The sequence below is a fragment of the Planomonospora antibiotica genome (assembly GCF_014647955.1).
In the GTDB taxonomy this organism is placed as follows: Bacteria; Actinomycetota; Actinomycetes; order Streptosporangiales; family Streptosporangiaceae; genus Planomonospora; species Planomonospora parontospora.
Genome location: NZ_BMQE01000003.1, coordinates 227,917 through 285,587, shown reverse-complemented (window position 1 = coordinate 285,587; position 57,671 = coordinate 227,917). Strand labels below are relative to the sequence as shown.

The 57,671-nt window shown below is 73.4% G+C and carries 48 protein-coding genes and 1 pseudogene (2 of these 49 only partly in view); 33 read left to right on the top strand and 16 right to left on the bottom strand.

Going from position 1 to position 57,671, the window contains the following annotated elements; all coding sequences use genetic code 11:
* The 5 genes from IEZ06_RS04530 to IEZ06_RS04510 form a co-directional block, all read left to right on the top strand.
* Positions 1–1,166: the 3' portion of a hypothetical protein gene (locus IEZ06_RS04530; protein ID WP_189235353.1), read on the top strand. Its footprint begins 1,057 nt before the window's first position; only the last 1,166 of its 2,223 coding nucleotides appear in the window; its start codon lies beyond the left edge, outside the window; it ends in the stop codon at positions 1,164–1,166.
* Positions 1,167–1,312: 146 nt separating this feature from the next.
* Positions 1,313–2,281, top strand: a complete 969-nt coding sequence (locus IEZ06_RS04525) for a permease-like cell division protein FtsX (protein ID WP_189235352.1) — start codon at positions 1,313–1,315, stop codon at positions 2,279–2,281.
* Between the two features lie 13 nt (positions 2,282–2,294).
* Complete coding sequence (locus IEZ06_RS04520; protein WP_189235351.1) at positions 2,295–3,221, top strand: permease-like cell division protein FtsX; 927 nt, start codon at positions 2,295–2,297, stop codon at positions 3,219–3,221.
* A 175-nt stretch (positions 3,222–3,396) separates the two neighbouring features.
* Positions 3,397–4,326 carry a glycosyltransferase family 2 protein gene (locus tag IEZ06_RS04515; protein ID WP_189235350.1) on the top strand — a complete coding sequence of 310 codons (930 nt, stop codon included), beginning with the start codon at positions 3,397–3,399 and terminating at the stop codon, positions 4,324–4,326.
* A 14-nt stretch (positions 4,327–4,340) separates the two neighbouring features.
* Positions 4,341–5,450 carry a glycosyltransferase family 4 protein gene (locus tag IEZ06_RS04510; protein WP_189235349.1) on the top strand — a complete coding sequence of 370 codons (1,110 nt, stop codon included), beginning with the start codon at positions 4,341–4,343 and terminating at the stop codon, positions 5,448–5,450.
* Here IEZ06_RS04510 and IEZ06_RS04505 read toward each other — a convergent pair.
* Complete coding sequence (locus IEZ06_RS04505; protein ID WP_229797776.1) at positions 5,393–6,370, bottom strand: lysylphosphatidylglycerol synthase domain-containing protein; 978 nt, start codon at positions 6,368–6,370, stop codon at positions 5,393–5,395. The genes IEZ06_RS04510 and IEZ06_RS04505 overlap by 58 nt on opposite strands.
* Before the next feature lie 102 nt (positions 6,371–6,472).
* On the opposite strand from IEZ06_RS04505, the gene IEZ06_RS04500 reads away from it, so the two are divergent.
* The 7 genes from IEZ06_RS04500 to IEZ06_RS04470 all read left to right on the top strand — a co-directional run bounded on the left by IEZ06_RS04500 (position 6,473) and on the right by IEZ06_RS04470 (position 16,983).
* Complete coding sequence (locus IEZ06_RS04500) at positions 6,473–7,327, top strand: class I SAM-dependent methyltransferase (protein ID WP_203871796.1); 855 nt, start codon at positions 6,473–6,475, stop codon at positions 7,325–7,327.
* Positions 7,324–8,253: a lysylphosphatidylglycerol synthase transmembrane domain-containing protein gene (locus IEZ06_RS04495; RefSeq protein WP_189235348.1), complete on the top strand. Its 930-nt coding sequence runs from the start codon at positions 7,324–7,326 to the stop codon at positions 8,251–8,253. The genes IEZ06_RS04500 and IEZ06_RS04495 overlap by 4 nt, the downstream gene beginning before the upstream one ends.
* Positions 8,254–8,375: 122 nt before the next feature.
* On the top strand, positions 8,376–9,470 hold the full coding sequence (gene manB, locus IEZ06_RS04490; RefSeq protein ID WP_189235347.1) for a mannose-1-phosphate guanylyltransferase: 1,095 nt from the start codon (positions 8,376–8,378) through the stop codon (positions 9,468–9,470).
* A 91-nt stretch (positions 9,471–9,561) separates the two neighbouring features.
* The gene (locus tag IEZ06_RS04485) at positions 9,562–10,470 is read left to right on the top strand and encodes a DNA-3-methyladenine glycosylase family protein (protein WP_189235346.1); all 909 of its coding nucleotides are present in this window, start codon (positions 9,562–9,564) and stop codon (positions 10,468–10,470) included.
* Positions 10,471–11,027: 557 nt separating this feature from the next.
* Positions 11,028–13,604 (top strand): bifunctional FO biosynthesis protein CofGH, encoded by a 2,577-nt coding sequence (locus IEZ06_RS04480; protein WP_229797782.1) that lies wholly within the window; start codon positions 11,028–11,030, stop codon positions 13,602–13,604.
* 161 nt (positions 13,605–13,765) lie between these two features.
* Positions 13,766–15,436 carry a substrate-binding and VWA domain-containing protein gene (locus tag IEZ06_RS04475; protein WP_229797775.1) on the top strand — a complete coding sequence of 557 codons (1,671 nt, stop codon included), beginning with the start codon at positions 13,766–13,768 and terminating at the stop codon, positions 15,434–15,436.
* Between the two features lie 260 nt (positions 15,437–15,696).
* Positions 15,697–16,983: an ATP-binding protein gene (locus tag IEZ06_RS04470; protein WP_189235343.1), complete on the top strand. Its 1,287-nt coding sequence runs from the start codon at positions 15,697–15,699 to the stop codon at positions 16,981–16,983.
* A 95-nt stretch (positions 16,984–17,078) separates the two neighbouring features.
* Here IEZ06_RS04470 and IEZ06_RS04465 read toward each other — a convergent pair whose 3' ends face one another.
* The 4 genes from IEZ06_RS04465 to cofD form a co-directional block, all read right to left on the bottom strand.
* The gene (locus tag IEZ06_RS04465; RefSeq protein ID WP_189235342.1) at positions 17,079–17,897 is read right to left on the bottom strand and encodes a sugar nucleotide-binding protein; all 819 of its coding nucleotides are present in this window, start codon (positions 17,895–17,897) and stop codon (positions 17,079–17,081) included.
* 42 nt (positions 17,898–17,939) lie between these two features.
* Positions 17,940–19,430, bottom strand: coding sequence for an ATP-binding protein (locus IEZ06_RS04460; RefSeq protein WP_203871797.1), 1,491 nt, complete (start codon positions 19,428–19,430; stop codon positions 17,940–17,942).
* 90 nt (positions 19,431–19,520) lie between these two features.
* Entirely contained in the window at positions 19,521–20,849 is a 1,329-nt protein-coding gene (locus IEZ06_RS04455) for a coenzyme F420-0:L-glutamate ligase (RefSeq protein WP_189235341.1), read from the bottom strand.
* Positions 20,846–21,892 carry a 2-phospho-L-lactate transferase gene (gene cofD, locus IEZ06_RS04450; RefSeq protein ID WP_229797774.1) on the bottom strand — a complete coding sequence of 349 codons (1,047 nt, stop codon included), beginning with the start codon at positions 21,890–21,892 and terminating at the stop codon, positions 20,846–20,848. The genes IEZ06_RS04455 and cofD overlap by 4 nt, the downstream gene beginning before the upstream one ends.
* Positions 21,893–22,143: 251 nt before the next feature.
* Here cofD and IEZ06_RS04445 point away from each other — a divergent pair, with 251 nt between their 5' ends.
* The 6 genes from IEZ06_RS04445 to IEZ06_RS04420 all read left to right on the top strand — a co-directional run bounded on the left by IEZ06_RS04445 (position 22,144) and on the right by IEZ06_RS04420 (position 30,371).
* On the top strand, positions 22,144–24,375 hold the full coding sequence (locus IEZ06_RS04445) for a hypothetical protein (protein WP_189235340.1): 2,232 nt from the start codon (positions 22,144–22,146) through the stop codon (positions 24,373–24,375).
* 223 nt (positions 24,376–24,598) lie between these two features.
* Positions 24,599–24,859 carry a WhiB family transcriptional regulator gene (locus IEZ06_RS04440; RefSeq protein WP_189235339.1) on the top strand — a complete coding sequence of 87 codons (261 nt, stop codon included), beginning with the start codon at positions 24,599–24,601 and terminating at the stop codon, positions 24,857–24,859.
* A gap of 178 nt (positions 24,860–25,037) precedes the next feature.
* On the top strand, positions 25,038–27,893 hold the full coding sequence (locus IEZ06_RS04435; protein WP_189235338.1) for a glycosyltransferase family 2 protein: 2,856 nt from the start codon (positions 25,038–25,040) through the stop codon (positions 27,891–27,893).
* Positions 27,890–29,365, top strand: coding sequence for a DUF5719 family protein (locus IEZ06_RS04430; protein WP_189235337.1), 1,476 nt, complete (start codon positions 27,890–27,892; stop codon positions 29,363–29,365). Before IEZ06_RS04435 ends, IEZ06_RS04430 begins: the two co-directional genes overlap by 4 nt.
* 140 nt (positions 29,366–29,505) lie before the next feature.
* Positions 29,506–29,955 carry a helix-turn-helix transcriptional regulator gene (locus IEZ06_RS04425; RefSeq protein WP_189235336.1) on the top strand — a complete coding sequence of 150 codons (450 nt, stop codon included), beginning with the start codon at positions 29,506–29,508 and terminating at the stop codon, positions 29,953–29,955.
* Positions 29,956–29,960: 5 nt separating this feature from the next.
* The gene (locus tag IEZ06_RS04420) at positions 29,961–30,371 is read left to right on the top strand and encodes a VOC family protein (protein ID WP_189235335.1); all 411 of its coding nucleotides are present in this window, start codon (positions 29,961–29,963) and stop codon (positions 30,369–30,371) included.
* A 69-nt stretch (positions 30,372–30,440) separates the two neighbouring features.
* Here the strand turns inward: IEZ06_RS04420 and IEZ06_RS04415 are convergent, their stop codons facing one another.
* Entirely contained in the window at positions 30,441–30,896 is a 456-nt protein-coding gene (locus IEZ06_RS04415; protein ID WP_189235334.1) for a metallopeptidase family protein, read from the bottom strand.
* 306 nt (positions 30,897–31,202) lie between these two features.
* Between IEZ06_RS04415 and IEZ06_RS04410 the strand changes: the two genes are divergently transcribed.
* The 5 genes from IEZ06_RS04410 to IEZ06_RS04390 all read left to right on the top strand — a co-directional run bounded on the left by IEZ06_RS04410 (position 31,203) and on the right by IEZ06_RS04390 (position 35,258).
* A complete protein-coding gene (locus tag IEZ06_RS04410; protein ID WP_068894558.1) occupies positions 31,203–31,571 on the top strand; it encodes a DUF3499 domain-containing protein in 369 nt (122 codons plus the stop codon).
* Between the two features lie 63 nt (positions 31,572–31,634).
* Entirely contained in the window at positions 31,635–32,999 is a 1,365-nt protein-coding gene (locus IEZ06_RS04405) for a phosphomannomutase/phosphoglucomutase (RefSeq protein WP_189235333.1), read from the top strand.
* Between the two features lie 4 nt (positions 33,000–33,003).
* Entirely contained in the window at positions 33,004–33,177 is a 174-nt protein-coding gene (locus tag IEZ06_RS04400) for a Trm112 family protein (RefSeq protein ID WP_084008000.1), read from the top strand.
* The gene (locus IEZ06_RS04395; protein WP_189235332.1) at positions 33,174–34,280 is read left to right on the top strand and encodes an SIS domain-containing protein; all 1,107 of its coding nucleotides are present in this window, start codon (positions 33,174–33,176) and stop codon (positions 34,278–34,280) included. Before IEZ06_RS04400 ends, IEZ06_RS04395 begins: the two co-directional genes overlap by 4 nt.
* Positions 34,281–34,322: 42 nt before the next feature.
* Positions 34,323–35,258, top strand: a complete 936-nt coding sequence (locus IEZ06_RS04390) for a cation diffusion facilitator family transporter (RefSeq protein ID WP_189235331.1) — start codon at positions 34,323–34,325, stop codon at positions 35,256–35,258.
* Between the two features lie 121 nt (positions 35,259–35,379).
* On the opposite strand, the gene IEZ06_RS04385 is transcribed toward IEZ06_RS04390, so the two are convergent.
* Entirely contained in the window at positions 35,380–35,715 is a 336-nt protein-coding gene (locus IEZ06_RS04385) for a MerR family transcriptional regulator (RefSeq protein ID WP_189235330.1), read from the bottom strand.
* A 102-nt stretch (positions 35,716–35,817) separates the two neighbouring features.
* Between IEZ06_RS04385 and ahcY the strand changes: the two genes are divergently transcribed.
* On the top strand, positions 35,818–37,245 hold the full coding sequence (ahcY, locus tag IEZ06_RS04380; protein WP_189235329.1) for an adenosylhomocysteinase: 1,428 nt from the start codon (positions 35,818–35,820) through the stop codon (positions 37,243–37,245).
* A gap of 102 nt (positions 37,246–37,347) precedes the next feature.
* Positions 37,348–38,589 carry an adenosylhomocysteinase gene (locus tag IEZ06_RS04375; protein ID WP_189235328.1) on the top strand — a complete coding sequence of 414 codons (1,242 nt, stop codon included), beginning with the start codon at positions 37,348–37,350 and terminating at the stop codon, positions 38,587–38,589.
* A gap of 113 nt (positions 38,590–38,702) precedes the next feature.
* Here the strand turns inward: IEZ06_RS04375 and IEZ06_RS04370 are convergent, their stop codons facing one another.
* A complete protein-coding gene (locus IEZ06_RS04370) occupies positions 38,703–39,341 on the bottom strand; it encodes a DUF305 domain-containing protein (protein ID WP_189235327.1) in 639 nt (212 codons plus the stop codon).
* A 182-nt stretch (positions 39,342–39,523) separates the two neighbouring features.
* Between IEZ06_RS04370 and IEZ06_RS04365 the strand changes: the two genes are divergently transcribed.
* On the top strand, positions 39,524–40,945 hold the full coding sequence (locus IEZ06_RS04365) for an LVIVD repeat-containing protein (RefSeq protein ID WP_189235326.1): 1,422 nt from the start codon (positions 39,524–39,526) through the stop codon (positions 40,943–40,945).
* 115 nt (positions 40,946–41,060) lie between these two features.
* On the opposite strand, the gene IEZ06_RS04360 is transcribed toward IEZ06_RS04365, so the two are convergent.
* Positions 41,061–42,056 (bottom strand): RDD family protein, encoded by a 996-nt coding sequence (locus IEZ06_RS04360; protein ID WP_189235325.1) that lies wholly within the window; start codon positions 42,054–42,056, stop codon positions 41,061–41,063.
* Positions 42,057–42,137: 81 nt separating this feature from the next.
* Here IEZ06_RS04360 and IEZ06_RS04355 point away from each other — a divergent pair, with 81 nt between their 5' ends.
* Together IEZ06_RS04355 and IEZ06_RS04350 are read left to right on the top strand one after the other, a co-directional pair.
* Positions 42,138–43,130, top strand: a complete 993-nt coding sequence (locus IEZ06_RS04355) for a stage II sporulation protein M (RefSeq protein WP_189235324.1) — start codon at positions 42,138–42,140, stop codon at positions 43,128–43,130.
* 145 nt (positions 43,131–43,275) lie between these two features.
* On the top strand, positions 43,276–44,193 hold the full coding sequence (locus tag IEZ06_RS04350) for an RpnC/YadD family protein (protein ID WP_229797773.1): 918 nt from the start codon (positions 43,276–43,278) through the stop codon (positions 44,191–44,193).
* 131 nt (positions 44,194–44,324) lie between these two features.
* Here IEZ06_RS04350 and IEZ06_RS04345 read toward each other — a convergent pair whose 3' ends face one another.
* The 7 genes and pseudogenes from IEZ06_RS04345 to IEZ06_RS04315 all read right to left on the bottom strand — a co-directional run bounded on the left by IEZ06_RS04345 (position 44,325) and on the right by IEZ06_RS04315 (position 51,424).
* Complete coding sequence (locus IEZ06_RS04345; RefSeq protein WP_189235323.1) at positions 44,325–44,681, bottom strand: hypothetical protein; 357 nt, start codon at positions 44,679–44,681, stop codon at positions 44,325–44,327.
* Positions 44,678–45,139: a prevent-host-death family protein gene (locus IEZ06_RS04340; protein ID WP_189235322.1), complete on the bottom strand. Its 462-nt coding sequence runs from the start codon at positions 45,137–45,139 to the stop codon at positions 44,678–44,680. The genes IEZ06_RS04345 and IEZ06_RS04340 overlap by 4 nt, the downstream gene beginning before the upstream one ends.
* Before the next feature lie 194 nt (positions 45,140–45,333).
* Positions 45,334–46,656 carry a DUF58 domain-containing protein gene (locus IEZ06_RS04335; RefSeq protein WP_189235321.1) on the bottom strand — a complete coding sequence of 441 codons (1,323 nt, stop codon included), beginning with the start codon at positions 46,654–46,656 and terminating at the stop codon, positions 45,334–45,336.
* Complete coding sequence (locus tag IEZ06_RS04330; protein ID WP_229797772.1) at positions 46,656–47,840, bottom strand: AAA family ATPase; 1,185 nt, start codon at positions 47,838–47,840, stop codon at positions 46,656–46,658. The genes IEZ06_RS04335 and IEZ06_RS04330 overlap by 1 nt, the downstream gene beginning before the upstream one ends.
* 538 nt (positions 47,841–48,378) lie before the next feature.
* Positions 48,379–48,909: pseudogene (locus IEZ06_RS37605) on the bottom strand (DUF4350 domain-containing protein); the annotation flags it as partial.
* Between the two features lie 266 nt (positions 48,910–49,175).
* Positions 49,176–49,835, bottom strand: coding sequence for a DUF4129 domain-containing protein (locus IEZ06_RS04320; RefSeq protein WP_229797770.1), 660 nt, complete (start codon positions 49,833–49,835; stop codon positions 49,176–49,178).
* Entirely contained in the window at positions 49,832–51,424 is a 1,593-nt protein-coding gene (locus IEZ06_RS04315) for a glycerophosphoryl diester phosphodiesterase membrane domain-containing protein (RefSeq protein ID WP_189235319.1), read from the bottom strand. The genes IEZ06_RS04320 and IEZ06_RS04315 overlap by 4 nt, the downstream gene beginning before the upstream one ends.
* 348 nt (positions 51,425–51,772) lie before the next feature.
* Here IEZ06_RS04315 and mtrA point away from each other — a divergent pair, with 348 nt between their 5' ends.
* The 5 genes from mtrA to hpf form a co-directional block, all read left to right on the top strand.
* On the top strand, positions 51,773–52,450 hold the full coding sequence (gene mtrA, locus IEZ06_RS04310; RefSeq protein WP_030907316.1) for an MtrAB system response regulator MtrA: 678 nt from the start codon (positions 51,773–51,775) through the stop codon (positions 52,448–52,450).
* A 41-nt stretch (positions 52,451–52,491) separates the two neighbouring features.
* Positions 52,492–54,231: an MtrAB system histidine kinase MtrB gene (mtrB, locus tag IEZ06_RS04305; RefSeq protein ID WP_189235318.1), complete on the top strand. Its 1,740-nt coding sequence runs from the start codon at positions 52,492–52,494 to the stop codon at positions 54,229–54,231.
* Positions 54,221–56,008, top strand: coding sequence for an LpqB family beta-propeller domain-containing protein (locus tag IEZ06_RS04300; RefSeq protein WP_189235317.1), 1,788 nt, complete (start codon positions 54,221–54,223; stop codon positions 56,006–56,008). Before mtrB ends, IEZ06_RS04300 begins: the two co-directional genes overlap by 11 nt.
* Positions 56,009–56,071: 63 nt before the next feature.
* Entirely contained in the window at positions 56,072–56,776 is a 705-nt protein-coding gene (locus IEZ06_RS04295) for a ComF family protein (RefSeq protein ID WP_189235316.1), read from the top strand.
* A 520-nt stretch (positions 56,777–57,296) separates the two neighbouring features.
* Positions 57,297–57,671, top strand: the 5' portion of a protein-coding gene (gene hpf / locus IEZ06_RS04290) for a ribosome hibernation-promoting factor, HPF/YfiA family (protein WP_189235315.1). 273 nt of this gene lie beyond the right edge of the window; only the first 375 of its 648 coding nucleotides appear in the window; its start codon is at positions 57,297–57,299; the stop codon falls past the right edge of the window.

Here is a 57,671-nt window from a genome sequence, read left to right as displayed (position 1 = left end):
TGGCCGGGCGGCTGGGATCTCCGCTGCTCGGCGGGCTGCTGGCGGGGGCCGGGCTCGGCTTCGCCGCCGCGTTCCTGCTGGCCGAGCCGTACCTCGACTACCTCGCGGCGTCCTGGCGGCCCCTGCTGGCCGTCTGCGGCGCCGTCCTGCTCCTCACCCTGGCCGCCGCCGCGCTCGCGCCCAGGCTGGCGGGCCCGATCCGGCGGGCCGCGCGGGTGCGGTGGCTGCCGGAGGCCGCGGCCGGGCTGGTGGCGGCGGTCATGGCGGCCTTCGCCCTCCGGCCCTGGCTGCAGACCGTGACCCGGCGGGCGGTCACCGACGAGGACCGGACGACCGCGGAGTTCATCGAGAAGACGCAGGCGGCGAACGGACTCGCCGCCGACGGCACCCGGCTCTACTACGAGGACTCGCTGCACTGGGCGGCCTGGTACGTCGGCGTCCCGGCCGTGCTGCTGGCCACGCTGGCCGCCGCCGTACTGGTCCGGAGACTGGTGCGGGGGAGGGCGGGCGGGTGGCTGCTCCCGCTGGCGGTGATCGGCTGGACCACGGTCACCACGCTCTACCGTCCGGCGATCACCCCCGACCACCCGTGGGCCGCCCGGCGGCTGGTCCCCGTCGTGCTGCCCGGCCTGATCCTGCTCGCCGTCTGGGGCCTGCGGCGGATCCTCCGCATGGTCCGGGAGCGGGGGTACGGCCCCGGCGCGCGGAGGGGCGCCGCCGTCCTCGGCGCGGTGCTGCTGGTCGCGCCCGCCGCAGTCACCTCCATCGGGACCGCGTTCACGCCGGTCGGGCGGGGGGAGCGCGCGGCGGTCGAGTCGATGTGCGCGTCCCTGCCGCCGGAGGCCGCGGTGCTCGTCGTGGAGCGGGTCACCGCCGACCGGTTCACCCAGCTCGTCCGAGGGGTCTGCGGCGTGCCCGCGGCCCGGGTCGAGGTCGCCCCCGGCACCGACCTGCCGTCCCCGGCCGACGTGACCCGGCTGATCGGCCGGATCCGGGCGGCGGGCCGTACGCCGGTGCTCCTGGCCGCCGAGGCGGGCCAGCTCGCGCCGTACGGCACGCCGGTCCGGGCGATGGCGCTGCGCACCCGCCAGGACGAGCGCTCCCTCACCGAGGCGCCGAACGGCACCTGGTCCCTGTCGATCGACGTCTGGACGGCCGCGCCCTGACGGGGCGGTGGGTTCCCGTTCCCTGCCCGGCGTTCCCGCTTCGCTCCCCGCCGACGAGGAGCGCGACGGGTTCGGGGAACGACCACCCGTATGACGGGGTGATGTACGTATGGTGATTTCCTCCTTGATTGGGCATAGTTTTTTAAATGTCCTCCGGGTACGAAGAGATCTCCTTCGGCGGCGGTGATCCGGACCGGGAGCCGTGGCTCCAGGCGTGGGTGCGGGCGCACGCCCGGCTGCTGGCGGTCTGCTTCACGGTGGCGGCCGTGCTGGTGGCCGCGGGAGCCGGGGGCCGGTACCTGTACGAGCGGTCCCGCGAGCCGCTGCCCCCGCCGGACGCGCCGTTCCCCGCCCAGGTGCGGATCGCGGCCCACCTGTGCGGCCTGGGCGCGGAGGCGTGGGCGTGCCGGGAGAGGCGCGAGGCGACGGAGGCCGACGGCCGGGCGGTCGAGGAGCGGATGCGGGCGATGCCCGAGCTGGCCGAGGTGGTCCTCGTGAGCAGGGAGGAGGACCGCCGCAGGACGCTGGCCTACTACACCGACGCGGGCGAGCCGGAGAAGATCGAGCTGGCGTTCCTGCACGCGCGGGTCGAGGGGACGCTCCGCCGGAGTGCGGACTTCGCGGCGGTGGCCGGGCGGCTCAAGGAGCTCCCCGGGGTCAACCGGGTGCTGCGCGTCCCCACCGACTTCTGGGCGGGCAGGGCCGACTTCGCCGTGCACCTGTGCGGGACGGACGACTGGTCCCGGTACGCGTGCCCGAAGCACCGGCCCGCCGGGGTCACGGGTTCCGCGAGCGCGGCGGAGAAGCAGGCGGTCCTGGACCGGATCTGGGACCTGCCCGGAGCCGAGGCGGTCCACCTGGAGAGCCGCGACCACCGGATCCGGCTGCTGCGGCACTACCACCCCGAGCGCCCGGCCAGCGATCCGCTGTTCCGGTTCGACAGGTCCTACGAGACCTTCTACGTCCGCTTCTCCGGCCCGGCCGACCTCCCGGCGGCCGCCGCGGCGCTGAAGTCCCTGCCCGGCGTCCGGTCGGTGGCCCCGGTCCGCGCCGAGGGGCATCCCGAGGGGCACTCGCTCGCGATGGGCCGGATGGCCATATCCAGTGGTGATTGACATAGTTTCCTGAATGTCGTCCGGGTATGAAGAGATCTCTTTCGGCGGTGGCGATCCCGACAAGGAGCCGCGGCTCCAGGCGTGGGTGCGGGCGCACGCCGGGCTGGTCAGGCTCCTGTCCGTCTGCGCCGTGGTGCTGCTGGTGCTCGGCGCGGCGGGGATCGGGGGCCGGTACCTGTACGAGCGCTCCTTCGAGCCGCTGCCCCCGCCGGAGGCGGCGCTCCCGGAACAACTGCGGTTCGTGGTCTTCCTGTGCGAGGGCTACGGTCCCGGAGGAGGGGGCCGCTGCCCCGGGCGGCGGAAGGCCACCGACGCCGAGGGGCGGGCGGTCGCCGAGCGCATGCGGACGATGCCGGAGCTGGCCGGGGTCGTCTTCGTGAGCGGTGAGCAGAACCGCCGCGAGACGCTGGCCTACTACGCGGACCTGGGGGAGGAGCCCTCGGGGGAGGTGGACCCCTTCCCCACGGTCAGGGCCGTCCTGCGCCGGAGCGGGGACTTCGCGGCGGTGGCCCGGCAGGTGAGGGCGATGCCCGCGGTCGACCGGGTGGAGCGCGATCCTGCGGATTTCTGGTGGGGCAGGGCCGATCTCGCCGTCGTCCTGTGCGGAACGGACGACTGGTCGCGGTACGCGTGCCCGGAGAACCGGCCCGCCGGGGTCACCGGCGCGGTGAGCGCGGCGGAGCGGCAGGCGGTCCTGGACCGGATCTGGACGCTCCCCGAGGCCGAGACGGTCTACCTCCAGGACCGGGAGCACCACACCCGGTTGATGCGCCACTACTACCCGGAGGAACCGGCCGGCGGCAGGATGTTCCGGATCGACCTGTCCAGGGAGACCTTCTACGTGAAGCTCTCCGATCCGGCCGCCTTCCCCGCCGCGGCCAAGGCGCTGAAGTCGCTGCCCGGGGTCAGCGCGGTGTACCGCGTCGAATCCAGGCAATAGCGGCTCGCCGAAGACGCTCCCGCCGGGGACGGACCCTGCTCTCCGCCGCCCGCAGGAGCGGTGCGCCGGAGTGGTTCAAGGGCGCGATCCCCGGCCCGCCGACGACGGCGCCGGGAACGCCCGAAGCGGGTGATGCGGGTCCGGGATCCGGCCGGGCAGAGTATCCTCGCCTGCCGTGAGCACGCCCGAGACCCCCGAGAGTGGACCAGCTGTGGACGCAACGCCGTACGTCACGATCGTCCTGCCCTGCTACAACGAGCAGGACCACGTCATCGACGAGGTCGAGCGCATCTGCCGGGCCATGGACGGCAGCGGCTACACCTACGAGCTCGTGGCCGTGGACGACTGCTCCACCGACGAGACCCTGGCCCGGCTCAAGGAGGCCGCGCCGCGCTTCCCGCACATGCGGATCAGGGCGTTCCACCGCAACGGCGGGTCGGGCACGGTCCGCCGGATCGGCAGCCAGGAGGCGCGCGGCGAGATCGTCGTGTGGACCGACGCCGACATGACCTACCCGAACGAGCGCATCCCCGAGCTGGTCCAGATCCTGGACAAGGACCCCGGGATCGACCAGGTGGTGGGCGCGCGCACCACCGAGGAGGGCTCGCACAAGTTCCTGCGGGTCCCGGCGAAGTGGGTCATCCGCAAGATCGCCGAATGGCTGGCCGGGCAGCGGATCCCCGACCTCAACTCGGGCCTGCGGGCCTTCCGCAAGTCGGTCGCCAAGCCGTACCTGCGGCTGCTGCCGCCCGGGTTCTCGTGCGTCACGACGATCACGCTGTCGTTCCTGTCGAACCAGCACGACGTCTACTACCTGCCGATCGAGTACAGCAAGCGGGCGGGCAAGTCGAAGTTCAGCTTCGTCTCCGACGCCTACCGCTACATCCTGCAGGTGCTGCGGATGGTCATGTACTTCAACCCGCTCAAGGTCCTCATGCCGCCGGCCATCTGGCTGGTCTGCATCGGCCTGGCGAAGGGCGTCTACGACAACGTCAAGACCCCGTTCTACCTGGCCAACAACACCATCATCATCTTCGTGACCGGACTGCTGATCGGTTCGCTGGCGCTGCTGGCCGACCTCATCGTGCGCTCCCGCAGCGAGTAGGGGCGGAAGCGGGCATGCGGATCGCGATCGTCGGGCCGACCTACCCCTACAAGGGCGGCGGCGCCGCGCACACCACCGAGCTCGCCCACCGGCTGAGGGCCGCCGGGCACGACGTGGTGATCGAGTCGTGGAAGGCGCAGTACCCCTCGTTCCTCTATCCGGGGCGGCAGACCGCCGACACCCCCGACGGCGAGCCGTTCGGGAACGTCCGCCGGGTGCTCGACTGGCGCCGCCCGGACGGCTGGATCGCCTGCGGGCGGCGGCTGCGCTCGGCCGACCTGGTGGTCCTGGCCGTGCTCAGCCCGGTGCAGGTCCCGCCGTACCTGGGCATCCTGTACGGCCTGCGCCGCCGGGCGAAGGCGGTGGCCCCCCGTGTGGTGGCGCTGTGCCACAACGTGCTGCCGCACGAGCGCAAGCCGTACGACACGCCGCTGATGCGGGCGCTGCTGCGCCGGGTGGACGGGGTGCTGGTCCACTCTCAGGCGCAGGCCGAGCTGGCCCGCGCGCTGGCGCCCGCGCCGGTGACGACGGCGCAGATGGCGCCGCACCTGCCGGCCGGGGCGCGGGAGCGGGCCGAGCCGGACACCGGGCGGCGGGTGCACCGGCGGCTGCTCTTCTTCGGGCTGGTCCGGCCGTACAAGGGGCTCGACCTGCTGATCCGGGCGCTGCCCGAGGGCGTCGCGCTCCGGGTGGCCGGGGAGTTCTGGGGCGGGCAGGCCGAGACGGAGGCGCTGGTCGCCGAGCTCGGGCTGACCGGCCGGGTGGAGCTGCGGCCGGGCTACGTGGCCGCCGAGGACGTGCCGGGCCTGTTCGAGGACGTGGACGCGCTGGTCCTGCCCTACCGCAGCGGCACGGCCAGCCAGCAGGTGTGGCTCGGCCACGAGCAGGGCGTGCCGGTGATCGCCACCAGGGTGGGCACGCTCGGCGACCACGTCACCGACGGGGTGGACGGCCTGCTGGCCGAGCCGGGTTCGGTGGAGTCGCTGCGCGAGGTCCTGGCGCGGTTCTACGCGCCCGGCGAGCCGGAGCGGCTGCGCGCCGGGGTGAAGGCCGTGGACCCCGGGCCCTACTGGGCGGCGTACGTCGAGGCGCTGGTCTCGGCGGCCTCCCCCGGGGAGGCCTGAGCGGCCCGGCGGCCCAGCAGGAAGCCGATCCCGGCCCAGGCCACGTCGGTGAAGGTGAAGGCGAGGCGGGAGAGCACGGCGACGACCACGGCGTTGCCCGTGCCGACCGCGGGCGCGAGCACGAGGACCATCGCGCCCTCGCGCACGCCCACGCCCGCCGGGACGAACGCGGCGAGCAGGCCGCTCGCCCAGGCGAACGCGTAGGCCCCGGCGGCGAGCAGGTAGGCGGACGGGGAGAGGTCGCCGGTCAGGTCGCCGATGACGAGCCAGGCGTGCAGGCCGTAGACCAGCCAGCCGGAGACCGTCCACGCCACGGCGGCCAGCAGGGCGCGGCCGGGCAGCACCTCGTCGAGGAGGTCCCTGCGCGCCAGGCGCAGGACCAGGTTCAGGCCCCAGGTGAGGACCCTGGGGTGCAGGCAGACGGCGATCACCGGGATGACCAGGGCGAGGTACCACGCCTGCTCGGCCACCGACCGGGCGGTGAACGGCAGGGTGGCGGCGGCCAGCGCGACCGCGCAGCCGAGCGAGACCACCAGGGCGATCGAGGTGCCGCTGAAGGTGCGCCGGGGCGGGCAGCCGTGGTCGCGGCCCAGCTCCATCATCGCGGCGTAGGCCCAGACCGAGCCGGGGACGTACTTGCCGAGCTGGCCGACGAAGAGCACCCGCGCGGCCACCCCGAGCGGGAACGGCGAGCCGAGCCCGGCGACGACCCGCTGCCAGGCGACCATCATCAGGCCGGCCCCGGCCATCGCCGCCGCGCACGCCCCGGCGGGGGACCACCAGGACAGCCGGGCGAGCGCGGCGACGGTGCCGTCCCAGTTGCGGTGCAGGCCGTACCCGGCGAAGGCCAGGGCGACCAGGGCCAGCAGGACCCGGAGCAGGCGGCTGGTCCGCAGGCGGCTGAGCAGGCGGCTGAGCATCCGCTCAGAGTACGACGTGGAGGTTACCCGGCGGTAGGGTCGCGGCCCACCGGTAGCCTTGGGCACCGCGCGCAAGCAGGCGGACGAGGAACGGTGGAGCGGATGGCGACGGGCAGGGCGGGTGCGGAGCGGCAGGCGCAGCTGGAGTACTCCGAGTTCCAGGCGGCGATGCTGGACGAGGAGAAGCGCCGCAGGAAGGCCGCGAAGATCGTGGCCGTGCTCGGCCACTTCCTCGGCCGGGACACCGACGTGCTGAAGGGGCTGACCGTCGCCGACATCGGCTGCTCGGCCGGGTTCATCGCCGACGAGCTGGCGGACGCGGGCGCCGCCCGCACGTTCGGCGTGGACATCGACGTGCCGGGCCTGCGCAGGGCGGCCGCGCGCTTCGGCGAGCGGGTCGAGTTCGTGTGCGCCGACGGCACCGCCCTGCCCTTCCCTGACGGCTCGATCGACGTGCTGGTCTTCAACCACATCTACGAGCACGTGGTCGACCCCGACGCGATCATGGCGGAGATGCGCCGGGTGCTGTCCGACGAGGGCGTGCTCTACCTGGGCCTGGGCAACCGGCTCGGGGTGATGGAGCCGCACTACAGGCTGCCGTTCCTGTCCTACCTGCCGCCCGCGCTCGCCGACCGCTACGTGCGCCTGTCCGGCCGGGCCGACAGCTACTACGAGCGCTACCGGACCCGGCGCGGCCTGCGCAGGATGGTCCGCGGCCTGCGGGTCTGGGACTACACCTTCCCGGTGCTGGCCACCCCGGCGGCCTTCGCCGGCTCCGAGCTGTTCCCCGGCGCCGTCGGCCGCGCCGCCGAGGCCGTGCTGTCCCGGCTGCCCCGCGCGGTGCTGCGCGCCCTGCTGCCGGTGGTGCCGACCTACCTGTGGGTGGCGACCAAGAGCACCCGGCGCCCGGCGGGAGCGCGCCTGCCGCAGCCCCCGGACCCGGTCGTCCCGCTGTGAAGCGGCTGGTCCGGATCGGGTTCCTGCTCGTCGCGCTGGGCTTCGGCGCGTGGGCGGTGGCGGGGCAGTGGGAGGCGGTGCGGGCCGGGTTCGCCCGGCTGTCGTGGACGGCGCTGCCGCTCTCGGTGGTCGCGGTGGTCGCGGCGCTGGGCGGCGGGATGATGACGTGGCGGGCGCTGCTGGCCGACCTCGGCTCGCCGCTGCCGGCCCGCCCCGCGGCGAAGGTCTTCTTCGTCGGCCAGCTCGGCAAGTACATCCCCGGCTCGCTCTGGCCGGTCGTCGCCCAGATGGAGATGGGCCGCGAGCTGGGCGTGCCCCGGCCGCGCAGCGCCGCGGCGTTCTTCCTGACGATGCCGGTCCAGCTCGGCAGCGGGCTGCTGGTCTCGGGGGTGACGCTGCTCGCCGCACTGCCGGGCTCCGCGGCGCCGTACGCGTGGGTGTTCCTGCTGGTGCCCGTGCTCGCGGTGGCGCTCGAGCCGCGGGTGGTCAACGCGGTCATCGGTTTCGGGCTGCGCCGGCTCGGCCGCGAGCCGCTGGAGCGCCCGCTCACCCGGCGCGGGATGCTCACCGCCCTGGGCTGGGCGCTGCTCGGCTGGACCGCGTACGGCCTGCACCTGGCCGCGATCCTGTACGACCTGGGCCCGTCCGGCCCGTCGGTGGCGGTCTTCTCCGTCGGGGCCTTCGCGCTGTCCTGGTGCCTGGGGATCATGACGTTCGTGGTCCCGGCCGGGGCCGGGGTGCGCGAGGTGGCGATGGTCGCGGTGCTGGCGCCCGTGCTGGACCGGGGGTCGGCCATCACCGCGGCGCTCTGCTCGCGGATCGTGATCATCGTCGGAGACCTGGTCTGCGCGGGCGCGGCCGGGCTGGCGGCCCGGCGGGCGGAGAGCCCGGACGTGATGGCGACCGGTGAAAAGACACGTGATTGATCCCACGCTTCCGGGGACTCTCCCCGTAGGGTGAGGCGAAGTGGGAACGTCGGGTTCCACGCGGCCGATCAGGGGAGCGATCCCTATCAACGGCCTGTCGAACAGTGGGCTAACCTCTCGGAATGGCGGAGACCCCTTTGTCGGATCTTGAGGCGATCCTCCTCGTCGGAGGACAGGGGACGCGGCTGCGTCCCCTGACGCTGGGCACCCCCAAGCCGCTGCTGCCCACGGCGGGGGTCCCCTTCCTGGCGCACCAGCTCGCGCGGGCCCGCTCGTTCGGGGTGGGCCGCATCGTGTTCGCCACGTCCTACCGGGCGGAGATGTTCTCCGAGGCGTTCGGGGACGGCTCGGCGTTCGGGCTCTCCATCGAGTACGTGACCGAGGAGACCCCGCTCGGCACCGGCGGTGCGATCCGCAACGCCGCCGAGGCGCTGACCTGCGGCCCGGACGCGCCCGTGCTGGTGCTCAACGGCGACATCCTGTCCGGGCACGACATCGGCGACCAGGTCGCCCGGCACGTGTCCCGCGGGGCCGCCGTCACGCTGCACCTCACCGAGGTCGAGGACCCTTCACGCTTCGGCTGCGTGCCGACCGACGAGGAGGGCCGGGTCACCGCCTTCCTGGAGAAGACCCCGAACCCGGTGACCAACCTGATCAACGCGGGGTGCTACGTCTTCACCCGCTCGGTGATCGACTCCATCCCGGCGGGCCGGGTCGTCTCGGTCGAGCGGGAGACGTTCCCCGGGCTGATCGAGGACGGCGCCCTGGTGCTCGGCTACGCCGACGCCTCCTACTGGCTGGACGTGGGCACCCCGGCCGCCTTCGTCAAGGGCTCCCGCGACCTGGTCCTCGGCCGCCTGGCCTCGCCCGCGCTGCCCGGTCCGCCCGGTGACTTCCTCGCGCTGCCCGGTGCGATGATCTCGCCCGAGGCCAAGGTCTCCGGCGGGTCGGTGGTCGGCGCCCGCGCGGTCGTGGAGTCCGGGGCCCGGATCACCGGGAGCGTGCTCGGCGACGACTGCGTGGTCCACGCCGACGCGGAGGTGGTCGACTCGGTGGTCGGCATCGGGGCCCGCGTCTCGTCCGGGACGGTCCTGCGCGACGTGGTCATCGGCGACGGTGCCGTGGTCGGCGCCGGCAACGAGCTCCTGGCGGGCAGCCGGGTCTGGCCCGGCGTCGTGCTCCCCGAGTGCGCGGTCCGCTTCTCCAGCGACGTCTGAGCGGGATGGACGAGCGTCACCGCTTCACCGGCGGTGCCGGAGCGCCGTGGGAGGGCGGCCCGGCCTCCCCGGCGACGCCCGGAGGCCGCCGGTGAGCGTCACCGCGACCGAGCGGTGCCTGCGCTGGGACGGGCCGCTCGACCTCGAGCTGGTCCTGCGGCCGTGCCGGCGCGGGGACGGGGACCCGACCTGGCGGAGGACGCCCGACGGGGCGGTCTGGCGGACCTGCCGGACGCCCGGAGGTCCCGGCATGCTCCGGGTCGCGCGGCGCGGCGGCGAGGTCGTGGGGACCGCCTGGGGGCCGGGGGCCGGGTGGCTGCTGGAGACGCTGCCCGCGCTGCTCGGCGCCGAGGACGACCCGTCGGGGTTCGTCCCCGGGCACCGCGTGCTGCGCGAGGCGGCCAGGCGCCACCCCGGCCTGCGGATCTGCCGGACCTCCCGGGTGCTGGAGGCCCTGGTGCCCGCCGTGCTGGAGCAGAAGGTCGTGCTGGCCGAGGCCCGGCGGGCGTGGCGGTGGCTGCTGCTGAAGTACGGCGGGCCCGCGCCGGGACCCGCTCCCGAGGGCATGCGGGTCTTCCCCGAGCCCGAGGTCTGGCGGTCGATCCCCACCTGGGACTGGCATCGGGCCGGCGCGGAGGCCGTACGGGCCAGGACGATCGCGAACGCCGCCCGGCACGCGGCGAAGCTGGAGGCGGCGGGGGACAGTGCGGAGCTGGACCGGTTGCTGCGGGCGCTGCCCGGGATCGGGGTGTGGACCTCGGCCGAGGTGCGCCAGCGTTCCCACGGGGACCCCGACGCGGTCTCGGTGGGCGACTACCACCTGCCGTCGCTGGTGGGCTGGTCGCTGGCGGGGGAGCGGGTCGACGACGCGGGCATGCTCCGGCTGCTGGCCCCCTACCGGGGGCACCGCCACCGGGTCAGCCGACTGCTGAGGCTGGCCGGCGCGCGGCCGCCCGCTCGCGGGCCGCGGATGCCGGCACGGGACTACCGCTCGTTCTGAAGCCGTCGGCTCCGAGTCCGTAGGGCTCCGGGTCGGACGGTCTCCAGTCACGACCGTCGCGCGTGTCGGCTCCGATCAGCGGGGCGAGGACGGCGACGGCGGCGAGGGCGACGAAGAACCAGATCATTTCCTGCTCCTGGATGGTGTTCCGGTGGGATGTCCCGGTGGGATGTCTCTAATCTATGCAAGCACAAGCATTTACGTCCATCTAGATCTGCTTGAGTTGACTGTTTAGGGATGCTCAACTTTCTGTGGTGCGGTGCCAGGATGTGCGACCGCTCCGATGTCGGGACGACCGTGACCTCGACCGCCGGGTGGGCGGTGTGAGCCCGGCTCCACGCCCTCGGGTGGGGGTGCGAGAGGTCTCGCCGACGGTCGTGACCCCAGCAGACCATCTCCGCGCCTTCTATGTCAATTTTCATTATTTTTAGAAGGGTCGTGTCGCGCCGCCGCTCTCCCCGGGCCGGACGGGAGGGCGGCAGGCGGAGGTCAGGGACCTGGGCTCTACGGCGTTGACCTAATGTGCGTACATGAGCGTCACTCCCACCGACACCGCGATGCGCCGGGCCCTGGCCCGGGCACGCGACGGCAAAGCCCTCGACCCGTCCGAAGCCACCGTCCTGCTGCACGCCAGGGACTCCCACCTGGAGACCCTGCTCGGCCACGCCGGACGGGTCAGGGACGCGGGGCTGGAGGCCGTCGGGCGGCAGGGGATCATCACCTACAGCCGCAAGGTCTTCATCCCGCTGACCCGGCTCTGCCGGGACCGGTGCGGATACTGCACGTTCGCCACGGCCCCGCACAAGCTGGAGTCCGCCTTCCTCGGCCCCGACGAGGTCCTGGAGATCGCCCGGCAGGGCGCGGCCGCGGGCTGCAAGGAGGCGCTGTTCACCCTGGGCGACCGGCCCGAGGACCGCTGGCACCAGGCCCGCGAGTGGCTGGACGCGCACGGCTACGACGACACGCTCTCCTACGTGCGGGCCATGGCGATCCGGGTGCTGGAGGAGACCGGCCTGCTCCCGCACCTCAACCCCGGCGTGATGACCTGGCGCGACCTGCAGCGGCTCAAGCCGGTCGCGCCCTCGATGGGCATGATGCTGGAGACCACCTCGCGCCGCCTGTTCGAGGAGAAGGGGCAGCCCCACCACGGCTCGCCCGACAAGGACCCCGCCGTACGGCTGCGCGTGCTGGAGGACGCCGGGCGCTCCAACGTGCCCTTCACCAGCGGCATCCTGATCGGCATCGGCGAGACGGTGCAGGACCGGGCCGAGTCGCTGTTCGCGCTGCGGAAGACGGCCCGCGAGTACGGCGGGATCCAGGAGGTCATCGTCCAGAACTTCCGCGCCAAGCCCGACACGGCGATGCGCGGCATGCCGGACGCCGACCTGCAGGAGCTGGCCGCCACGATCGCGGTGGCCCGCCTGGTCCTGGGGCCGAGGACGCGCCTGCAGGCCCCGCCGAACCTGGTCGACGCCGAGTACGACCTGATGATCCGGGCCGGGATCGACGACTGGGGCGGGGTGTCGCCGCTGACTCCCGACCACGTCAACCCCGAGCGCCCCTGGCCGCAGATCGACGAGCTCGCCGAGCGCACGGCCGCCTCCGGGTTCACCCTGCACGAGCGGTTGACGATCTATCCGGAGTACGTGCTCGCCGGGGAGCCCTGGCTCGACCCGCGGCTCGCCGCGCACGTCGCGGCCCTCGCCGACCCGGCGACCGGGCTCGCGAGGGAGGGCGCCGAGATCACCGGCCGCCCCTGGCAGGAGCCCGACGGCGGATTCGCCTCCTCCGGCAGGACCGACCTGCACACCGCCGTCGACGCCGAGGGGCGCACCGCCGACCGCCGCGACGACTTCGACCACGTCTACGGGGACTGGGAGGCGCTGAAGGAGCGTCTGCCCGCCGCCGCGCCGCGGCCCGGTCCCGGCGCCGTCTCCGGGGACGTGCTGCGGGCGCTGCGCCGGGCGGAGGCCGACCCCGCGGGGCTGGGCGAGGCCGAGGCGCTGACCCTGCTCGGCCTGGCCGGGGGACCCGACGGAGCCGGGGCCGACGACGCGGGGCTGGACGAGCTCTGCCGGATCGCGGACGGCCTGCGCCGCGAGGCCGCGGGCGACGAGGTGACCTACGTCGTCAACCGGAACATCAACTTCACCAACGTCTGCTACACCGGCTGCCGGTTCTGCGCCTTCGCGCAGCGCCGTACCGACGCCGACGCCTACACGCTCTCGCTCGACCAGGTCGCCGACCGGGCCGAGGAGGGCTGGCGGGCCGGGGCGACCGAGGTGTGCATGCAGGGCGGCATCCACCCCGACCTGCCGGGCACCGCCTACTTCGACATCGCCCGCGCGGTCAAGGCGCGGGTGCCGGAGATGCACGTCCACGCCTTCTCCCCGATGGAGGTCGTCAACGGCGCCAGCCGGACGAACCTGTCCGTCGCGGACTGGCTGGCCGCGGCGAAGGAGGCCGGCGTCGACTCCCTGCCGGGCACCGCGGCGGAGATCCTCGACGACGACGTGCGCTGGGTGCTGACCAAGGGCAAGCTGCCCGCCGCCGAGTGGGTGGAGGTCGTCACCACCGCCCACCGGCTGGGCATCCCGACGACCTCCACGATGATGTACGGCCACGTCGACACCCACGCCCACTGGGTCCGGCATATCCGTCTCATCCGCCGCATCCAGGAGGAGACCGGCGGGTTCTCCGAGTTCGTGCTGCTGCCGTTCGTGCACCACAGCGCACCCATCTACCTGGCCGGGATCGCCCGCCCCGGCCCGACCGCGCGGGAGAACCGGGCCGTGCACGCGCTGGCCCGCATCCTGCTGCACGGCGCGATCGGCAACATCCAGTGCTCCTGGGTGAAGCTCCGCGACGACCTGTGCCGCCAGGTGCTCTCCGGCGGGGTCAACGACCTGGGCGGCACGCTGATGGAGGAGACGATCAGCCGGATGGCCGGGTCAGAGAACGGCTCGTTCAAGACGATCACCGAGCTCGCCGCCATGGTCGCCCCGACCGGGCGGCCGGTGCGGCAGCGGACCACCTCGTACGGCGTGCCGAGCGCGGAGCGGCTGGCCGCCGCGGCGGCCAGTGACGGTGTTTGTCAAAGTGTGCGTAACTTCGTGCCGCTTGAGCGTCTATAACAAGTTCTCTGTTGACTTGCGCTATGTAAGGGGGGTGTTGGGAGAATTGTCATTCCCCTGAAGCGAGAGGTCCCAGCGTGCCCTCTTCCGGTCGACATCGCGTGGCCGCCGGCGCCGAGAGGCGCCGGCATCAGGCGCTGACACGTGTTTCACTCGCCGCGGTGGCCCTGGCGGTCGCCGCCGCCGGAGCCGTGGTGGTGATCACGGACCGGATCGGTGCGGACTGCTCCGGAGAGCCGGTCCTGGTGGACGTCGCCGCCGCGGTGGACATCGCCCCCACCGTGATGGAGGCGGCCGGGCGGTTCAACGCGAGCAGGACCGAGGCCGACGGCCGGTGCGTGCTGGTGCAGGTGACCGAGCGGCCCCCGGCCACCGTGCTGCGGACCCTGATCGGGGACACCGCGGGCGTGCTCGCCTCCCGCCCCGACGGCTGGATCTCCGACTCCTCCGCCTGGATCCGGCTGGCCCGCAAGCAGGGCGCGGCCGACCTGGCGGGCACCGAGACCGTGATGGCCACCTCGCCCCTGGTCTTCGCCACCCGCAGCTCGCTGGCGAAGCGGTTCGCGGTCGGCAGGACGGAGATGAACTGGCGGATGGTCTTCCCGCCGACCACCCGGGGCCGCGTCCAGCCCACGGAGAACGAGCCCGACGTGGTCCGCGTCCCCGACCCGTCGCTCGCCGGGGCCGGCATCGCCACCGTGGCCGCGGCCAGGGACGTGGTGGGCACCGGCGCCGAGGCCGACCGGGCGCTCACCGCGTTCGTCCGGTGGGCCCAGGCCGGGGCGGCGCCCGACTACCGCAGCATGCTCGACGCGATCGACGAGCGCTCGTTCTGGAAGCGGCCCGTCGTGATCGTCCCGGAGCAGTCGGTCTGGGAGCACAACCGGCGGCCCTCCGCCGACCCGCTGGTCGCGCTCCATCCGCGCGAGGGGACCATCAACCTGGACTACCCCTACGTGGTCACCTCCGGCGACCCGGTCAGGGCGGCCGGCTCCCGCGCCTTCGCCTCCTGGCTCCGCGCCCCGGAGACCCAGGACGCGGTACGGCGGGCGGGCTTCCGCTCGGCCGACGGCCGCCTGGGCCCCCACGCGCCCGGCCCCGAGATCCCCACCGAGGCGCCCCGCACCCGCCCGACCATCGTGCCCGCGGTGATCGACGAGGCGCTGGAGGCGTGGAGCAGGCTGGCCCCGCCGACCAACATCCTGGTCCTGGCCGACGCCTCCCGGCACATGGCCGAACCGATCAGGGGGGACAAGGGGAGGACCAAGCTGACGGTCGCCCTCGACGCCGCCCGGATGGGCCTGCAGCTCTTCCCGAACTCGACCCACATGGGCATGTGGGAGTTCGCCGACGCCAAGGGCACGGGCGGCGACCAGCGCGAGCGGGTGGGGATCGGCCCGATCACCGAGGCCGAGGACGGGCAGGTCATCCGGCGCAGCCGCCTGGAGGAGCTCACCCGGACCCTGCGCGCCGACGCGAAGCGGGACAGCTCCCTGCACGACTCGATCCTGGCCGGGTTCCGCGAGCTGACCGGGGCCTACGACGAGGGCATGAACAACACGCTCCTGGTCATCACCGCGGGCAAGGACGACGGCAGGGGGATCTCCGGCGGGGAGCTGGCCGAGAGGCTGCGCGAGGAGTGGGACCCGCAGTACCCCGTCCAGGTCGTCGTGCTGGCCTTCGGCGACGACCTCGACCGCGCCACCCTCGACCGGGTCGCCTCGATCACCAACGGCTCCCTGCACGTCGCCCGGGAGCCCGGCGAGATCATCGACGTCTTCCTCTCCGCCCTCGCCCGCCGCCTCTGCCACCCCACCTGCCGCAAGGCCTGACCTGCCCGGCCCGGCCGGTCCGCGAGCGAGGACCGGCCACCGCGTAGGCCTCGACATCCGGCTGAACCGCATGGAGCCGGTGGCAAGGTCGGTCGCCGGTAGTCGACCGGCCTTCCAGCGTTTTCCGGGTGAAATATCCGGCAGATCTCGAACAACCAGTTCGGCAGATTCCGACTGACAGGTTCGGCAGATATCGACTAGAGTGCTCGGCAGATTCCGACTGACGGGGTCGGCAGATCTCGAATGTCGAGGAGGGGGACGTGGACGAACTGATTTCCAGGGCGGCATCCGAGCAGCTCCGCGAATCGGTGTCGGACTTCCGCGTGGTGGTGGTCAACGGTCCTCGACAGGCCGGGAAGACAACGCTCCTTGAGCTGTTCCAGCAGGAGTTCGGTGGGACCTATCGTTCACTCGACGAGGTCGAGCAGCTCCGTGCCGCGAAGGCCGACCCCACGTCGTATGCCCGTGCCGGAAGCCGACCTCTGATCATTGACGAGGTCCAGCGGGGTGGGGACGATCTGGTCTTGGCCATCAAGCGGGAGGTCGACCGTGACCGTTCGCCCGGACAGTTCGTGCTCTCGGGATCCACACGCTTCCTGACCGTGCCCACGCTCTCCGAGTCCTTGGCCGGAAGGGCGGTCTTCATCGACCTGTGGCCGTTCAGCATGAGCGAACGGACCGGAGGGGGCTGCGACTTCCTCCGGAGGGTGTTCCATGCGCCCGCCGAGGTGGTCGGTGAGCGGTCAGAGTGGCAGCGGGACGACTACCTCGACGTCCTCTGCAGGGGCAGCTTCCCCGAAGCGCTGAAAGTCTCGACAGAGACCTCGCGCCACCGTTGGTACACCGGTTACGTGAAGACCATCGTGGCCCGCGACATCGGCGAGTTCGCGGAGGTCCACCATGCGAGCGCTCTGCCGAGGCTCCTCGGTCTGATCGCGGCGCGCTCCGGCAGCACCTTCCTGCAGGCGGACATCGCACGCTCGCTCGGGGTGACCGGCGACACGGTCCGGACCTACACGTCCTATTTCGAGACCGTCTTCCTCGTCTCTCTGCTCCCGGCCTGGTCCACGAACATGACCTCGCGGCTGACCAAGACGCCGAAGGTCTTCCTCACCGACACCGGACTGGCCGCGCACCTCCTCCGGGTCACGCCCGGCGCACTACGTGAGCCGGGCCACCGCGCGCTCGGGGGCCTGGTGGAGACGTTCGTCTTCACCGAACTGATGAAGCTGCGGAGCCTCATGGGAGACGCTTTCGAGATCTACCACTACCGTGACCGGGATGGTCGTGAGATCGATTTCATCTGCGAGACCCCGGACGGCCGGATCCTCGCCGTGGAGGTCAAGGCCTCGGCTTCACCCTCATCGGCCGACGGCCGCCATCTCGCCTGGCTGCGGGAGAAGCTCGGCGACCGGTTCGTCGCGGGTGTGGTCATGCATCTCGGCGAGCACGTGCTTTCCTACGGAGACCGCATCATCGCCGCCCCGATCTCCGTGCTCTGGGCGAACGCGCCCGTGGACGGCGTGAGCGAGAAGGCGCCGGTCTGATCGGGATTCGAAGCCGGCCGGGCCGGAGCGTCACGCCATCCCGACGGCCGCTCATACGGAGGAGACGGTCCGCAGGCCGGGACCACCGGTGGGCCTCAGCACAGGAACTCCCGCGCGCCGCGCAGCCTGGTGCGGAGCCGCCGCCGGGTCGTGCCGCACTCCAGGCGCACGTCCAGCGGGCCGGGCACGCCGGAGTCCGCTCGCCGGCCTGAGGGCAGCCGGTCCGCATCGAGTCCGTCGCGCCGGGCGATGAGCAATCCCAGTTCGTACCGGCTCACCGCGTCGGCTCCGGCGACGTGGTGGACGCCGTGGTGCCCGGACGCGGCGAGTTCGAGGAGCGCCGCGGCGAGATCGGTGACGTGCACGGGGCACCGCACGTCGTCGGTGAACAGCACTCCCCGCTCGCGGCCGGTGGCCAGCGAATGCACCAGCGCCTCGTGCGGGGAGCCGCCGTCGCCGATGATGAGGGATGTCCGGGCTATCACCGAGGTCGGCGCGATCGCGGCCGCCGCCGTCTCGGCGGCGGCCTTGGCCGCGCCGTACGGGGTGATCGGGTCGGGGACGCACGTCTCGTCGTAGCGGACCGCGGCACCGGAGAAGACCGCGTCGCTGGACACGTGGACCAGGCGTCCGCCCGTCGCGGAGACGGCGAGAGCCACGTTCGCGGCTCCGACGGCCGTGGTCGTCCAGTCCGCCTGCCGGTAGGCGGCGTTGACGACCGCCTCCGGGCGGAACGCGCCGATCAGCGCGTCGACGTCCTCCCGCCGGCGCACGTCGAGCGGCGACCACTCGGCACCCGCGGTCTCTCCCGGCCGGGTCAGGTAGGTCGCGGCCACCTCGTGCCCGGCCGCCGAGCACCGCCGGACGAGTTCGCCGCCGAGGAGACCGCTGCCGCCGACGATGAGGAACCTCATGACCGGCCACCATAGTTGATCGGTCGCTCCGAAGCGGTGAAGTCAGGAGGTGCCCTGATACAGCCGGTCGAGGTCGACGAGTTCGAGGTCGGGGCGGGTGGCCGCCGTCTGTTCGAGGTCGGAGGTGAAGCCCGTGGTGGAGAACAGCGCGATGACGGTCTCCGAGGTGTCGTAGCCCTCCCGTTCGAGTAGGCCACGGATGCCGTCGAGGCGTTCGAGGTCAGGAAGGCCCCGGCGGGCGAGGGTGGCCTTGGCCTCGCCGAGGAGGCGGACCCGCCTGCCGTCGAGGGCGATCACGTCGATCTCGTGCTTCGCTCTGCCGTCGTGGTCCTGAACGCTGGCGAACCCGACTTCACCCAAGCCTTCGGATCGGCCCAGCTCGTCCGGGGCGAAGCGGCGGACCCATTCGCGGGCGAGCTCCTCGAAATGCGGGCCGAGGATGTCGGACCGGAAGGTCGGGGCGGTGGCCCGCCAGACCTGCTCGGCGCGTCCCAGCTGGAGCTGCCCGAGGTACGGTGCGGTGATCAGGCGGTCGAAGCGGATGACCGGGTCGGAGACGGTGATCACAGGCTTCCGCGAACGGAGCAGGTCGTGGGTCTTCGTCAGATAGCCGGCCGACTCCAGGACGTCGATCGGATAGCGCACCGCGTTGTTGTCCCTGCCGATGGCCGCACCGATCTTGGACGGGGTGTGCGCGCCGGCCGCGACCGCGCTGAGGACGTCGTAGTAAACGGCGCGGGCGGTGATCCTCGGGTCCTCCCGCAGGAGGTAGTCGACCTCGGTCCGGGTGAAGACGCCGACGTCCACCGCGAGCAGGTTCTCCACGACCCAGGGGTCGAAGTCCGCCACCGTCGCGGGGACGCTCGCCATGAGGGGGCGGTAGCCGGGGATCCCTCCCACGCAGGCGTGCATCCGCAGCGCCACATCCGGCTCCCGGATGCCCCAGAGTCGTGCGGCCTCGCGGTAGTCGAGCGCGGACAGGCGCATGTCCAGCATCGCGCGTCCCCGCAGGGGCTTGGTCCCCGACAGCAGGCTGTGCATGACGCTCAGCGCGGAACCGCAGAGGACCAGCCGCCCTCCGGGTGCCCGCCCGTTCTGGGAGTCGTCGTACAGATGCTGGACGAGGGAGGGCAGCTGCGGGGCGTGAGCCATCGCGTAGGGGAACTCGTCGATGACGACGAGTCCCGGCGACCCGGCGGGGGCCGTGCGGGCCGCGGTCTCCAGGGCGGCGCGCAACAGCCGGTCCCATGACTCCGGCTCGCCCCTCAGCACCGTTCCCAGCCCGGCGTGCTCCGTCATCGCGGCGGTGAACCTGGTCCTGGCCGCGCGGTCCCCCTCATCCTGCACACACGCGATGTAGAGGCCGCCCACCGCCTCGCAGGCGGCGGTCAGCAGCTGGGTCTTGCCGGTACGGCGGCGCCCCGACACCAGCCCCAGCCGGAGCGGCCCGTCGGTCCGCCCCCCCTCGAAGAGGAAGCGCTCGACCGTCCGCCACTGCCGGTCTCTGCCGACGATGTCCGCGGGCTTCTCCACGATGACCTCCCGCAGGGAAGTGTAAATCGGTTTACGTAAAACAACGTAAGCCGATTTACACTTCTGTGCGCGAGTTCCGGGGAAGCCGGCTCACAGCACGATCGTGAAGTCCGCGGCGGCGCGGGGGGCGCGGTCGCGGGGCGGGGCGGCGGGGCGGCCGATGGCGACGGCGCCCATCGGATCCCAGTCCGCGGGCAGGCCGAGCACGTCGCGGACCACCTCGCGGCAGAACATGGTGGACGACACCCAGGCCGAGCCCAGGCCCTCCACGGCGAGCTGGACCAGGAAGTTCTGCACCCCGGCGCCCGTCGCGACCACGAACATCTCCCGCTCGGCCGCGTTGCGGCGGTCGTCGCGGTAGGTGTGCGAGCCGTCCATCACCAGGCAGGGCACGGCCAGGTAGGGGGCGTTGCGCAGCACGTCGCCGCGGCGGACCCGCTTGGCGATCGACTCCTCGGAGAAGCCGTCCCCGCGCAGGTCGGCGATCCACGCCTCGCGCATGGCGTCGAGCAGCTTCTCCCGCACCCCCGCCGACTCCAGCAGCACGAACCGCCACGGCGTCGTGTGGTGCGGCGCGGGCGCGGCGATGGCCGCCTCCACCGCCCGGCGCACCTTGGCGCCGTCGACCGGCTCGGCGGAGAACTCCCGGATCGTACGGCGGGCGAAGACCACGTCGCGCGAGCCGTACCGGAACATGTCGTCCTCGGACTGGCGGACGACCTCGCGGACGCCGGGGCCGTCGTCCTCGGTGGTGTACTCGGCCATGCCCCGGACGACCGCCACCGGGGTCTGCGCGAGCTTGCCCTTGACCAGGTCGCCGGCGGCCGCGAACTCGTCGGCGATGGCGGTCACGGTGACCTCGAGCGCGTTGCCGTGGTCGTCGGACAGGCCGCGGTAGTCGAGCATGGGCGGCACCCCGGCGACGCCGACGGCCATGTCGGTCTGGCCGTTGCGCCAGGGGCGGCCGAAGGTGTCGGAGACGACCACGCCGACCGAGACGCCGAGCCGGTCCCGGACGCCCGCGCGCACGGCCCGGGCGGAGGCGTCGGGGTCGGCGGGGAGCAGCACGATGGTGCCGGGCTCGGTGTTGGAGGCGTCCACGCCGGCGGCGGCCATGACGAAGCCGTGCGCGGTCTGCGCGATCACGGTCTCGCCGCGGCGGGCCACGACCCGGGCGGTCTCGTCCCGGATGGCCTCGGCGCGGGTGGCTCCGCGGCGGACCCGGCCCTCCGCCTTGCTCAGGATCTTGGAGGTGACCACGAGGATGTCGCCGTCGCGCAGGTCGGGCCGGGCGGCGGCGATCAGCGCGCCGACGTCGTCGCCCTCCCGCACCTCGGGGATGCCGTCGACCGTGAAGACCTCGATGCGGACCTCGGAGGGCTCGGCCTCGTCCTGCCGGAAGCGCCGGATCCTGCTCATCGGGCCCCCTTCTCGGTGCCGCCGCCGAGACCGGCGTCCCCGCTGCCATCGGTGTCCCCACTATTGCCGGTGCCGGTGCCGGTGCCGCCGTCCGGCCGCGACCGCGCGGCCGAGAGCTCGGCGGCGAGGTCGAGGGCGGCCCGCGCGATGGCGGCGGCCGATCCGGCGTCGTGCATGATCAGCGGCCGGGCCTCGACCCGGACCCCGTCCAGGCGGACCCCGGCGTCCTCCTCGGCGACCAGCCAGCCGTCGACGAGCGCCGCGCCGTACAGCTCCAGGACCGCCTGGGCGGTCGTCTCCACGCCGATCGCGGTCAGGCAGGCGTCGGCCATGCCGCGGACCGGGGCGCCTCCGACGATGGGGGAGACGCCGACGACGATCTTGCCCTCCAGGGCCTCGCGGATGCCCTTGATCTGCAGGATCGTGCCGATGCTGACCACCGGGTTGGACGGCGGCAGGATCACCGCGTCGGCCTCCTCGATGGCCTGGAGCACACCGGGTGCGGGCTTCGCCTCGTCGGCGCCGACCAGGAGGATGCGCTCGGCCGGGACGGAGGCGCGCATGCGCACCCACCACTCCTGGAAGTGCACGGCCCGGCGGCCCTGCCCGTCGTTGATCACGATGTGGGTCTCGGTCCGGTCGTCGCTCATCGGGATCAGCCGCACGCCGGGATTCCAGCGGGCGCACAGGGCCTCGGTGACCGCCGAGAGGGGGTAGCCGGCGTCGAGCATCTGGGTGCGCACGATGTGGGTGGCGAAGTCGCGGTCGCCCAGGCCGAACCACTGCGGCTCGACGCCGTAGGCGGCGAGTTCTTCCTTGACGACGTGCGACTCGTCCCGCCGCCCCCAGCCCTGCTCCTCGTCGATGCCGCCGCCCAGGGTGTACATCACGGTGTCGAGGTCGGGGCAGACCCGCAGGCCGTAGAGGGTGATGTCGTCACCGGTGTTGCCGATGACGGTGATCTCGGCGTCGGGGGCGGCGGCCAGCAGGCCCCGCAGGAAGCGGGCGCCGCCGATGCCGCCGGCGAGGGACACGATGCGCATGCCGTCCAGTCTCCCACCGGCTCGCGACGCTCCGGCCCCAAGGTCCGGATCCACCGGGCGACCAGGGCGGGAGCGGCTTCCGCAGATCATCCCGGGGAAAGCGGCGGACGGCGGGTCCCCCTCACGACGCGCCTCAATTCGCGGTGAATACCGAGTAATGGGACACTTGTGGGATTCATGAGCTTCCTGGGTCCACCGACGCTGAAGTCGGCCATGTGTAAAACTTGGCCCGGGTTTACCCAAGGACCCTAATGGGGGTAATTGTGATCAACGTCGATGCGGGCCGGCTCCGGGAGCCTGCCGCGTGGCTCATGGTCGCCGCGGCGTCCGGGAGCGTGCTCGTCGGCATCGAGCGGCTGCTGTTCGGCTCGTCGCTCGGCGGGTCGTCCTTCGCGCTGCGCGCGGCCGTCTTCCTCCAGCAGCTCGTCTCGCCGGTGACCGTCGCCCTGCTCGTCGGCGCGGTCCTGCTGGCGGGCGGCCCCGGCCCGGCGATCGCGCGGCTCAAGCCGATGGTGTACGTGGCCGTGGCCACGCTCGGCCTCGCCGTCCTCTTCGGCGCCATCGGGCTGCTGGGCGGCGTGTTCGCCGGCGACACCGGCTTCATGGGCAAGGTCGAGTTCCTCCTCCTGAACGTGCCCGTGCTCGCGCTGGCCGTGCTCGCCGTGCTCTTCCTGCTCCCCAAGGCCGCGAACGCTCCGGCGGCCGCGGCCCGCCCCGTGCAGTCCTGGGACACCCCGGGGTTCCGCCCCGACGGCGGCTTCGGCGGGCGGCCGGCGGAGTACGGCGCGGCCCCGGCGTACGGCACGGGCCCCCAGGCGCACGAGCCCGCGCCGCAGGCCCCCTTCCACCAGCCGCAGGACCGGGTGCCGCAGGGCGGTCCCGTCCCGGGTCACGGCTTCCCCGAGACCCCCGCGCATCAGGCCTCCGTCCAGGGTCACGGCTTCCCCGAGACCCCCGCGCATCAGGCCTCCGTCCAGGGGAACGGTTTCCCCGAGGCGCCGGCTCCGCAGGCGCAGTACAGCCCGCTGAGCCCCCCGGCGCTCCCGCCCGCCCCCTCCGACCAGTACGGCCACCAGCCGGAGAGCGGGTACGCGCCGCAGGAGGGCTCCCACGCGCTGCAGCCGCAGGAGAACGCCTACGCGTCCCAGGGCGGCGACGGCCACACCGGCCAGGCGTCCGGCTACGGCACGGAGAACCGGCCGTACGGAGCCGCGGCCGAGGACCCGTCCTACGGCGGCCAGGCCGAGAGCCGGCCGTACGGCGGCCAGAACGAGAGCGCGCAGTACGTGGCGCCCGCCGAGGGCCACCCGTACGGTGCATCCGCCGAGGGCCACCCGTACGGCGCGGCCCCGGAGAACCAGCCCTACGGCGCCCCGTCCTCCGTCTACGACCAGTCCCCCGTCCAGCACGCGGAGCCGCAGGTCTACACCCCGAGCCCGTACGTCGCGGCGGACGTCAAGCCCCAGGCTCCGGCGCCGTACGAGCCCCCGGCCGGCTCCTACGAGCCGCCGGCCCAGGCCTACGCCGCCCCCGCCGAGCCGTTCCCGCCCGCGCAGTCCCCGTCCCAGGGCTACGAGCCGTCCGCGCCTTCCCAGGGCTACGAGACCCACGCGCCGTCCCAGGGCTACGAGTCGTCCGCCCAGGCCCAGGGGTACGCCGCCCAGTCGCAGGGCGCGTCCCCGGGGTACGGCGACTCCTCGCCGTCGAACTACGTGCCGCAGCCGACGGACCCGCTGCTGTCCGGTTACGGGCAGCAGGCGGAGTCCTACGCCCAGCCGCAGGGCGAGCCGCAGCCCCACCCGCTGTCGCAGGATCCGTTCCCGGCCTCGCAGCCCGCGCCGTACACGCCGGCCGACAGCCGGCCGCGCCTGTCCTTCGACGCGCCGCCGCAGGGATCCGCGTTCCCGCAGCCGCCGGACAACTACGGCCAGCCGCTCACCGGCTACTCCGGGGCGGAGTTCGCCCGGCAGAGCGACCCGGGCCTGCCGTACCCAGACCCGGCCGACCCCCGCTCCCAGCAGATCGCCCAGGCGTACCAGCAGGCGGAGAGCTACCAGCAGTCCTCCGGGACCGAGCCGCAGCTGCGCGTGCCGGAGTACACCTCCTCGCCGGGAGCCGGGTACGACGACCCGTTCGGGCACCCGCAGACCCCGCAGGCGCCCCCGGCCCAGCAGCAGGCCCAGCAGGCTCAGCCCCAGGCCCCGCAGCCGGACCAGGGCCGGCCGTGGGACGCGCCCGCGGAGGCGACGCTCAGGTTCGACCCGGGCGCCTACCGGAACGACCCGCTCAACGCCCCCGGCCCGGGAGACCCGGCCGGTACGGCGGGCCGGGGCTGGGACTCCCAGCCCATCGACCCCACGGCGATCTACACGCCGGAGCGCCCGGGCCAGGCAACGGGAGAGGAAAACCTCGACAGGGAGAGGACGGGACCTGGTCAGGAGCCGAACATGTCCTGGTACGGTTCCGACCGTCGAGAGCACTGAAGACCCAAGGCGATCTTCACGATCGCCAGGGTGCAATTGCCATCGTCGCAGGCACACGCCTCAGAGCCGGGGAGAGCGGGTCTTTCCCCGGATAGCGGCATGCCGCTTGACGCCACACCAGCCACGCGCGTGTAATTACAGGCGTGTTGTTACGTCTCCCTCCGGGTGGGTAAGGGGGAGGCGTTCATAGGGGGCTCCATTGCGGGCGGCAAGGAGGTGTGCAGTGGCCGACCTGGTCATCGCACAGGACGGCGGCGCTGAAGAGCAGCTTGGTTGGCAGGAACGCGCGCTGTGCGCGCAGACCGACCCGGAGGCGTTCTTCCCGGAGAAGGGGGGATCGACTCGGGAGGCCAAGAAGGTGTGCCGTTCCTGTGAGGTGCGTGCAGAGTGTCTGGAGTACGCACTCGAGCACGACGAACGGTTCGGCATCTGGGGCGGGCTCTCGGAACGTGAGCGTCGCCGGATGAAGCGTGAGGCCGTCTGAGGGGACGACGTCCGACGCGTTGAAGAAATCCAAGGCGCCCTCCGGGGCGCTCGACGATATCTCGATGAGGTCACGCGGCTGTCAGCCGCGTGGCCTTTTTTCGTGCCGCCGGTATATACGGACATAAGGTGCCGTATCGTGGTCGCCGCCGATCTCCCCCTCCTGGACCACGGGACGCATGTCCATCACCGACGCCCCCCGCACGCACCACACCGTCACCGCGATCGTCGTCTCCCACGACGGAGCCCGCTGGCTGGGGGAGACCCTTGACTCGCTGCTCCGGCAGACCCGGCCGGTCGACCGGGTCGTCGCGGCGGACAACGGCAGTCGCGACGGCGGCGCCGACCTGCTGACCCGGACCCTCGGATCGAGCGCGGTGCTGACCCTGCCGCGCTCCACCGGCTTCGGCGAGGCCGTCGCCGAGGTGCTCAAGAGGCTGGAGCCCGCCGGGGGGAACGAGTGGATCTGGCTGCTGCACGACGACTGCGCGCCGGACGCCCGGGCGCTGGAGCACCTGCTCCGGGCCGCCGACGCCGACCCCAAGGCGGGGGTGCTCGGCCCCAAGCTCCGCGACTGGCTGGACCGGCGGCTCCTGCTGGAGGTCGGGGTCACGGTCGACCGTACGGGCCGCAGGGACACCGGCCTGGAGGCCAGGGAGTTCGACCAGGGGCAGTACGACGGCGTCCGGGACGTGCTCTCGGTCTCCACCGCGGGGATGCTCATCCGCCGCGACGTCTGGGACGAGGTGGGCGGGCTCGACCCCTTCCTGCGGATCTTCCGTGACGACCTGGACCTGTGCTGGCGGGTCAGGAACGCGGGCCACCGGGTGCAGAACGTCACCCGCGCGGTCGCCTGGCACGCCGAGGCCGCCTCCCGGCGGCGCCGCCGCATCACCGTCAGCGGCGCCCACCCCCGGCGGCTGGACCGCCGCAACGCCCTCTTCGTCGTCCTGGCGAACCTGCCGGCGGGGCCGCTGCTGCGGGCCCTGCTGCGCAACCTGGCCGGATCGCTCTTCCGCGCCGTCATGTTCCTGCTGGCCAAGCAACCCGCCAACGCGCTGGACGAGGTCGTGGCGTTCGGCTCGGTGCTGGCCCACCCCTGGCGCCTGCTCCGGGCGCGCCGGGCCCGCGCCAAGGGCAGGAAGCAGCGCTACAACGCGGTCAAGCGCCTGCTCACCCCGCCGGGCGCGGGCTACCGGCGGCTGGTGGACCGGATCCAGAACCACCTGTCCGGCGGCCCGGTGGAGTCCGCCGGACGGCACCACGCCGTCGTCCGGGCGCAGGAGGACGGGGAGGAGCTGCTCACCGACGACGCCGGGGCGACCCGCCGGGTCTTCGGCAACCCGGGCGTGCTGCTCTTCCTGGCGCTGCTCGCGGTCACCCTGATCGCCGAGCGGGGCCTGGTCGGCGGCGCCCGGCTGGGCGGCGGCGCGCTCGTCCCGGTGACCGGCGGGGCCGCCGACCTGTGGCGGCTGTACACCGAGGGGTACCACCCGACGGGGCTGGGCAGCGACGCCTGGGCCCCGCCGTACGTCGCGGTGCTGGCCGCGCTCTCGTCGGTGCTGCTCGGCAAGACCTGGCTGGCGGTCTCCGTGCTGCTGCTCGGCTGCGTCCCGCTGGCCGGGTTCTCCGCCTACGCGGCGACCCGCAGGATCGTCTCCGGCCGGTGGACCCGCGTCTGGCTGGCCTCCTCCTACGCGCTGCTCCCCGTGGCCACCGGCGCGGTCGCCGCCGGGCGGCTCGGCACCGCCGTGGTCTTCGTCCTGCTGCCCGTCTACGCGGCGCTGGCCACCACGCTGCTCTCCGGCGAAGGCCGCCGGGCCCGCCGCGCCGCCTGGGCGCTCGGGCTCCTGCTCGCGGTCGGCACGGCCTTCGCCCCGGTCGTCTACCCGCTCACGCTGCTCCTGGGCGCGCTGGCCGCGCTGGCCTTCCCGCGGCGGGGCGTCGGCGCCTCGGTGGCGATCGCGTTCGGCGTCCCGGTCGTGCTGCTGCTGCCCTGGCTGGTCCAACTGGTCGCCGACCCCGGCCGGTTCCTGCTGGAGGCCGGGCTCCACCGGCCCGAGCTGGTCGATCCCGCGCTGCCGGCCGAGTCCCTGCTCCTGCTCAGCCCCGGCGGTCCGGGGATGCCGCCGTTCTGGGTGACCGCCGGTCTGATCGCCGCGTGCCTGGCGGCGCTGCTCATGCGCCGCAACCGGATGGTCATCGCGATCGGCTGGGGCGTGGCCCTCTTCGGCGTCCTGGTGGCGGTGCTGGCGGGCCGGATCACGGTCACCTCGCCGGGCGGCGACACCGAGGCCCCCGCCTGGCCGGGGGTGCCGCTGGCCTTCGCCGCCCTGGGCATGCTCGTGGTGGCGGCGCTCACCGCGGGCCGGGTCGCCGAGTTCCGCGCCGCCGGAGGGCTGCGCCGGATCGCCGCGCTGCTGGTCGTGGCGGTCGCGTTCTCCACCCCGCTGCTCGCGGCGGGCATGTGGATGGTGCGGGGCACCCCCGGGCCGATCAGCGGGAACGCGCGCGACGCGGTGCCCGCGCTGGTCGCGGCCAACTCCGGCGGGGGCGAGCGGACCCTGCTGCTGCGCTCCCGCGACGGCGCCCTGACCTTCACGGTGCTGCGCGGCCGCATGCCGCTGATCGGAGAGTCCGACATCCCCTCGCCCGAGGGCCCGCGCGACCTGGTGAGCGTCGCCGCGGCCGGGCTGGTCTCCGGCAGGGGGGGCGACGACGCCCGGGTGCTGGCCGCGCACGGCGTGCGGTTCGTGGTGGTGGCCAGCCCGGTGAGCCCGGAGATCGGCCGGGCCCTGGACTCCCAGCCCGCGCTGGCCAGGATGAGCCTGTCCCGGGAGCTCGGCGTGTGGCGGCTGACCCAGCCGGTCGGGATGCCCCCGGTCCCGCCGGGCGACCCCTGGCACGCCCGCTGGCTCTGGGTGCAGGCGCTGCTGGTGTGCGTGGTGGCGGTCCTGGCCGCGCCCGGCTCGCGGGGCGAGGAAGAGCTCCCGCAGGACGTGCCCGAGACGGAGAGGGAGCTGGCGGCCCGGTGAAGTCCCTGATCGAGAACCGGTTCGGTCTCCTCGTCCTGGTGCTGGTGGCGCTGCTGGCGCTGTACGGCACGGCCGCGGCCACCCGCCCGGACCGGACGGCCGCCGAGGGCGCGGCGGCCGTGCCCGAACCCCGCAGGGTGCCGATCTCCTCGGTGACGACCGTGTGCCCCGCCCCGGCGGACACCCGGGTCGGCGTCGTCACGCCGCCGGACGGCGGCGGCGCGGGCCCGGGGACGGCCACGGTCACCGCCGAGGGGGCCGGGGGCGGGAAGTCCGGGGACGCCGGGGACGCCGGGGACAAGGTCCTGGACACCCTGGACACGCCGGGGAGGCTCTGGCAGCAGGAGGTCCCCGCCGGGAGCGGTCCCGTCACGGTCACCGCCACCGGGAGCAGCGCGGCGGGCCTGGAGTCGGCGCAGACGCGCCGGGAGACCTCCGGCGGGCAGCGGGGCCTGGCGGGGGTCCGGTGCGTGGAGCCGGCCGCGAGCACCTGGCTGGTGGGTCCGGGCCCGGCCGCGGCCGACGTCAGGCTGTACCTGTCCAACCCCGACCCCGCCCGGGCCGTCGTGGAGGTCCTGGTCTACTCCGGCGAGGGCCCGGTGGCGGGCGGGACGGGGAGCACGATCGTCCTCGAACCGGGCGGGAGCCGTACGGTCGATCTGAAGGAGCTGGCCCCGTCGCCGCTCGTCATGGCGGTCGAGGTGCGCACCGCCGCCGGGCGGGTCACCGCCGCCGCCCGCGCGATCATGAACGGCGGGCGGGGCGTCGACTGGCTGCCCGCGGCGGCGGCCCCGGCCACCCGCGTCGTGGTGCCGGGCGTCCCCGGCGGCGGGGGGAAGCGCGAGCTGCTGGTGGCCTCCCCGGCCGAGGTCGACACGCTGGTCGAGGTCAAGGTGCTGACCCCCGACGGGACCTACGCGCTCAAGGGCCGCGAGCTGGTCGACGTGCCCGCCGGGTCCGTCGTCTCCGTCGACCTGTCCACCGGGATCGGCGGGCAGCCGGCCGCCCTCGTGCTCACCTCCGAAACGCCGGTCGTGGCCGGGCTGGCCGCCACCGGGACGGGGAAGAAGCCCGACGTGGCCTTCACGGCCGGGGCGGCCCCGATCGACCTGGGCAGCGTGGTGGCCGACAACCGCACGGACGGGAAGCGGGGCTCCCGGCTGGTGCTGGCGGCGCCGGAGGCGGAGGGCAAGGTGAGCGTCCAGGTGCTGCCGCGGTCGGGCGACGCGCCCGAGGCGTTCGAGCTGGGCATCGCCGCCTCCCGCGTCAAGGAGGTCAAGCTGCCCGAGATGGACGGCTCCTTCGCGGTGGTGGTGCTCCCGCTGCCCGGCTCGGGCCCGGTGTACGGCGCGCGGGTGATGGACGAGCGGATCAAGGACGGGCTCGCGCTGACCGTCCAGCCGCTGGCCGCCGCCCGCATGTGGGCGCTGGTGCCGCCGATCACCGAGTCGGTCGCCACCGTCCTGCCCTGACGGTCCGCATCGGTGGTGATGCGGGCGGATCCGGGAAGGCCGGGCTCACCCGGTTCGGCTCACGGCCTGCTCGGCGAGGGCGGCGACCGTCTCCCGGCCGGCGCGTCCGGGGTGGGGCACGGCATGGGAGGATGGCACCCATGTCCGACAGGCGTGCGCACGAGCAGCGGCTGCGCGACATCGCCGCCGTCCGCCGCGTCCGCGACCGGATCGACCGCGAGTACGCCGATCCGCTGAACGTCGAGGCGCTGGCCCGCGGGGCGCACATGTCGGCCGGGCACCTGAGCAGGGAGTTCCGCCGCATCTACGGCGAGTCGCCGTACTCGTACCTGATGACCCGGCGGATCGAGCGGGCGATGACGCTGCTGCGCCGGGGGGACCTCAGCGTCACCGAGGTCTGCTTCGCGGTGGGCTCGTCCTCGCTGGGGACGTTCAGCACGAGGTTCACCGAGCTGGTCGGCGTGCCGCCGAGCGTCTACCGCCAGGACCACTCGCAGGCGGCGGCGGGCATCCCGCCGTGCCTGGCCAAGCAGGTGACCAGACCGGTCAGGAATCGAGAAGCACCCCCGCAGCAGCCACGCCTAGCGTGAGCGGCATGGACATCACCATTCACCACGCCTTCCTGCCGCACACCGACCCCGAGGCCGCCCTGGGCTTCTACCGCGACGTCCTCGGCTTCGAGGTCCGCAAGGACGTCGGCTACGAGGACATGCGCTGGATCACCGTCGGACCGGCCGGACAGCCCGGGACCTCCATCGTGCTGCACCCGCCGGCCGCCGACCCCGGCGTCACCGAGGACGAGCGCCGCACCGTCCTGGAGCTGATCGCCAAGGGCACCTACGCCGCGATCACCCTGGCCACCGACGACCTCGACGGCCTCTTCCAGCGCCTGGAGGCCGCCGGCGCCGACGTGGTCCAGGAACCCATCGACCAGGACTACGGAGTCCGCGACTGCGCCTTCCGCGACCCGACCGGCAACCTCATCCGCATCAACCAGCTCACCTGATGCGCGACCGGGGCCGTCCGAGCCGGTGAACACCGGCCCGGGGAGGGCCCCGCCGACGGCGGGCGCGGCCTAGCCGCGCTCGTCGTAGCCCGGGTCGACGGACTCCGGGGAGATCCCGAGGAGCCCGGCGACCTGCTCCACCACGGTGTCGTGGACCATCGCGCCGAGCTGGTCGCGGTCGTGGGCCCTCGCCTCCAGGGGCCGCCGGTAGACGATCACCACGGCGGGGCGGTCCGCCGCGGCGGGCTCGGCCCGGCCGAACGGGATCGGCTCGCCGGTGAGCAGCCCGGGACCGTCGCCCAGGTCGTCGGCGGGCGGCACCTCCTCGACGGCGAACTCCATGACGGCCAGCTGCTTGCCCCACCGGGGCTTGAGCCGGTCCACGGCGTCCAGGACGAGGTCGTCGAAGCGCTCGCTGCGAGACTTGGCGATCGGCACGTGCGAGGGCGCCAACGGGCCGCGCAGGCCGCGGCCGTGCCGGTCGCGCCTGCGCGGCGGGCGGGGTCTTCCAGGTGCCGGACTCACCTGTAAAGCTTAGACGCGCCGGGGAAGGGCCCGCGAGTGGTGGAGGCGGCCGAGGCGCCCCCGGGCGGGGCGGCCCGGGATGCGCGGGCGTCCGGAGAGATGACCGGATGCGCCCCCGGGGCGGGGACGGTCCCGGGACGCGGGCGCGCCGGGGGCGGCGGCCGGGACGCACGGTGCCGGCGTCCGCGGAGCGCGGGAGCCCTACACCTGGGCAAAAGCCGCGACACGTGTCCGAATTGTGGCGACACGCTCGTTAAGAGCGTCCAGATAGTGGCGCCCCGGACGCTTACCGGATACGGTCCCACCGTGAGCCCCGTCCGCCGCTGTTCCCGCACCGCGTGCAGTCAGCCTGCCGTTTTCACGCTCACGTACGTCTACGCCGATTCGACCGCAGTCCTCGGGCCCTTGGCTACGTACGCCGAGCCGCACTGTTACGACCTGTGCGCCGAGCACGCCGAGCGCCTGACCGCGCCACGCGGCTGGGAGGTCGTCCGCCTGCCCACCGACGGCGCCCCGCCCAGTACGGACGACCTGGAGGCCCTCGCCAACGCCGTGCGCGAGGCCGCCCGCCCGGCGCCGGGGAGCGGCACCGAGCCGGTGGGCCAGGGGGTCGAGGTCGGGCGGCGCGGGCACCTGCGGGTGCTCCGCTCGGCGCAGCCCCAGCGCGATCGCTGACCCGGACGCCGGTCACCCCCTAGGCTGGGGACCAGCAGACATCACAAGGGGGGCGGAGCTGGAGTGGGCGATCTCGCCAGGATCTTCAAGGCGTACGACGTTCGCGGCGTCGTGCCGGACGAGTTCGACGAGGAGACCGCGGAGGCGGTCGGCGCGGCCTTCGTGGAGGTGACCGGGGCCGACCGGCTCGTGGTCGCCCACGACATGCGCACCTCGTCCGAGCCGCTGGCCGCGGCCTTCGCGCGCGGAGCGGTCTCGCGGGGCGCCGACGTGGTCCACGCGGGCCTCGGCTCCACCGACCTGCTCTACTACGCGAGCGGCCACCTGGAGCTGCCCGGTGTCATGTTCACCGCCAGCCACAACCCGGCCCGCTACAACGGCATGAAGATGTGCCGCGCGGGCGCGGTGCCGATCGGCCGCGACACCGGCCTGACCGAGATCCGCGACCGGGCCGCGAAGATCCTGGCGGCCGGCGGCCCCGGCGGCGGCGGCTCGGGGCGGGTCACCCGGGCCGACCTGCTGGCGGGCTACGCCGACCACCTGCTGACGCTGGTCGGCCTGGCCGGCGTCCGCCCGCTGAAGGTGGTCGTCGACGCGGGCAACGGCATGGCCGGGCACACGGTCCCCGAGGTGCTGGGCCGCCGGGCCGGGGCGCCGATCGAGCTGGTCCCGCTCTACTTCGAGCTGGACGGCTCCTTCCCCAACCACGAGGCCAACCCGATCGAGCCGGAGAACCTCCGCGACCTGCAGAAGGCCGTGCTGGAGACCGGTGCGGACATCGGCCTGGCCTTCGACGGCGACGCCGACCGCTGCTGGGTGGTCGACGAGCGCGGCGAGTCGGTCTCGCCGTCCACGATCACCGCGCTGGTCGCCGCGCGCGAGCTGGCCAAGCACCCCGGTTCCGTGGTCATCCACAACCTGATCACCTCGCGGGGCGTGCCCGAGATCGTCGCGGAGCACGGCGGCGAGCCGGTCCGCACCCGGGTGGGCCACTCCTTCATCAAGGCCGAGATGGCCAGGACCGGCGCGGTCTTCGGCGGGGAGCACTCCGCCCACTACTACTTCAGGGACTTCTGGTTCGCCGACTCCGGCATGCTGGCCGCGCTGCACGTGCTGGCCGCGCTGGGCGAGCAGGACCGGCCCCTCTCGGAGGTCCTGGCGGCCTACTCCCGCTACGCCGCCTCCGGGGAGATCAACAGCACCGTCGCCGACCAGGCCGCCGTGACCGACCGCGTCCGCGCGGCCTTCGCCGGCCGCGACGGTGTCACCTTCGACGAGCTGGACGGCCTGACCGTGTCCGGCCCCGGATGGTGGTTCAATCTTCGTCCGTCCAACACCGAGCCGCTGCTCCGGCTGAACGCCGAGGCGGCCGACGAGATTCAGATGGCAGCGATCAGGGACGAGGTCCTGGCTGTCGTGAGGAGCTGAACGCGTGAAGATCGACGACTGGCTGCTGGAGATCCTGGCCTGTCCGAACTGCAAGTCCCCCCTGCGCGCCGAGCCGGAGGCGGACGAGCTGTCCTGCACCTCCGCGCAGTGCGGGCTGGTCTACCCGGTCCGTGACGACATCCCCGTGCTGCTGGTGGACGAGGCGCGCAAGCCGTGAACTGGGAGGCCGGCCGGCTCGACGACCCCCGGTGGCTGGAGGAGGGCGACCCCTCGGGCATGCTGCGGGCGGTGGCCTCCTCCGCGGCCCAGCTGCGGACCTCGTACCGGGCGGCCCGCGAGGCGGGCGTGTCGTCGCTGGCCCGCGACGGCCGCCCCCGGGCCGTCGTGGTCGCGGGGATGGGCGGCTCGGGCATCGCGGGCGACGTCCTGGCCGCGGTGTGCGGGCACGGTGCGCCGCTGCCGATCGTGACCGTGCGCTCCTACCGGCTGCCCGGCTGGGTCGGGGCGACCGACCTGGTCATCGCGGTGTCGTGCTCGGGATCCAGCGAGGAGACGCTCGCGGCGGCGACCGAGGCCGTGCGCCGCGGGTGCCGCCTGCTCGCGGTGGGCGGCCCCGGCTCCGCGCTGGAGGCGATCGCCCGGCAGGCGGGGGCGCCGTTCGTGCCCGTCGCCTCCGGGGGGCAGCCGCGCGCCGGGCTCTGGGCGCTCTCGGTCCCGCTGCTCGCCGCCGCCGCCGAGCTCGGCCTGCTCCGGGTGGACGAGGAGACGTTCGAGACGGTGGCGGGGCGGCTGGAGGAGATCGCGAACCGCTGCCGCCCGGTGAGCGAGTCGTTCATCAACCCGGGCAAGTCGCTGGCGATGGAGCTGGCCGAGACGATCCCGATGGTCTGGGGGTCGTCGCCGCTGGCCGCGGTCGCGGCCCACCGGTGGGCCTGCCAGCTCAACGAGAACGGCAAGTACCCGGCGATCTGGGGCGAGATCCCGGAGACCGGTCACAACCAGGTGGTGACCTTCGACGGGCCGCTGGCCGAGCGGGACATCTTCGCCGACGAGGCCGGGCGGTCGCTCCGGCTGTTCGTGCTGCGCGACGCGGAGGAGCATCCGCAGGTGACCCGGCGGCGCGAGGCGTCCGTACGGCTGGCGCACGACCGGAACGTGCCGGTCACCGAGATCGCCGCCGAGGGCACGCATCCGCTGGAGCGGCTGGCCTCCCTGATCGGGCTGGGGGACTACGCGAGTACCTACCTCGCCCTGGGGTACGGCATCGACCCGACCCCGGTGTCGGCGATCACGGAACTCAAGACGAGAATTTCCCAATAGGATCGTGTCCCGGTTTTTCTTGATATATGAGTGGAGGCTGCCGTGAGCGCGGGCGGCGGTACAAAGGCGATCATCGCGGCGTTGGCCGCCAACCTCTCGATCGCGGCGGCGAAGTTCGTCGCGTTCGTCTTCACCGGTTCGTCGGCCATGCTCGCGGAGGGCATCCACTCCGTGGCCGACTCGGGCAACCAGGCGCTGCTGCTGCTCGGCGGCAAGCGGGCGGCGCGGGCCCGCACGCCGGAGCACCCCTTCGGCTACGGCCGGGAGCGCTACTTCTACGCCTTCGTGGTGGCGGTCGTGCTGTTCACCATCGGCGCGCTGTTCTCCCTCTACGAGGGCTGGCACAAGCTCTCCCACCCGGAGGTCATACGAACCCCGCAGTGGGCGTTCGGCGTGCTGACCTTCGCGATCATCGCCGAGGCGTTCTCCTTCCGCACCGCGATCAAGGAGTCGAACGCGGTCCGCGGCGACCAGTCCTGGGTGGCGTTCATCCGCCGGTCGAAGTCCCCTGAGCTGCCCGTCATCGTCCTGGAGGACCTCGGCGCGCTGCTCGGCCTGATCTTCGCGCTCTTCGGCGTGACGATGGCCGTGGTCACCGGTGACCCGATCTGGGACGGCATCGGCACCCTGATGATCGGTGTCCTGCTCGCGGTCATCGCGGTGATCCTGGCGGTCGAGACCAAGTCGCTGCTGATCGGCGAGGGCGCCGGCCCCGAGGTCGAGAACCGGATCAGCGCGGCCCTGGAGAGCACCCCCGAGGTGAGCCGGGTCATCCACATGCGCACCCTGCACCTGGGCCCGGAGGAGATCCTGGTCGCCGCCAAGATCGCGGTGGAGAACGACGACACGGCCGCGGAGATCGCCAAGGGCATCGACGAGGCCGAGAAGCGGGTGCGCGCCGCCGTCCCGGAGGCCCGCGTCATCTACCTGGAGCCCGACCTCTACCGGGCGGACGCCGTCGCGGGCCCCTCCGCCTGACCTTCCCGCCCGGGCCCGTCCGGGCCCGTGAACGCCGTACCGCCCGCCGCCGGACTCCTCTCCGCGGCGGGCGGTACGGCGTTCGCCGTTCTCCGAAGGCGGCCCTGGAGCGCGCCCGGCCCTACGGGCGGCCCTGGAGCAGGCGCAGGGCCTTCTCCTTCTCGAAGTCCAGGGCCCGGCGGGGGGCCTGCAGCCGGCCGATCCGCAGCCCCAGGTCCCGTACGGCCTGCGCCACCGCCGGCTCGCTCAGCACCCGCAGGGCGAAGGCCAGCTCGCTAGGGGAGATGTCGAACCGCTTCTCCAGCTCCACGCCCTGCGCGACGGCCGCGAGCTCCTCGGGGCCGAAGCGCCGGTGCGCGCCTTGGCCCCGGACCGGGGGGAGCAGGCCCAGCGCCTCGCGGTAGCGGAGCATCCGGGGGGACATGCCCAGCCGCCGGGCGGCCTCCGTGATTCGCATTCTGACAATCTTATGTCAGTTTCCCCGCTTCAGGTGTGCTTCTGGTAACCGCGCGCGTCTAGACTCGCACTCGTCGACCATCCGGTAGAGGGGTAACAGCACATGGACTTCAAGGTCGCCGACCTTTCCCTGGCCGCCTTCGGGCGCAGGGAGATCCGGCTCGCCGAGCACGAGATGCCCGGTCTGATGGCCGTCCGCAAGGAGTACGCCGCCGCGCAGCCGCTGGCCGGCGCGAAGATCATGGGCTCGCTGCACATGACCATCCAGACCGCCGTGCTCATCGAGACGCTGGTCGCGCTGGGGGCCGAGGTCCGCTGGGTCAGCTGCAACATCTTCTCCACCCAGGACCACGCCGCGGCGGCCGTCGTCGTGGGCCCGGAGGGCACCGTCGAGGAGCCCAAGGGCGTGCCGGTCTTCGCCTGGAAGGGCGAGACCCTGGAGGAGTACTGGTGGTGCACCGAGCAGGCCCTGCTGTGGCCCGGCGGTGACGGCCCCAACATGATCCTCGACGACGGCGGCGACGCCACGCTGCTCGTCCACAAGGGCGCCGAGTACGAGAAGGCCGGGGCCGTCCCCAGCGCCGCCGAGGACGACCCGGAGGAGTGGAAGGTCATCCTCGACCTGCTCCGCCGCACCGTCTCCGACGACAGGAAGTGGACGCAGATCGCCTCGCGCATCAAGGGCGTCACCGAGGAGACCACCACCGGCGTCCACCGCCTGTACGAGATGTTCAAGGCCGGCACGCTGCTCTTCCCGGCGATCAACGTCAACGACTCGGTGACCAAGTCGAAGTTCGACAACAAGTACGGCTGCCGCCACTCGGTCATCGACGGTCTCAACCGCGCCACCGACGTGCTGATCGGCGGCAAGGTCGCGGTCGTGTGCGGCTACGGCGACGTCGGCAAGGGCTGCGCCGACGCGCTGCGCGGCCAGGGCGCCCGGGTGATCGTCACCGAGATCGACCCGATCTGCGCGCTCCAGGCGGCCATGGACGGCTTCCAGGTCACCACGCTGGAGGACGTCGTCGAGATCGCCGACATCTTCGTCACCACGACCGGCAACTTCGACATCATCACCGCCGACCACATGTCGCGGATGAAGCACAACGCCATCGTGTCCAACATCGGCCACTTCGACAACGAGATCGACATGGCCGGTCTGGCGAAGATCGACGGCATCGTGAAGGAGGAGGTCAAGCCGCAGGTCCACACCTGGACCTTCCCGGACGGCCACTCGATCATCGTGCTCGCCGAGGGCCGCCTGATGAACCTGGGCTGCGCCACCGGCCACCCCTCGTTCGTCATGTCCAACTCGTTCACCAACCAGGTGATCGCGCAGATCGAGCTCTTCACCAAGACCGAGGAGTACCCGGTCGGCGTCTACGTGCTGCCCAAGCACCTCGACGAGAAGGTCGCCCGCCTCCACCTCGACGCCCTGGGCGTGAGGCTCACCGAGCTGACCAAGGCCCAGGCCGACTACATCGGCGTGCCGGTGGAGGGCCCCTACAAGCCCGACCACTACCGCTACTGAGAAAACCCGGACCCGGCCCGTCGCGGGCCGGGGCGCCGAGGACAGCTCCACCCGGGGCCCCCGCAGACCTGCGGGGGCCCTCGGCCGATCAGGGGGGAAGACGTGGACAGGGCGCTGGTGGAGGCCGGGGAGCGGCGGATCGGCTGGGCGGCGCGGGCGATGCCGGTGCTCACGGCGCTCAGCGAGAGGTTCGCCGCGGAGCGCCCGCTGGAGGGCTGGCGAATCGCCGCGTGCCTGCACGTCACCGCCGAGACCGCGGTGCTCATGGGCGCCCTGCGGGTCGGCGGCGCCGAGATCGCGCTGGCCGCCTCCAACCCGCTCTCCACCCAGGACGACGTCGCGCAGGCGCTCGGCGACTACGGGATCGCGGTCCACGCGAGGGCCGGGGCCGACCGGGACGCCTACTACCGGCACATCCACCAGGCGCTCGACATCGCCCCCGATCTCGTCCTCGACGACGGCTGCGACCTGGTGAACATCCTGCACACCGAGCGGACCGAACTGCTCGGCGGGGTCCGCGGCGGCTGCGAGGAGACCACGACCGGCATCATCCGCCTGCGGCAGATGGCCGCGGAGCAGGCCCTGCGCTTCCCCGTGGTCGCGGTCAACGACACCCGGACCAAGCGGATGTTCGACAACCGGTACGGCACCGGCCAGTCCACGATGGACGGCATCATGCGGGCCACCAACACGCTGCTGGCGGGCAAGACCGTGGTGGTCGCCGGGTTCGGCTACTGCGGCCGGGGCGTGGCCGAGCGGGCCCGGGGCCTCGGCGCCCGGGTGGTGGTGACCGAGATCGACCCGGTCAAGGCGCTGGACGCCTCGCTGCAGGGCTACGACGTGCGGCCGATGGCCGCGGCGGCGCGGGCCGGGGACGTGTTCGTCACGGTCACCGGGAACCGCGACGTGATCAGGGGCGAGCACCTGGCCGTGATGAAGGACGGCGCGATCCTGGCCAACGCGGGCCACTTCGACGTCGAGATCGACGTGCGGGCCCTGGACGACCTGGCGCAGGCCGTGCACCGGGGGGTGCGGGCCGGCACCGACGAGTACGTCCTGGCCGACGGCCGCCGCCTGCTGCTGCTCGCCGAGGGGCGCCTGGTCAACCTGACGGCCGCAGAGGGGCATCCGGCCGCGGTCATGGACATGTCCTTCTCCGCGCAGGCGCTCGCGGTCGCCTGGCTGGTCCGGGAGCACGCGCTGCTGGCGCCCGGCGTCTACGACGTGCCCGAGGAGATCGACGCGGAGGTGGCGCGGCTCAAACTGGCCGCGGCGGGCATCGAGGTGGACGAGCTCACCGCCGACCAGGAGCGCTATCTCCGCTCCTGGCGGGCCGGCTCGTAGACGCCGCGGCCGGCTCGGGCCGGCTCGTGAGGCGGCCTGGGAGCCCGCCGGGCGGCCGTGCCGTCCCGCGGGCGGTCGTGCCGTCGTCCGGCGGCCCGGCCGGCGGACGGCGGTCAGCCCGCCGCGGCCCGCATCTCCAGCATCCGGCGGATCTCCGCGCCCTGGGTCACGGACACCTCGTTGGCGAGTTCCTCGATCTTGATGTGCGACCCGCCGCCCAGGACCTGCTCGGACATCGTGATCGCGCCGCGGTGGTGGGCGATCATGAGGTCGAGGAAGAGCCGGTCGAAGTCCTCGCCGGAGGCGGCCTTCAGCGCCTCCAGCTGCTCCGGGGCGGCCATCCCCGGCATGTCGCCGTGGCCGGCGTGGTGGTCCGGGACCCGCTGGCCCTGCTGCTGGAGCCAGGAGGTCATGAACTGGATCTCCGGTCCCTGGGAGTCCGCGATGCGCGAGGCCAGGCCCTTCAACGGGATGGACCGGGCGCGGGCGGGGGCGAGGCCCGCCATGTCGAGGGCCTGCCGGTGATGGATGATCATGTCCTGGACGTATTTCACGTCCGCCGCGTTGGCGGTGGGCGTCGGCACGAGGGTGGCGGCCTCGGCCGGGCCGACGGTCCTGGCGTCCTCTCCGGGCCTGCCCGGCACGATGATCGGCACGGGCGATCCGGCGGCGGCCCGAGGGGGCGGCTCGGGCGCGGCGCTGCAGGCGGTGAGGGAGAGGGCGGCGGCCAGGAGGAGGAGGGCGGCGCGCACCCGTTCTCCTTTCGGGGAGGGACTGGTGCCGGAAAACACTAATACCGCACTATCTCCGGAGTAAAGGGATCAAGTCGGAAGTATCTACTGACACTATGACACCTTGTCGGGCTGCTTGTTCGGGATGAACGATTCAGTCATTTATGCGCCTCCTACGGAGCGCATGACAAGGAGGTTCGCGAGTGTTCACCCCGCAAGGAAGACGCCTCACCAGGCGCCTCCTGGTCGCAGCCGGTGTCGCGGCACTGACGGCGCTGTCCACCGTCCCCGCCCAGGCGGCGGACATCCCGGCTCCCGGCGAGATCGTCAAGAGCGCCAACATCGAGCACGTCCGCAACGTGCCCAGGCCCGCCGAACTGACGGACATCCACACCGACATGGCCTTCCAGGGCGACTACGCCTACGTCGGCAACTACAGCGGCTTCTCCATCTACGACATCCGCCGGCCCAACAGGACGACCCCGGTCAGCTCGCTCGTCTGCCCCGGCGGCCAGATGGACGTCTCGGTCTACGGGAACCTGCTCTTCGGCGCCGTCGACTCCTCCCGCAGCGACGACTCCTGCCAGAGCACCGCGCAGCCCGCGTCGAACAAGGACTCCTGGGAGGGCGTCCGCATCTTCGACATCAGTGACAAGAAGAACCCCAAGTACATCAAGTCGGTCGAGACCAACTGCGGTTCGCACACCCTGACCCTGGTGCCGGGCAAGGGCCGCGACCGGCGGAACGTCTACGTCTACGTCTCCTCCTACAACCCGTCGGCGACCTTCCCCGACTGCCAGCCGCCGCACGACCTGATCTCGATCATCAAGGTGCCGCTGCGCAACCCCACCGCGGCGGCCGTCGTCGCGACGCCGAACCTGTTCCCCGACGGCGGCAACCCCGGTGACGGCCTGCCGTACCCCGAGCGCACGTCGGCCACCAGCGGCTGCCACGACATCACGGCCTACCCGGAGAAGAACATCGCCGCCGGCGCCTGCATGGGCGAGGGCATCCTGATGGACATCTCCGACCCGGTCAGCCCCAAGGTCACCGCGACCGTCCGGGACGACGAGAACTTCGCCTTCTGGCACTCGGCGACGTTCAACAACGAGGGCACCAAGGTGGTCTTCACCGACGAGCTCGGCGGCGGCACCCAGGCCACCTGCAACGAGGCCATCGGCCCCAACCGCGGAGCCAACGCCTACTTCGACATCGTCGGCGGGCAGCTCGTCTTCAAGAGCTACTTCAAGATCGCCCGCCACCAGGCGGACACCGAGAACTGCGTGGCCCACAACGGCTCGCTGATCCCGGTCAAGGGCAAGGACATCATGGTCCAGGCCTGGTACCAGGGCGGCATCTCGGTCGTGGACTTCACCGACTCGGCCAACCCGAAGGAGATCGCCTACTTCGAGCGCGGTCCCGACGACACCGCCCCCGCGCTGAGCGGCGGCCACTGGTCGGCGTACTACTACAACGGCTACATCTACGGCAGCGACTTCAACCTCGGGCTCGACATCCTGAAGATCAACGACCCGCGCACGAGGTCGGCCCAGCACGTCAGGTTCGACATCCTGAACGCCCAGACCCAGGCGTCCTACCGCGAGCGGGGCCACGGCCACCACTGATCGCGGGCATCACCACGACCCGATGACCCCGAGGGGGCGGCGCGGATCTCCCGCCGCCCCCTCGGCGCGTCCCGGGGCGTCGGAGGGTTGTTCGAGAAGGGGCGTCCGGGGGCCGTCAGGAGGGGAGGGTGAAACCGCCGGTCGAGGCCCCGGCCCCGGACCCGGACGCGGAGCCGGGGTGAGCGGCGGAGGCCGGAGCGGGAGCCTGCACCGGCGGGACGGCGGCGGCGCCGGGCGGCGCGTGGGGCGCGGGGACCGCGGCACCCGGCGGAGCGTACGGCGCGGCGGTGTGGAGCGGCGCGGGCGCGTAGACCGCCGCGGCGTAACGCGGCACCCCCTGCCCGGCCGCGGCCCGCCGGGCCTCCGCCCGCAGCGTCAGCCGCTCCAGGTGGCGGCGGCGCCGTTCGGCCAGCACCGCCGAGATGTAGACGTGCGGCGGCACGCCGGGCGGCGGGGGCGGGGAGACGAAGGCCGCCGTCCGGGCCGCGATCCGCGCGCCCATCTCCTGCTGGACGGCGGGGGACAGGTCGTCCCTGCGCGAGAGGTACTGCCGGGCGGTGTGGATCAGGTCGTCCGGGAGCTGGGACAGCTCCGCCGCCGCAGCCCAGCCGGCCAGCCGGGGCGGCATCTCCGGGGGCGGGGCCGGGCTCCGCGGGCCGCGCTCGGAGATCACCATCGTCCCGGCGAAGACGTCGCCGAGCCGCTTGCCCCGGGGGGACAGGAGCGAGCAGATGACGGCCGGGCCGCCGGTGAGCAGGTAGAGCTCGACGAAACCCGCCAGCGCCCGGAAGAGCGCCTGGCGGAACAGCTCGGGCCCGCCGTCGTCGCCGACCACCCGCAGCCCGAGGGCGAGCTTGCCGAGACTCCGCCCCCGGGTCAACGTCTCCACCAGCACCGGGTATCCCACGAACACCAGCACGACGAACAGGATCATGAAGGCCGTCAGCAGCGCCGAGTCGGTGACGCTGGCGGTGTTGGCGACGAGCAGGAAGACCGAGACCACCGCCGCGGCCTGCACGGCCAGGTCGATCAGGAAGGCGGCCGCCCGGATCGGCAGCTGCGCGGTCGAGACGTCGAGGACGACGGCGTCACCGGTCACCAGATCGGACATGCTCCCGACCCTACCGCCCGCCGTACCGTGCGGTTCTGCCGCGTGGCGGTGTCCCGGCCGGGGCGAATAGGCTCTTTTGTCGTGGACATCGATGCCTTCGTCACCGTGCACCAGCCGACCTGGGACCGCCTGGACCAGCTGGTGCGGCGGCGCAGGTCTCTGCGCGGGGAGGAGGTCGACGAGCTGGTCGAGCTCTACGAGCGGGTCTCGACGCACCTGTCCATCGTGCGCTCGTCGTCCCGCGACCCGCTGCTGGTCGGGCGGCTCTCCTCCCTGGTGGCCAGGGCGCGCTCGGCCGTCACCGGGGCGCACGCCCCCCTCTGGCGGGAGTTCGCCAGGTTCTGGACGGTCTCCTTCCCCGTCGTCGCCTACCGCGCCTGGCGCTGGTGGCTGGGGGCGGCGGTCGCCTCGACGGCGGTCGCCGTGGCCTTCGGGGCGTGGGTGGCCGGCAGCCCCGAGGTGCAGGCGGCCGTCGGCACCCCCGAGGAGATCAGGCAGCTCGTCGAGCACGACTTCGCCGACTACTACAGCGCGAACCCCGCCGGGTCCTTCGCCGCACAGGTGTGGGTGAACAACGCCTGGGTGGCGGCGCAGTGCATCGCCTTCTCCATCCTGCTGGGCCTGCCGATCCTCTACGTCCTGCTGCAGAACGCGCTGAACGTGGGCGTCACGGGCGGCCTGATGGCGGCGGCGGGCAAGAGCGACGTCTTCTTCGGGCTGATCACCCCCCACGGGCTGCTGGAGCTCACCGCGGTCTTCCTGGCGGCGGGGGCGGGCCTGAAACTCGGCTGGACCGCGGTCGACCCCGGCCACCGCCCGCGCGGCCAGGCGCTCGCCGAGCAGGGCCGCGCTATCGTGAGCGTCGCCCTCGGCCTGGTCGCCGTGCTGTTCCTCTCGGGCCTGATCGAGGCCCTGGTCACCCCCTCCCCGCTGCCCACCTGGGCGCGGATCGGCATCGGCGTGCTGGCCGAGGCGGCCTTCCTCGGCTACGTGGTGTACTTCGGCCGCCGCGCCGTACGGCAGGGCGAGACCGGCGACGTCGAGCGTGCCCCGGACGTCGCCCCGGCGGCCTGACGGGCTGAAGGACCGGCACGGCCGGCTCCGGAACCGCGCCGCGAAGCCGCCTGACCACCGGAAGACCGCGGCGGTACGGCTCCAGGAGCGGCGGTCTGCCAGAAATTCGATCGCTTTGTGTGATTGACATGTCACAATAAGCGACGTGCCATCTCCCCGACACGACTCTCTCGTCCACCTCTTCCGTGACCGCCCCCAACTGGCCGTGGAGATCCTGCGGGATCTGCTGGGGCAGGATCTGCCCGCCACGCCGCTGGTCCGGCTGGAGACCACGACCTTCAACACCCGGCCCTCCGACGACATCGAGGCCGACCTGGTCATCGTCCTGGGACCGCCGACCGGCCCCGTGCACGCGATCATCGTCGAGATCCAGCAGGACACGTCCAAAGACCCCCGGCAGCTCGCCCGCTACGCCGCCGCGCTCTGGCTGCTGCTGCGCTGCGCGGTCACCGTCATGGTCGTCTGCCCCGACGCCAGGACCGCCGAGTACTACGCCCGCCCCATCGACTCGGGCCTGCCCGGCTACCGGTTGCAGGCCTGCGTGCTCGGCCCGGCCGGCATCCCCGCCATCACCGACCCGCAGCAGGCCGCCGCCCAGCCGGAGCTGGCGGCGATGGCGGTCATGGTGCACGGCCGCCAGCGCAAGGTCGTCGAGGCGTTCGCCGCGGCGCTCGCGGAACTGCCCGACGATCACGCTCCGAAGTACTATGAACACGCTTACAGCATGTCCGCACCCGAGGTGCGGCGTCTCTTGGAGGAGATCATGACGTCCACCACCTGGCCGGTCTACAGCCCTTTCGCCCGTGAGCACTACGGCCGCGGCCTGGAAGAAGGCAAGGCCGAGGGCAAGGCCGAGGGCAAGATCGAGGGCAAGATCGAGGGCAAGGCCGAGGAGGCGGCCCGGCTGGTGCTGCTGGTGCTGGCCACCCGCGGCCTGGAGGTGCCGGACGACGTCCGTGACCGGATCACCGCCTGCGCCGACCTCGTCCGGCTGGAGTCCTGGGCGGCCCGCGCGGTGACCGTCCAGACCGTGCACGACCTGTTCGGCGAGACGGACGAATGAGTACGCCGGCTGAGCTCACGAAGTGGGTGGAGATCCGCGACTGACGAGACCTTCGTCTTCACCCCGCACCACCGCCCCCAGCCGGACGGGGCATCCGGTCGTTCGCCGGATGCCGCGCCCTGCGAGTGATGTCAGGCGTCGGTGTCCTTGGGATGACGGGGTGAGGCGTAGACGAGATGGACAGTCCGCCGGGGCTCGTCGACCAGGTAACGCACCCGGCCACCTGCGGTGACCTCGTACTCCCACTGTGGATGGTCGCGACCGCCCAGTGTGCCGGTGGCGAGGCGACCGCGCAGCCGGTGCTGCCGGTCCGGGTCATCCTGCGACAACGGATCAGCGCGCAGCGTCTCGAAGCATCGCCGGGTGTTGCCCGCCGCCTCGGCGCACAGGTCGATCCAGCCCTTGGCTGCCTCGCTGGTGGCGAACCGCAGCTGCCACTCGTCACCGATCGGGGGCGGGGCCACGGCGTCGCCGCGTTTGGGGCTCACGGCGCGGTCACCTCGCCGTGGTCCTCCTCGGGCAGCGGGCGGGTGAGCTGCGCGGCCAGCGCGGGGTCGGCCAGGATGCGGGCGGTGGCGCGCCACTCGACGATGACCCGGTGCAATGTGGCGTGGACATCCAGGTCGACCGCGTCCCGTGTGGCGTCGATGAGCTCCCGGACGAACTCCCACCTCTCCTCCACGGACAGGTGCCGTGCCCAGGGGAAGACCGCGGGCAGGGCGTGCAGGACGGCGCGGACACCCTCGTCGCTGGCCAGCAGTGCGGCGATCATGCGGGCCGAGACGTCAGCCGTCTCCTCGCGCTGACGGTCGTGCCGGGCCGTGGAGATGAACAGGTCCTCTCCGTCGCGGCGCTTGACGTGCACGCGGTGGAACCGGTCGATGGTCTCGGCGACCTGCTTGGAGTGCTTCGACAGGTCGGAGAACGGGACGGTTGGTGTAGCCATACCGCACCGTACTTCGGAACACGTTCCGAAGTAAAGAACTCCGCCCGACCGGCTACCGGCTACCGGCTGGGGGCCCGGGTGCTGGGACCGAACGGCATCTCCGCCGTCACCGGCCCGCAACAGGCCGCGGCCTGGCCGGTGCCGAAGCCGTGGCGCGTCGAGAGGGGGCGGGGATCCTACCGGAGAACTCCCGCTCAGAGCCGTCCCGCGGCCTTCAGGGCCAGGTAGGCGTCGGCGAGGGTGGGGGCGAGACTCTCCGGAGCGGCGTCGACGACCTCGACGCCGTGCCGCCGGAGCCGCGCGGTCATCCGCCGCCGGGCGTTGCGCAGGTGCTCGGCCGCGGCGGCGTCGTAGACCTGCTCCAGGGTGTCGCGGCCCTGGGCCATGGCGGCGACCCGAGGGTCGGAGACCGCGGCGAGCAGGACCTGGTGGCGGGCGGCCAGCTGGGGCAGGACCGGGAGCAGCCCCTCCTCCAGCGCGGTCGGGTTGAGGTCGGTGAGCAGCACCACCAGGCAGCGGTGCCGGGCCCTGGCCAGCACCGCCGCGACCATGCCCTCGGAGTCGGCCTCGACCAGCTCCGCCTCCAGCGGCGCCATGGCGTTCACCAGGACCGACATCAGCTCGGTGCGGGACGCGCCGGGCACCCAGGCGCGGACGGTCCGGTCGTGGGCGAGGAAGTCGACCCGGTCGCCCGCCCGGGCCGCGAGCGCGGCGAGCAGCAGCGCGGCGTCCATCGACCAGTCGAGCCGGGGCCAGCCGGAGGGGTCGCCGGAGGCCGGGTCGACGCCGACGCGCCCGGCCGAGGTGCGGCTGGTGTCCAGCACGATCAGCACCCGCCGGTCCCGCTCCGGACGCCAGGTCCGCACCACGACGTCGCTGCGCTTGGCGGTCGCCCGCCAGTCGATGGAGCGCACGTCGTCGCCCGGGACGTACTCCCGCAGGGAGTCGAACTCGGTGCCCTGCCCGCGGATCGAGACGGGGTTGCGGCCTTCGAGCTCGCGCAGGCGGGAGAGCTTGGCGGGCAGGTGGCGGCGGCTGAGGAAGGGCGGCAGCACCCGCACCGTCCACGGTACGGCGTGCGAACCCTGCCGGCCGGCCAGGCCCAGCGGGCCGACCGACCGTACGGTGACCACGGCGGAGTCGCGGTCGCCCCGCCGCAGCGGCGCCAGCGTGACGGCCACCCGGCGGCGCTCCCCGGCCGGGACGTCCAGGTCCTGCTCCCGCGGCCGGGCGCCGGCGCTGGGCGCCCAGGCGTCCCTGATGAGGCCGCGCACCCGGCGGGTGCCCGGGTTGGTCACGGTCAGGGTCACCCGGGCGGAGTCGCCGAGCCGTACCCTGCGCTCCCCCGAGCGTTCCAGCCGCAGCGGGCGGACGCCCCCGGCGAGCAGCAGGTCCACCGCGACGAGTGCGGCCAGCACCAGCAGCAGTCCGGCCGCGGCGGCCGCCGGCCAGGGGGCGAACAGCACCACGATCGCGCTGAGGGCGGCGAGCAGGCCCGTGCGTCCGGTGAGCGCCATCAGCGCGGTACGGGGACGGAGGCGAGGATGCCGTCGAGCACGCCGTCGGGGGTGGCGCCCTCGAGCTCGGCCTCGGGCCGCAGCTGGATCCGGTGCCGGAGCGCGGGCAGGGCCAGGGCCTTGATGTCGTCCGGCGTCACGTAGCCGCGGCCGGAGAGCCACGCCCACGCCCGCGCCGCGCCCAGCAGCGCGGTCGCCCCGCGCGGGGAGACGCCCATGCGCAGGGCCGGCGACCGGCGGGTGGCGCGGGCGACGTCCACCGCGTAGCCGAGGACCTCGGGGCCGACGTGCACCCGGGCGACCGCCGCGCGGCCCACGGCCAGGTCCTCAGCCGAGGTCACGGCCTTGACGTGGGACAGGTCCCTGGGGTCGAAGCCGAGGGCGTGCCGCTCCAGCACCGCGATCTCCTGCTCGCGGCCCGGGAGCGGGACGGTGAGCTTCAGCAGGAACCGGTCGAGCTGGGCCTCGGGCAGCTGGTAGGTGCCCTCGTACTCGATCGGGTTCTGCGTGGCGGCCACGATGAACGGGTCGGGCAGCCCGCGGGCCTCGCCCTCGACGCTCACCTGCCGCTCCTCCATGGCCTCCAGCAGGGCGGCCTGGGTCTTGGGCGGGGTGCGGTTGATCTCGTCGGCGAGCAGCAGGTTGGTGAAGACCGGCCCCTCGCGGAACTCGAACTCCGAGGTCTTCGCGTCGTAGACCAGCGAGCCCGTCACGTCGCCCGGCATCAGGTCCGGGGTGAACTGCACGCGCTTGAAGTCCAGGGAGAGCGCGGCGGCCATCGTCCGCACCAGCAGGGTCTTGGCGACGCCGGGGACGCCTTCGAGCAGCACGTGGCCCCGGCAGAGCAGGGCGATCACCAGCCCGGAGACCACGGCGTCCTGGCCGACCACGGCCTTGGCGACCTCGGTGCGCAGCGCGCCCAGCGAGGCGCGGGCGGCCCGGCTCTCCTCGCTCTCGGCGGGCACGGGGGCGACCGGTCGCGGGTCCGTCACCGGCGGAGGCGCGGCCACCGGGGGGCCGGCGGGCGGGGGTGCGGCCATCGGGGGGCCGGCCGGAGGGGGGCCGGCCGGAGGGCCCATCGGCTGGGTGGCGTCCGCCGGGGGGCCCGCCGGCGGCGCGGCGTCCGCCGGAGGCCAGACCGGCCGCTCACCGGACGGCTGGTGCGGGGAGTCGGGCGTGGTCACGGGTTCCCCTCCCCGGAGGTGCTGTGCTCGCTCACGCGTTAGATACCTGCCTTTCCAGGATGTCCAGGTGCCGGGCCAGGGCCATGAGACCGGCGTCGTCGGCGGGCGGCGCGCCGTACAGGACGGCGCCCGCCTGCTGGGCATTCTGCCCGGTCCGCATGGCGAGGGCGGCCACCACCTCGGCGGGGGTGGCGTCGGCGGTCAGTCCGAGGCGGGGGACGAGGCGGTCCAGGGCCGCGGCCCGCAGCGCCGCCGCCGCCCGGTCGCGCGCCCCGCGGGACCGGTAGAGGCGTCCCCGCCCCTCCACGGTCTCGGCCGCGCGCACCACGACGGGCAGCCGCTCGGTGACGACCGGGCCGAGCCGGCGGGCCCGCCAGACCGCGAGCAGCCCGATCGCGACCAGGAGCTGGAGGGCGGCCCAGGTGACGCCGGGCGGGACCAGGTCCTGCACGGACGCCTTCCCCTCCGCCGCTCCGGCCTGGGGCAGCGAGGGGGCCAGCCAGGTCACGGCGGGCCTGGTGCCGGCCAGGTTCATCGCGAGGGCGGCGTCGCCGTCGTCGGCCAGCCGTTCGTTGGTCATGAACTCGCCGGAGCCGACCACGGTGACGGTCCGGCCTCCGGAGGAGAAGCTGACCAGGGCGCCGCCGTAGCAGCTGCGCGCCCCGGACGGGGGGTTGTAGGAGACGCCGCCGGTCACGGCGGTGCCCGCCCGCAGCGCGGCCGGCAGGTCGCAGCCGGGCGCCCGCGACTCCACGTCCGTCAGCGCGCCCGCGCCGACCTCGGGGGCGAGCGCCTGCAGCGCCTGCGTCACCGGCTCGACGAGCAGGCGGTCGCCGGGCAGCGCGGCGAGGTCGCGCAGGAGCGCCTCGTCGGCGAGGAACTGGCTCTGCGCCACCACCAGCAGCGAGTCGGGGCCGGTCAGCTCGCGGGCCTCCTCGACGGTGTCCGCGGGCCGCACGTCGACGCCCTGGTCGCGCAGGAGCTGGGCGAGGGCGTGCGCGCCCCGCGGGGTCGTCGACTCCGCGCTGAGGTAGCCGCCGGTGCCCGGCCGGGTGACCAGCGCGGTCACCAGGGCGAACGCGGCGAGGAGCGCCAGGACGCCCAGCGGCCCGCGCCAGCGCGCCCAGGCGTCGCGGACCCGGGGCGAGGCGGGCGCGCTCGGGGCCCCGTCCGGGGAAAGGCTCGGGGCCCCGTCCGGGGAGGGGCTCGGGGCCCGGTCCGGGGAGGGGAGGACGCCTGCGGCCCCGGGCCGCCCGTGCGCGGGGGCGGAGACCTCGGCGGTCCCGTGCGGGGAGGCCTCCGGGGTCCCGTGCGGGGAGGCGGGGGTGCCGGCGGTCACGCGGCTCCTCCCGGGTGCCCCGACAGCGCCGGCCTGGCGGCGCGGAGCCGGTCGTCCAGCCCGGTCAGGCGCTCGTAGCCCTCGGCGGTGCCGGGCAGGTCGCCGTAGGTGACGTCGTCGAAGAGCCGGGCGGCCTCCGCCAGCTCACCGGCGAAGCCGGGCAGCGCCCGGCCCGCCTCGGCGGCCAGCTCGTCCGCGGTGCGGCCGGGCAGTTCCTCGACGACGGCCCGCTCCTCCAGGTCGCGGGCGACGGCCCGCAGCCGCTCCCTGATCGCCTCCGCCCACCGCTGCCCGGCCGCGTGCCTCTCGGCCTCCGCCCGGTGCTCGGCGGCCGAGCGGGTCGCCGCCTCGAACAGCTCGCCCCGGCGGACGGCCCGGGCGCGGGTCGCCCGGCGCGCCATCGACAGGACCGGGAGGGCGACGAGCAGGATGACGAAGGCCAGCAGGAGGATCGAGAACCATCCGCCGGGCAGCCCGGAGGCGGCGTCGAGGAGGTCCTCCAGCCAGTCCCGGACGGCGCCGGAGATCCGCTCCCACCACGACTCCCTCGGGTAGATCGGCCTGGCCAGCTCGCGGACGGCGGCCTCCCTGGCGGCGTCGCGGGCGATGTCGACCGGGACGCCGTCGGTCAGCCGGACGATGGGCGGGACGGTCACCGGGGCCATGCTCCGGGGTCCTGGGGCGGATAGCCGTGGCCGCCCTGGCCGGGGCCCTGCTGCGGAGGGCCGTAGCCCTGCCCGGGGTCCTGAGGCGGGTGACCGCCCCCGTAACCCTGCCCGGGCCCGCCGTACCCCTGGGCGGGGCCCTGGGGCGGAGCCCCGTGGCCGGGGTGGCCGTACCCCTGCGGGGCTCCGTAGCCGTGGGCCTGGTGGCTCGCGGCGTGGGACGGGTGCCACAGGTCCTCGGGGGACGTGCCGAGGCCCCGCCCGCGGTCCGTGGCGGCGGTCTGCAGCACCAGGTCGAACGCCTCGCTGCGCATTCTGCGGTCGGCGTAGAGCAGGGCGGTGACGGCGGCGGAGAAGGGATAGGTGATCGTCGCGCCGATGATGCCGCCCAGCCCGGCCAGCGTGAGGCCGGCGATCCCCGTCTGGAGCCCGGTGAGGGGGTCGGCGGGGTTGACCGCCTCGCCGGCGAAGGTGAACGGCAGCCCCACGACGAAGCCGACCAGCCCGGTGACGATCGCGGTCAGCAGGAGGATGCCGAAGACCCGCCAGAAGTCGCCCTTGACGAGGTGGAACGACCGGCCGATCGCGGCGCCCACCCCGGCCCGCTCCAGCACGATCACCGGTCCGGCCAGGCTGAGCTTGGTGTAGAGGAACGCCGCCACGACGACGGCGCCCAGGAAGCACGCGATGAAGAGCAGGATGGCGAGCCAGGCGGGCCCGTTCGCCGCGATGAGGACGGCGAGCAGGACGTTGCCGACGAGGAAGATGGCGATGAAGGCGCCGTAGACCATGACCGCCGACAGGACGGCCAGGCCCAGCAGGGGGAGCACCCGCCCGCGGGTGAGCCGCCAGGCCTCCCCGATCGAGATGTGCTCGCCGAACACCGCGCGCCCCAGCACGCTGGTCAGCATGCCGCTCAGCAGCACGATCCCGATCATCTGGATGATGAGGGTGGCGAAGACGCCGACGAGCGCGCCGGCGATGGCGCCGCCCATCACGGTGAGGATCTCGCCGGAGTCGCTCGGCCGGCCCGGTGAGGTGACCAGGTCGGTGATCGTGACCGCCAGGGACCCGAGGACGACCACCGTGATGATCAGGGAGATGACCTGCAGGGCGACGGCCACCGCGGCCGAGAGCCCGAGGGTCGCCTTGGGGTTGTCGCGGATGAACTGGACCGCGCCGTTGTAGATGTCGCCGAGGGTCAGCGGCCGCAGCGGGATGACGCCGGGCTTGAGCGCGGGCGGGGTCCCGTAGCCGTAGGGCCCGGGCGCCGCGCCGTACGCCTGCTGCCCGTACGCCGCTCCGCCGTAGGGCTGCCCGTACGCCTGCTGCCCGTACGGTGCTCCGCCGTAGGGCTGCTGCCCGGGGGGAGGGGGCTGGCCGTACGGCTGTCCGCCCGGGGGCGGGGGCTGGCCGTACGGGTCGCCGGGGCCCTGCGGGGGCGGGGGACCGGGGGGAGGGGGCGTCCCGCCGGCGCCGGGCGCGGCCCACGGCGCCGGGCCCTGCCCGCCGTACGGCGGCGGCTGGTTGGACGCCCAGCCGGATGGCGTGTCGGGACTGGAGCCGTGACCGTCTGACATATCCCAATCCTGGCATGTCGGCTACCGCATCGGGCCGTTCGGGGGATCCCGCCGTGTTTTCCCGGGCGGAACCCGGCGGGAGACGCCAGAGGGATGGCAGAGACGCCGTCGTCTGCCGCAGACTGGGAAGGAGGCCGTACCCGTTCCCCGGCGCCCGCAGTCGCCGGGGCGGAGGCGGCCGACGGGGTGGGGGATCGCCGTGTGTTCCATATGGCGATACGCCTAAGATTCAGCACCCGGACGGCCGAATGGTGGATCGTGTCATCTGGTGGCCGGACAAGGGTAACCTTCAGTAATCGTGTGGTTTGCCATAGATACTCCCTAACTGCGTAAAACGAATGAGGGGCCATGAAAGGACGCGTGCTGGTCGTCGACGACGACGCCGCTCTCGCCGAGATGCTCGGCATCGTGCTGCGCGGAGAGGGGTTCGAACCTTCCTTCGTCTCCGACGGGGACAAGGCGCTCGACGCGTTCCGCGACACCCGGCCGGACCTGGTGCTGCTGGACCTGATGCTGCCCGGTGCCGACGGCATCGACGTGTGCCGCAGGATCCGCGCGGAGTCCGGCGTCCCGATCGTCATGCTGACGGCCAAGAGCGACACCATCGACGTGGTGCTGGGCCTGGAGTCCGGCGCCGACGACTACATCGTCAAGCCGTTCAAGCCCAAGGAGCTGGTGGCCCGGGTCCGCGCGCGGCTGCGCCGCACGGACGAGCCGACGCCCGAGATCCTGCAGATCGGCGACATCACCATCGACGTGGCCGGCCACTCCGTCAAGCGGGAGGAGGAGACCATCAACCTCACCCCGCTGGAGTTCGACCTGCTGGTCGCGCTCGCCCGCAAGCCGCGCCAGGTCTTCACCCGCGAGGTCCTGCTGGAGCAGGTCTGGGGCTACCGGCACGCGGCCGACACCCGCCTGGTCAACGTGCACGTCCAGCGGCTCCGCGCCAAGATCGAGAAGGATCCGGAGCACCCGGAGATCGTGGTGACGGTCCGCGGCGTGGGCTACAAGGCCGGCCCCGCCTGAAGAGCCCCCCAGGCTCCTCCCGGCTCCCCTCGGAATCCGACATGGTCCCCGCGAAGAAGCGCCGCCGTACCCCGCGCCAGCTGGTGCGGGGGGTCCGGCGGCGCACCCGGCGCGCCGCCGGCCGGCTGCGCCGGGTCTTCTGGCGCTCCCTGCAGCTCCGCGTGGTCACCAGCACCATGGTCATCTCCATCGTGGTGGTCGCGGTGCTGGGCGTCTTCCTCATGCAGCAGATCCAGCAGTCGGTGCTGGAGTCGCGGGTACGGGCCGCGATCAGCGAGGCGCAGGCCGACCGCAACGCGGTCCTCGGCTTCCTGACCCAGCCGGAGAACGACACCTCCGAGCGCCCCGCCGACCAGGGGGATGCGCCGCAGGGCGGCGGGGACAGCCCGCTCAGCCGGGCCACCCAGGCGCTGGCCGAGCGGGCGGGCTCGGCGAGCCGCTACTCGGTGATCATCCGTAACGAGAACCTGCCCGGGGAGTTCTTCGGGACCACCAACATCGACCCGCGGAGCGTGCCCGACCGGCTCCGCGCCGAGGTGAAGAAGAACGAACCGGGCCGCAACGCCCCCTGGTTCCTCCCGCTGTACTACGAGGGCAGGGCCGACGCGGTCCCCGGAGTGGTGATCGGCACGCGCCTGGACACCATCGGCGCGCCGCGGCTCGACGGCGGCTACGAGATCTACCACCTGGTCCCGCTGGACCGCGAGGAGAAGATGCTGGGGTCGCTCCAGCAGATGCTCATCGTGGTCGGATCCGGGCTGGTGCTGCTGCTCGCCGCGATCGCCTCGCTGGTCACCCGGCAGGTGGTCATCCCGGTACGGCTCGCGCGGCAGGCCGCCGAGCGGCTGGCCGCCGGGAAGCTGGACGAGCGGCTCAAGGTGCGCGGCGAGGACGACCTCGCCCGGCTGGGCACCTCGTTCAACGAGATGGCGGCCAACCTGGCGCTCAAGATCCACCAGCTGGAGGAGCTCTCCCAGGTCCAGCGGCAGTTCGTCTCCGACGTCTCGCACGAGCTGCGCACCCCGCTCACCACCGTGCGGATGGCCGCCGACCTGCTCTACGACGCCCGCGAGGACTTCGACCCGATGGCCGCCCGCTCGGCGGAGCTGATGCAGAACCAGCTGGAGCGGTTCGAGTCGATGCTGGCCGACCTGCTGGAGATCAGCCGCTACGACGCGGGGGCCGCGACGCTCGACGTCGACTCGGTCGACGTGCGCGACGTGGTGCTGCGCGCCGTCGCCGACTCCGAGGCGCTGGCCGAGCGCCACTCCACCCGCTTCGACCTGCGCCTTCCCGGTGAGCCGTGCATGGCCGAGATGGACAGCCGCCGGGTCGAGCGCATCCTGCGCAACCTGCTGTTCAACGCGATCGAGCACGGCGAGGGCAGGGACATCGTCGTCTCGGTCGGGGCCGACCGGGACGCGGTCGCGGTGGCGGTGCGGGACTACGGGGTGGGCCTGAAGCCGGGCGAGGAGACCATGGTCTTCGACCGGTTCTGGCGGGCCGATCCGTCCCGGGCGCGGACCATCGGCGGCACCGGCCTGGGCCTGGCCATCTCCCGCGAGGACGCGATGCTGCACGGCGGCTGGCTCCAGGCGTGGGGCGCGCCGGGCGAGGGGTCGCAGTTCCGGCTCTCGCTGCCCCGGACGGCCGGGGTGCCGCTGCGGGGGTCGCCGCTGCCGCTGGTCCCGCCGGAGGTGGAGATGCGGCGGACGTGGCGGGGACACATGACGCCGGTGCTCTCTCCGGCGGCGGCGGACGGAGGACAGGATGCGGACTAGCCGGACGCGGCGGTGCGCGGGCGCCGTGCTCCTGGCCGCCGCGCTGTCCTGGTCGGCGGCCGCCTGCTCGGTCGTGCCGACCGGCCGGTCCACGGTCGTGGAGGACCGGGACCAGGGCAACCCCCTGGACCCGCCGTACGCCCGGGTGATCGCCATGGAGCCGAACCCCTCCTGGACGCCCGAGCAGGTCGTCACGGGGTTCCGCGCCGCGATGGCGAGCATCGGCGACGTCCGGTACGCGGCCGCCCGCCGGTACCTCACCGACGACTTCGCCGCGCGGTGGAAGCCGGAGACCGGGGTGACGGTCTACCAGCCGGCCCCCTCCGTGACGGCGCCGCTGGCCGAGGGCGCCACGGAGGCCAGGGTCACGCTCAAGGGCGCCGTGACGGCGAGCATCGACCAGGACGGCCAGTACCGCCCGCGGGGCGGCACGCTGGACGAGCTCTTCACCCTCGTCAAGGGGCCGAAGGGCTGGCGGATCAGCGCGGGCCCGGACGGGCTGCTGCTCTCGCAGGCCGACGTCGAGCGGGCCTACGAGCCGGTGGACCTGTACTTCCTGGACGCCAAGCGGCAGGGCCTGGTGGTCGACCGGGTCCAGATGCCGGTCGACCCGGCCTCGACCCTCGCCAAGACGACGGTCGAGCGGCTGATCAAGGGGCCGAGCGGGTCCCTGCGGGGCGCGGTGGAGACGGCCTTCGACGCCGGCACCGGGCTCATCGACGTCACCACCGAGAACAACCGCGTCGTCGTCGACCTGACCGAGGGGGTGCCCGCCGCCCGGGTCGCCGCGATGTCCGCCCAGCTGGCGGGGACGCTCTCCAAGCTCGCCGGCGGTTCGAGCTTCGAGGTGCGGGTGAACGGCGAGCCGTACCGCTCCGGCGTCCCGCTGCACATCGACGCCCAGGAGCACCTGAGGTTCGACCGGTGGATGGCGCCGGTGGACGCCGCCCCGTACTACCTGCAGGACGGCGCCCTGCGGGTGCTGGGCAAGGAGAACGTCGGCGGCCCGGTGCCGGGCGGTGCCGGGCGGGAGTACGCCGGTTCGCCCGCCGCCGCTCCGGCGGTCAGCGGGTCCGCCCCGAGGCACGTGGCGGCGGTGTCCGAGGACGGCAGGCGCATCTCCGTCGCGCCGCTCACCCCCGACGGGCAGTGGGAGCAGTGGACCGTCGGCAACGACCTCGTCCCGCCCTCCTGGGACCGCTACGACTCGATGTGGACGGTGGACCGGACCGGCCCGCAGACCTCGGTGGTGCTGCGCCAGTACGCCGACGACAGGCGGCAGTACCGGGTGGCCGCGCCCGAGCTGGACACGGTCGAGGTCACCGCGCTCAAGGTCGCCCGGGACGGGGTCCGGGTCGCGGTCGCGGTCAAGGACGGCACCGGCGAGAAGGTCATGATCGGCGCGATCGTCGGGGACCGCGCCGACAGCCGCATCGGCAACCTGCAGATCGCGATGGACGGCGACGAGAAGCAGACCATCGAGGACATCGCCTGGAAGGACGGCACGGCCCTCTACGTGCTGACCGGCAAGTCCGAGCTGTTCGAGGCCTCGCTCATCGCCGAGCCGTCGCAGAGCATCCCATCGCCCCCCGGGATCCGGAGCATCGCCGCGCTGAACAAGAACAACTCGCTGCTGGCCGGGGTCGAGGACGACGACGGCAAGCTGCAGGTCCTCTACTGGGACGGGGACACCTGGGAGCCGCAGGTCAAGGACGGCAAGGGCGCCGCCGTCCTCGGCCGGGACGGCCCCGCCTTCCCGGCCTTCCCCCTGGGGTAGCCCGGGCCCCGCGGCACCGCCCGGCCCCCGGTTCTGTCGGTGGGACCTGGCATTTTGGTGTATGTGACGACCGCTCTGCTCGACCTCGTCCTGCCGCCGCGCTGCGCCGGGTGCGACGCGCCCGGCGTGCTCGTCTGCGCCCGCTGTACGGCGGAGCTGCGCGGCGAGCCCGCCCGCCGGATGCCGGTCCCGTCCCCGCCCGGCCTGCCCGACTGCTGGTCGGCCACCGTCTACGCCGGAGCCGCGCGCCGGGCGATCCTCGCCTACAAGGAGCACGGCCGCACGGCCCTGGCCCACCCGCTGGCCGGGGCCCTGGCGCTGGCGGCCGGCACCGCCGTGGGCGGGCACCCCGTGGTCCTCGTCCCGGTGCCCAGCGCCCGCCCGGCCCTGCGGCGGCGCGGGCACGACCCGGTGGCCCGGCTGGCCGTGCTCGCGGCCGGCTACCTCCGCGCCGCGGGCTGGCCCGCGAGCACGGCGCAGGTGCTCGGGCAGAGCCGCCGGGTGGCCGACCAGGCGGGGCTGAACGCGCTCCAGAGAGCCGAGAACCTCTCCTCGGCGTTCCGCCTCGCCCCCGGGGCCGGTGCGTCCGTGGCGGCCCTCCTGAAGGGCGGGACGGTGCTCGTGCTCGTCGACGACGTCGTGACGACCGGTGCGACGCTCGCGGAGGCCGCGCGGACGCTCCGCGCGGCGGGCGCCGAGCCGGGGATGGCCGTCACCGTGGCGGCGACACGCCGACGGGGGCGGGCGCGCGACGATCACGCACGGTAAAAGGCGGGTCAAGTATCGGTCCCGCCGGCGGACCCCGTCGCCGCGTCCCAATCGCAGCTCCGGCGCCCTGCGGAGGACATGAGAAGGCTTCACATAAGGGATGCCGCATCGCGGAAGCGGCCATCTCCGGTGCCCCGAACTCCGGGAGAAATCACCCAAAGTGATCCTTGGGACGGTTGCCAGGCTGACATTCGGTCGCGATACGGATAGCGTCGAGACATGGCACCCGCCCGGGTCCGTGGTTGCACCGGATCGACTCCCGCAAGGGGGCCGGTCCGGCTAGCCGATGCCAGCCGCAGGCGAAACGGTCCACGTAAGGCGACTTTTTGTCGACCGATCACGGTGCGGCTTAGAGGTAAGTCCTGCCTTCCCGAGGAGCCAGATGTTCCTCGCCAGAAGAGAAGGGCAGTAGTGGCAAAGAGCTGCGAGACCCTCAGCAGGCGGATGTGGGGACGAAGACCAGGTCGGCCGGGCGGGTGCCGCAGCAGTACCACAGTCGAGAGCCTAAGGGGGGCTGTGCATGGACATCATCGTCAAGGGTCGGCACACCGGAGTGAGTGACCGATTCCGCGACCATGTGACGACCAAGCTGGCCAGGATCGAGCGTCTGGACCAAAAACTCATCCGCGTCGACGTGGAGGTGTCCAAGGAGCGCAACCCGCGCATGGCGGATCAGCGTGAGCGGGTCGAGCTCACCATCCACTCCCGTGGCCCCGCGGTCCGGGCGGAGGCCTCGGCCGAGGACCGCTTCTCCGCCCTCGACATGGCCCTCGGCAAGCTGGAGGGCAGGCTCCGGCGCCTGGCCGACCGGCGCAAGGTGCACCACGGCACGTCGGTCGCCGAGCTGACCGCCTCGGCGGTCGCCGAGTCCTTCGAGGCCGACGGCGCCGGGATC

Excerpts from the sequence above, each read along its gene's own strand:
- IEZ06_RS04525 (WP_189235352.1), top strand. The coding sequence starts at position 1,313 with ATGTCCTCCGGGTACGAAGAGATCTCCTTCGGCGGCGGTGATCCGGAC.
- IEZ06_RS04520 (WP_189235351.1), top strand. The coding sequence starts at position 2,295 with ATGTCGTCCGGGTATGAAGAGATCTCTTTCGGCGGTGGCGATCCCGAC.
- IEZ06_RS04510 (WP_189235349.1), top strand. The coding sequence starts at position 4,341 with ATGCGGATCGCGATCGTCGGGCCGACCTACCCCTACAAGGGCGGCGGC.
- IEZ06_RS04505 (WP_229797776.1), bottom strand. The coding sequence starts at position 6,370 with ATGCTCAGCCGCCTGCTCAGCCGCCTGCGGACCAGCCGCCTGCTCCGG.
- IEZ06_RS04500 (WP_203871796.1), top strand. The coding sequence starts at position 6,473 with ATGGCGACGGGCAGGGCGGGTGCGGAGCGGCAGGCGCAGCTGGAGTAC.
- manB (WP_189235347.1), top strand. The coding sequence starts at position 8,376 with ATGGCGGAGACCCCTTTGTCGGATCTTGAGGCGATCCTCCTCGTCGGA.
- IEZ06_RS04480 (WP_229797782.1), top strand. The coding sequence starts at position 11,028 with ATGCGCCGGGCCCTGGCCCGGGCACGCGACGGCAAAGCCCTCGACCCG.
- IEZ06_RS04465 (WP_189235342.1), bottom strand. The coding sequence starts at position 17,897 with ATGAGGTTCCTCATCGTCGGCGGCAGCGGTCTCCTCGGCGGCGAACTC.
- IEZ06_RS04455 (WP_189235341.1), bottom strand. The coding sequence starts at position 20,849 with ATGAGCAGGATCCGGCGCTTCCGGCAGGACGAGGCCGAGCCCTCCGAG.
- cofD (WP_229797774.1), bottom strand. The coding sequence starts at position 21,892 with ATGCGCATCGTGTCCCTCGCCGGCGGCATCGGCGGCGCCCGCTTCCTG.
- IEZ06_RS04445 (WP_189235340.1), top strand. The coding sequence starts at position 22,144 with ATGGGGGTAATTGTGATCAACGTCGATGCGGGCCGGCTCCGGGAGCCT.
- IEZ06_RS04435 (WP_189235338.1), top strand. The coding sequence starts at position 25,038 with ATGTCCATCACCGACGCCCCCCGCACGCACCACACCGTCACCGCGATC.
- IEZ06_RS04425 (WP_189235336.1), top strand. The coding sequence starts at position 29,506 with ATGTCCGACAGGCGTGCGCACGAGCAGCGGCTGCGCGACATCGCCGCC.
- IEZ06_RS04420 (WP_189235335.1), top strand. The coding sequence starts at position 29,961 with ATGGACATCACCATTCACCACGCCTTCCTGCCGCACACCGACCCCGAG.
- IEZ06_RS04385 (WP_189235330.1), bottom strand. The coding sequence starts at position 35,715 with ATGCGAATCACGGAGGCCGCCCGGCGGCTGGGCATGTCCCCCCGGATG.
- ahcY (WP_189235329.1), top strand. The coding sequence starts at position 35,818 with ATGGACTTCAAGGTCGCCGACCTTTCCCTGGCCGCCTTCGGGCGCAGG.
- IEZ06_RS04360 (WP_189235325.1), bottom strand. The coding sequence starts at position 42,056 with ATGTCCGATCTGGTGACCGGTGACGCCGTCGTCCTCGACGTCTCGACC.
- IEZ06_RS04340 (WP_189235322.1), bottom strand. The coding sequence starts at position 45,139 with ATGGCTACACCAACCGTCCCGTTCTCCGACCTGTCGAAGCACTCCAAG.
- IEZ06_RS04335 (WP_189235321.1), bottom strand. The coding sequence starts at position 46,656 with ATGGCGCTCACCGGACGCACGGGCCTGCTCGCCGCCCTCAGCGCGATC.
- IEZ06_RS04315 (WP_189235319.1), bottom strand. The coding sequence starts at position 51,424 with ATGTCAGACGGTCACGGCTCCAGTCCCGACACGCCATCCGGCTGGGCG.
- mtrA (WP_030907316.1), top strand. The coding sequence starts at position 51,773 with ATGAAAGGACGCGTGCTGGTCGTCGACGACGACGCCGCTCTCGCCGAG.
- mtrB (WP_189235318.1), top strand. The coding sequence starts at position 52,492 with ATGGTCCCCGCGAAGAAGCGCCGCCGTACCCCGCGCCAGCTGGTGCGG.
- IEZ06_RS04300 (WP_189235317.1), top strand. The coding sequence starts at position 54,221 with ATGCGGACTAGCCGGACGCGGCGGTGCGCGGGCGCCGTGCTCCTGGCC.